The organism is Parasphingopyxis sp., assembly GCF_052168275.1.
In the GTDB taxonomy this organism is placed as follows: domain Bacteria; phylum Pseudomonadota; class Alphaproteobacteria; order Sphingomonadales; family Sphingomonadaceae; genus Parasphingopyxis.
In genome coordinates, this window is the sequence record NZ_JBQLZM010000146.1 from 1 (window position 1) to 57,236 (window position 57,236).

Here is a 57,236-nt window from a genome sequence, read left to right on the forward strand (position 1 = left end):
CGCCTCAGCCCCGAGCTACCCGAACGGATAGCTTTCGATTTGCCGGACATATATGGATGATGTCGTGAAGATGCGGCGACCGACGCATTCGCCGTCCCGCGGAGGAATGACGAAATCTTCGATCGAGTATCGCGGAGATGACAGGGGCTTGGCACCGTCCTGTCGGGAACGAATGCGGGCGGACCCGGAAGGGCGGAGCGATACCGGCAATCCGCGTTTCACGAGAATGAGGACGGACAAGGCGATGATCCAATGAGCGAAATTCTGCTGACCAATGTGCGGATAATCGATCCTGAAGCCGAGACCGTCTCCGACCGCGCCGATCTCAAGGTAAGGGACGGGCGGATTGCCGAGATCGGATCGGCGCTCGACGGCGATTCCATCGAAAGGATCGATGCCGAGGGGCGCTTCCTGATGCCGGGGTTGATCGACTGCCACGTCCATCCCTTCCTCGCCGACACCAATCTCGCCCGGCTGAGCGAGGTGCCGCCGACTCTGATGAGCGCGCGGGCAAGCCATATCCTCGAAGGCATGCTCCAACGCGGCTTTACCACGGTGCGCGATGCGGCCGGCGCCGATTGGGGCATCAAGCAGGCGGTCGAGGACGGCCTGATCCAGGGACCGCGCCTGTTCATCGCCGGGCGCGCGCTGAGCCAGACCGGTGGCCATGGCGATTTCCGCTCGCGGACTGATGACCGTGACGTCTGTCATTGCCAGCACGCGCTGGCCTTTACCTCGCGCATCGCCGACGGGATCGACGATGTCCGCCGCGCGGTGCGCGACGAACTGCGCAAGGGCGCGGACCAGATCAAGATCATGGTATCCGGCGGGGCATCTTCGCCGCACGACCCGCTCGAGTGCAACCAGTACAGCCCGTCCGAGATCGCCGTGATTGTCGAGGAGGCGGAACGCCGCGGCACCTATGTGATGGCCCATGCCTATGGCGCCGACGCCATCCGCGTCGCGCTCGAATGCGGTGTGCGGACGATCGAGCATGGCAACATGATAGACGAGGCAACCGCGGCGCTGGCCGCCGAGAAGGGGGCCTATCTCGTGCCGACCCTGATCACCTATGAAGTGCTTGCCGAGTCCGCGGCAGACAGCGGGTGGAGCGAGGCCATGCTGGCGAAGCTCGCGCGCGTGCGCGAAGCCGGACTGGAATCGATCCGGATCTGTCGTGAGGCGGGCGTCAAATTGGGGCTCGGCACCGATCTGCTCGGCGACAGCTTCGATCATCAGTCGCGCGAATTCCTCGTCCGTTCGCAGGTGGAAAGCCCGGCGCAGATCTTGCATTCGGCGACCCGGGTCAATGCCGAGATATTGGGACGGGAAGGCGAACTGGGCGTGATTGCGGCCGGTGCGATCGCCGATCTGCTGCTGCTCGACGGCAATCCGCTCGACGATCTGTCCGTCCTGCAGGATCAGGGCGCGCACATGCCGGTCATCGTCAAGCAGGGCGCGATCGTCAAAAACCGGCTGTGAAAAACCGGCGCGCCAATGGGTTCGCTGGAGCCTTCCGCCACGATGCTGGCGCGCATCGGCGTCCCCGGCTAACCGTTGGCGAGGCTTTGAGGCGGACGGGCAGATATGGCTGACGAGGAAGAACTGGGCGGCGAAGACGGCTGGATCGTTGTCAGCAAGTTCGCCCCCAGCCGGCCCAATATCAGTCTGGTCGATCGCGCCCGTCTGATCGGTCGGCTCGAAGCCGGCCTGTCCGCCAAGGCGATATTTCTCGTCGCGCCGGCGGGCTTCGGCAAGTCGACGCTGCTTTGCCAATGGTATGACGCGCGGCAAGGCGAAGGCGACATCATCGGATGGCTCAGCCTGGACGAAGCGGATTGCGCGGCCGGGCAGTTTCTCGCCTATATCACCCTTTCCCTGGCGGGCGCGGGTGCCGAACTCGGCCAGTTCGAAGTGGCGGCGCGCAACGGCTTCCCCGATTCCAGGCCGCAAGTGGTTCTGAGCAGCCTGATGCGCCGGATCGCGAATTTTCCCGAGCGCTGCGTGCTGATCCTCGATGACATGCATCTGGCGGCGTCGCCCGAAACCAGCGCGCTGCTGGACCAGATGATCCGCGAGGCTCCGCCCAACTTCACGCTGGTGCTGAACAGCAGGCTGGCGCCTCCGATCGATCTGCCGAGCTTGGTGGCAGCCGGCGATGTCGTGCAAATCGGGCCGGAACAACTGCGATTGACGCAGACGGAATCGAGCGCCGCGCTTGGGGGCCAGATCGAGGAGGCCGTTGCCCGGGAGATATTCGAGCTGACGGAAGGCTGGCCGGTCGCGGTCCAGCTGGCGCGCGTGCAGAAGCAGGCGCAACCCGACTCGGCCTTTCAATCGGGCATTTCATCCGGACTGATCGCTTCCTACCTCACCAAGCAGGTTCTCGACACGCTCGCGCCGGACGTGCGCGAATTCCTGCTCAACATGAGCGTGCTGGAGCAATTCAACGCCTCTCTCGCCGATGCCGTGTGCGGGTCGAACAACAGCCTCGCAATGCTGCGCGCGCTCGAGAGCTTCAGCGCGCTGCTTGTTCCGACCGATGTCCATGGCGGATGGGTGCGGCTTCATCATCTGGTTGCGGAGTATCTGCGCGAAACGCTGCTGGCCGAGGCTCCGGCCCGCGTCGTGGAGCTTTACGGTGCGGCCAGCGCCTGGTTCGAGGCGAACAATCAGCTCATCGCCGCCGTCCGCTACGCGCGGCTGGCGGAGGACGACGAGCTCGTCGAGCGCCTGATACTCGATGCCGGCGGCTGGTCGATCATTCTGACCGAGGGCATCAACGTGATGCGGACCTTGTTGCGGCTGGCGCCCGAACATCTGATCTCCAGCAGCGCGCGGCTGATGATCGCCAAGTCCTATCTGTGCTGCAAAGACGGAAAATATCAGGAGGCGCGAGGGCTTCTCGATGCGTCCGAGGCGCTGCGTCCGGCGGACTCGGGCGACGCCTATGAACGCGATCGGCGCCTGGTGGGCTCGATGATCGGCGCCTATGAGGACACGCGGGACTGGACGGTGCGCACCGCCGCGCGCGACATGCCGAGCCAGCTCGACGAATGGACGCCGCTGGAGGGCGGCACGCTCTTGTGCGAAGCGGCGATAGCGCTGTTCTCGTGCGGCGAACTCGATCGGGCGCAGGACAATATCGAGCTGGCCTTTCGCGAGATGCGGCGCAGCGGATCGGTCCTGGGGCTCAACTATTGCTACATCCACGCCGCCACCCATGCGCTTTATTCGGGGAAATTCGACCTTGCCAAGGCCAACATCGCGCAGGCGCTGGATCTGGCGGAGAATAATTTCGGATCGGACAGCGGACTCAAGAGAATGGCGCAGGTCGTGGATTTCGCGATCCGCACCTGGGCGGGCGAGGTCGAGAAGCCGGAGATCGACGAATTCTCGAGCGTTTTAGGGCACATCGAGAAAAACGACGGCTGGACGGAGGTCTACCTTGTCGGTCTCGATGCGGGCGTGGCGGCATGCGAACAGCATGGCGAGCTGGGTACCGCCGCCGAGCTTTGCGACCGCATGCTCGAGCTTGCAAAGCGCCGCAGCCTCACACGGCTCGAGCGGCAGGCGGTCATCCTCAAGATGCGCGGGGCGTATCTTCGCGGGCATGCGCATGAAGTCGCCGGCCTTGCCGACGAGGTCGGCAATTGGGTCCGGACCCATGATCTCAAGACGTCGCCGCGCGACTGGCAGAATCATTTCATTGCCGTTTCGAACCTGGCGATCGCCCGCAAGATGTCGCCCTCGATCGCGGCGAGCGCCGTGCGGCAGTGCATCCTCGACGGGCGCGAGCGCGGGGCCAGCTTCTTCGAGATCCGACTCCTCGTTTCGGAAGCGTTGCTGCTTTGGCAGCTCGACAAGAAGGAACGGAGCATCGACGCGTTGCGCGAAGCGCTGGCTATTGCCGCGCCGCAGGGAATTCTCGGCCCGTTCATCGGCCTCGAACCGCTCAAGTCGATCCTCGGCGGCCGGAAGATCGAAACGAGCCTGAACCAGGAAAATGTCCTGCTCGTGAATTTCGTGTCGCAGATTCAGAAACGGCGCGGGGAAATGCATCCCCAATCCGGCAACGAGTTGCTGAGCGCGCGCGAGCAGGAGATTCTCGAGCAGCTCGCCCAAGGCCGTTCGAACAAGGAAATCGCCCGAAGGTTCGAGCTGACCGAGAATACGGTGAAGTTCCACCTCAAGAATATCTACTCGAAGCTCGAGGTGAACCGGCGGACGGAGGCAGTCGCCGTCGCGCGCCAGACCAATCTCATCGATTGATCCCGGCCGGATCGAAACGCCGGCACCCCTACCTGTTCGGGTAGGTCCGAAAGACTTCGCCCCTCTTCTCGCCGATCGAACCACCCGATTGTTGCCGCCCGGCCAACATATCCGGTGCTATCGTCGACGAAATAGATCGAGAACCTTTGGGGGTGCCAACAATGAAAAAGTTCCTGCGCGCGACGCTTGCCACCACCGCTCTGGGCCTGAGCGGTGCCTTGATGATGGCGCCGGCCCATGCGCAAGATGCGCGTGCCGAGGCCAACGCCGAAGGTGCCGACAGCAACGTCATCATCGTGACCGCCCGCGGCCGCGATGAATCCCTGCTCGACGTGCCGATCTCGGAAACCGTATTCGACGCGCAGGCGATCGAGGATGCCAACATCCAGCGGGTGGACGATTTCATCGCCCTGACGCCGGGCGTCACCTTCTCGAACTCGCAGGATGCGGGAACGAACTTCATTTCGATTCGCGGCCTGTCCCAGACCCGGAACGGCGAACCGCCGGTCGCGGTGGTGGTCGACGACGTGCTGCAGGTCAATTCGCGCAGCTTCGACCAGCCGCTGTTCGACCTGGAAAGCGTCGAGGTTCTGCGCGGGCCGCAGGGTGCGCTCTATGGCCGGAACGCGACCGGCGGGGCGATCCTCATCAGCACCCGGATGCCGACCAACGACTTCGAGGGCTATGTCAACCTCCACGCCGGTACCGGCGGTGAATATGGCGCCGAAGTCTCGCTGTCCGGGCCGATCGTCGAAGACCGGCTGTTGTTCCGGATCTCCGGTAAATATGTCGATCGCGAGGGCTTTCTCGACAATATATTCCTGGACGACGAGGCGGATTATCTTGAAGATATCGCGCTGCGCGGCCATCTGCGCTTCCTTCCGTCGGACACGGTGACGATCGACCTGCGCGGCTCGATCGTGCGGACGGATGCGGGCTCGCTCAACTTCTCCTATCAGCCGGCGATCATCGATCCGGCATCGGGCCTGCCGACGGCGTTCGATTTCACGATCAACGATGCCGATCTGGTGGCGCGCGATTTCTTCGCCAACAATCTCGGGCTCGACGATCGCGACATCGACCAGCTTTCGCTGCGCGTGAACATCGATCTGGGCTTCGCCGATCTGAAATTCATCTCCGCCTATGACCGGATCACGCAGAGCACGGCAAGCGACCAGTTTCCCTATTCGGCCGCGAGCACGATCACGCCCTCGCCGGCATTTCCGTTCTTCGACGGGACCCAGTCGCAATTCTTCGATATCGAAACCTTCAGCCAGGAGGTCCGTCTGACCTCGAGATCGAACCAGCCTTTCCGCTGGATGGTCGGGGGCTATTATCTGGACACCAACCGGTTCGTTTCATCGTCGATCATGAACGATCTCGAACAGGGGATTGTGCGAATCCGGCGCCAACCGGTGCTCAACCCGTCAAATCCGCTCACCAGCTTCATCGCCGATGACAATGACAACGAGGCGTGGGCGCTGTTCTTCAACCTGGCCTACGATCTTTCCGACTCGCTGGAGCTGTCGGTCGCCGGCCGCTACGATCGCGACAGGCGCGTGCAGAATGTGGACCCCGGTCAGGGGCTCTACGACGGGGCGGGCAATATCATCGCGGCGATCGGGCAGCCCGGCGCTACCAATCGCGCGACGTTCGACCTGTTCCAGCCCAAGGTTACGCTGCGCTACCAGCCGAGCAATTCGGCGACGCTCTACGCTTCCTGGGGCAAGGGCTTCCGCAGCGGCCAGTTCAACCAGAACGGGGTCGGCGCGATCGCCGCCGGCGCCGGCGTGAACGGCGTTACCGACGTGCTCGATCAGGAGGAGACGGAAACCATCGAGGCCGGTTTCCGGGCCGAACTGGGCAGAGGCACGACGGTCAGCGGTGCCGTCTACCGGACCGACCTCAGCAATGCGCCCTACTTCGTCTTCATCGGGGCGGTCAGCGCGCAGGTGCTCGTGCCGATCGACGAAATCGACATCTTCGGCGTCGAGTTCGAAGGTTCGGCCGAGCTGGCCGACGGCCTGACCGCCTATCTCGGCGTCAGCTTCACGGACAGCGATATCGAACGGTATAGCGTCAATCCGGCGCTGGTCGGCAACGAGGCGCCCTATATCGCGAGCAATACGATCAATGCCGGCATCCAGTACCGGACCGATATTTCGGACTCGCTCGGCTTCTTCATCCGTGGCGATTTCGAGAATCGCGGCCGCCAGTTCTGGGATCCGGAGAACAGCACGGCCCGGTCGGCGATCCAGCTGGTCAACGCCCGGGTCGGTATCGAGGATCTGGACGGACGCTGGAGCTTTACGATCTCGGGCACGAACATCTTCGACGAAGTCTACAATTCGGAATTCGTGACCGGCGGCTTTGCCCATGCCGGTCAGCCGGATGCCTTCCGCGCCGACCTGCGGTTCAATTTCTGATGGATGCGGCGGCTGTGCTGCGACGATCCAGCGATCCTCGTGGCGGAGCCGCCCCAACCGGCGAGCGAGCCATGGCGAGGGATATCTACAGCTTCGCGTGCCGATATGGTGCGTTCAGCGTGCGGCTGGACTTCGCGGCTGCGCCCGAAACCTGCGCCTATTTCGCGCGGGCCTTCTCCAGCCCGGATTTCGTCGACGCGAGCATTTTCCGCATCGTGACCCAGGCGAACTCGTCCTTCCAGGCCTCGGTACCGATCGAGGTGATCCAGCTCGGTCTGGAACATGACGGCATGGGGCCGCTCGATCGCGTCACCCATGAGGATACGGACAAGACGGGTCTCAGGCATGTGCGGTGGGCGGTGTCCGCGGCGCGCTACGGCAGGGGCGAAGCGTATCCGAGCTGTTTCATCTGCATGCGCGACGAACCGGAGCTCGATCGCGGCGGCAAGCGGCATGACGACGGCGCGGGGTTCGCCGTGTTCGGCCGGGTGACGTCCGGTTTCGAAACCCTGGAGCGGGTTTTCGCGCAAGCCGGAGGCGAGGATTTTCTGCGCGAGCCGATACCGATCGCGCTGCGCTGACGACGACGGGAACGATCCGGTGTTGCGACACCGACAGAACAGGATGGATAGGATGGCGAAGTACAAAGTGTCGGCGGATATCGGCGGAACCTTCACGGATATCGTGGTGGAGGACGATGCCGGGGCGGTGCGCATCGGCAAGGTTCCCACCACGAAGGAAAACCCGGCTCTCGGCGTGTTGCAGGGCATCGGCCAGCTGGTTGGCGATGCTTCGGAGATCGACTTCTTCGTCCACGGCACCACCGTCGGCCTCAACGCGTTTCTGGAACGCCGCGGCGCCAAGACCATGCTGGTCATGACCGGCGGTATCAGCGACACTTATACGATCGCGCGCGGCCACCGCGAGGAGCTCTATAAGCTGCATTACCGCAAGCCCGAGCAGCTCGTGCCGCGGCGCAATGTCCATGAAGTGCGGGAGCGGCTGGCCTGGGACGGATCGGTCATTGCCGCGCTTTCCGAAGAGGATTTCGCGCCGATCATCGAGAAGGCGAAGGCGGAAGGCTTCGAAGCCATCGCGGTTTGCTTCCTTCATGCCTATACCAATCCGGCCCACGAACTGCGGGCGCGCGAGATCATCAAGGCGGCGCTGCCCGAGATATCGGTCTCGCTTTCGCACCAGGTTGCGCCCGAATGGCGCGAAGTGGAGCGGGCCTCCTCGACCGTGATGGATGCCTATGTCGCGCCGGTGGTCGAACTGTATCTGCGGACGCTCAAGGCCGAACTGGCCGAGTCCGGCATGACCAAGACGGTCCATGTGATGGGTTCGAGCGGCGGCGTGATGACCGATCGCCTGGCGACGGAGCGGCCCATCGCCACTCTGATGTCCGGACCGGTCGGCGGCAGTATCGGCGGCTGCGAGCTCGCGCGGCGCACCGGTATCGACAATCTGCTGTGCGTCGATATGGGCGGAACGTCGTTCGATCTCAGCCTGGTGGTCGATGGCCAACCCGAAATGACCTCCGAAACTGTGCTCGAGGGCCTGCCGCTGCTGATGTCGATCGTCAGCATCGACACAGTCGGCGCGGGTGGCGGTTCGATCGCATGGGTCGAAGCCGGAGGCTTGCGCGTGGGACCGAAGAGCGCGGGCTCCTATCCTGGGCCGGTATGCTACTCGCGCGGCGGAACCCAGCCGACCGTCACCGACGCGAACCTGTTTCTGGGCCGGTTGGGCGACGATTCGCTGCTCGACGGCAAAATGAAACTCGACAGCGAGGCCACAGGCGAAGCCTTGACGCAGCTCGGCGCGCAGATCGGACTGTCCGACCGCGAACTTGCCGAGGGAATTCTGGCCATCAGCAACGCCAAGATGGCCGACGCGATGCGCACGATTACGGTCGGTCAGGGCATCGACCCCCGCGATTTCACGCTTGTCGCGTTCGGCGGCGCGGGCCCGATGCATGCGGTGGAGCTGGCGCGCGAACTCGACATGAAACGGGTGCTGATCCCGCGTTTCCCCGGTACATTCTCGGCTTGGGGCATGCTGCAAAGCGATATCCGTCACGATCTCATGGCCAGCCATATCGGGTTGATGAGCGCTTTGGAGGAAGCGGTTCTCGAAGCGGAATTCGCCGTGCTCGAAGAGCAGGGGCGCGAGAAGCTGCGCGAGGAGAACGTACCGGGAGAAGCGATGGCCTTCGCCCGCTCGGTCGACCTGCGCTATCAGGGACAGGAGTATTCGATCAATGTTCCGATCGAGCGCGGCGATTCCATCGCGGCCGTGCTCGATCGTTTCCACTGGCTCTACGAACGGCGATATGGCCATTCGCAGCCCGAATCCGAGACCGAGATCATCAGTATCCGGCTCGCCGCCACCGGCAGTTTCGAGCATGGTGACGACGGGGCGGCATTCGAGCCGACACCCGGCGAGCCGCAGGTCGGCACGCGCGATGTGATCTTCGACGGCACCAATCACGCAACACCGATCGTGAAGCGCGAGCGCCTCGCGCCGGGCAGCGAGATGGCCAGCCCGGCTATCGTCGAGGAGGAAAGCGCAACTACCGTCGTGCCGCCCGGCTACACGATCGCCATCGACACGTTCGGAAACATGCTCATCGCCGCAGGAGAGAGCGCATGACCACCACCAGCCCGCATACCAACCCGGTCACGACCGAGATCATCCGCAACGCCTTCAACGCGATCGCGGAGGACATGAACGCCTCGCTGATCCGCAGCGCGTTCACCCCGATCATCTACGAGGGCAAGGACTGCGCGGTCGGCCTGCTCGACGAGAATGGCGATGTGCTCGGTCAGTCTCTGGGCCTGCCGCTGTTTCTCGGAAACCTCTCGCTCTGCGTGCAGATCATTGCCGAGATGAAGGGCTGGGACTATTACGAGGAGGGCGACGTCATCCTCCTGAACGATTCCTACATCGCCGGTACCCATCTCAACGACATCACCGTGATCATGCCGATCTTCCGGGAGGGGCAACGAATCGGCTTCGCGACGTCGCGGGCGCATTGGCTCGATGTCGGGGCGAAGGATGCAGGATCGCCGACCGACGCCTTCGAGATCTACCAGGAAGGCATGCGCTGGCCGCCGACCAAGGTTTACCGGCGCGGCGAACCGCAGGATGACATTCTCAATTTCATGCGGGCGAACAGCCGCTTCGGCGACGCGCTGATCGGTGACCTTCATGCGCAGATCGCGGCGGGGCGGACCGGCGAAAAACGGATGCGGGGGCTGATCGACCGCTTCGGCTACGACACCGTCAAGGCTGCGCGCGACGATATCTTTACGCAGTCCTCGGCCCTCGAGCGCGAGGCGATCGCTGCGATCCCCGACGGCGAATACAGCGCGGAGGGCTCGCTCGACAGCGACGGGATTTCCGACGAACCGGTGCCGGTCAGGCTGACCGTGCGCGTTGCGGGCGAGTCGATGGAGATGGACCTGACCGGATCGGCCCCGCAGACGGTCGGCGCGGTCAATTGCGGCTTCACCCAGACGGTTTCCGCCCTTCGGGTCGCATTCAAGCTGCTGGTCAATCCCGAACGTCCCGTCGATGGCGGCACTTTCAAGGCGCTCGAGGTGATCGCTCCCGAGGGGAGCATATTCCATGCCCAGGAGCCGGCCGCCTGTTCATGGTATTTCTCTTCGCTCGGCCTGCTTATCGACATGGTCGTGCGCGCGCTCGCGCCGGCGATGCCAGAACGCGCGGCAGCCGCGCATTACGGCGATTCCATGGTGACGATCTTCAGCGGCAAGGATGCCCGCAACGACGATGCCTTTTTCGTGGCGGTCGAGGCCAATTGCGGCGGCTGGGGCGCGTGGAACGGCCAAGACGGGCAGGATTGCCTCATCAACAACGTCAATGGCAGCTTCCGCGATTATCCGATCGAGGTGTTCGAGCATCGCTATCCGATACGGATCGCCAAATACGGGATCCGCAAGGACAGCGGCGGAGAAGGGGAATTCCGCGGCGGCAATGGCAGTTATCGCGAATATCATCTGGATGGCGACACCAGCCTGTCCTTGTGGTTCGAGCGCTCCGTAACGCGGCCCTGGGGCTTGTCCGGCGGCAAGGAAGGGCTCGGCCCCATGGTGGAGATCGTCACGCCCGACGGTGGCATCCGCGACGATCTGCTCAAGGCCAATGCCATGGCCCTCAAGGCCGGCAGCGTGGTGCGTGTCGCGACTGGCGGCGGCGGCGGTTTCGGCGATCCCGCCCGGCGAAGCGCGGATCGCCTCGAAAGCGACCGCGCCGATCGTTTCGTCAGTTAACAAGCGGAACGCGGTGAGGTGCGTCCGTTCGAATCTGCAGCAAGGCCGATCGATACCGGCCAGCGCTGCTTTGCATCGTAGCAACCAACGTCCGGGTCCGGACTTGGCCGCTGGACGAAAATTACTCGAAAATGGGAAGGGTGGATATGCCTAAGGTTGTTCAATTTCATGAGCTTGGTGGACCGGAAGTCCTGAAGATCGAAGAATGGGAGGCACCTGCCCTGCAGGAAGGCGAGGTCTTGCTCGACATTGCCGCCTTCGCGCTCAATCGGGCTGATATCCTGTTCTTCCAGGGCCTGCACTACACGCTCCCGAGCATGCCTTCGCGCCTCGGTTCCGAAGCGTCCGGAACCATCCTTTCCGTGGGCGAGGGCGTCGACCGGTTCTCCGTCGGCGACAAGGTTTCGACGATTCCCTTCGCCAATGCCCGTTATGGCGTGCACGGCGAACAGGCGGTCATGCACCAGGATTTTCTGGCACGTTGGCCAGAAAATCTCTCGGCGGTGGAGGCAACGTCGATCTGGATGCAGTATCTCACGGCCTATTACCCCATCGTGGAAATCGGCGAAGCGCGTGAGGGAGATTTCGTCCTCGTCACCGCCGCCAGCTCGAGCGCGGGACTCGGCGCGATCGAGATCGCGCGGGATACCGGCGCGAGCGTCATTGCCACCACCCGGTCCGGCACCAAATCCGATGCGATCCTGTCGGCCGGCGCGCATCACGTCATCGCGACCGAGAAGGAAGATGTGGCCGACCGCGTCATGGAGATCAGCGGCGGCAAGGGCGTGCGGGTGGTCTACGACGCCGTGGGCGGTTCCCTGTACGACCGCTATCTCGACGCCCTCGCCGAGGATGCGCGCATCATTCTCTATGGCCTGCTCGACGACGAACCGACCAAGATCGATGTCGTCAAGATGGTGCGGAAGAACTCGATCATGCACCCCTATTCGATGTTCAACGAGGTCCGGCATCCCGCACGGCTGGAGCGCGGAATGGCCTATATTCTCGAGCGGTTGGAGGACGGACGCTTCAAGCCGCGGATCAACGACCAGATTTTCTCGATGGACAACGCCGTTGAAGCCTATCGCTACATGCTCGGGGGCGAACAGATCGGCAAGATCGTCGTGCAGGCGGGCGGTTGAGCCGGCGGCGTCTCCCGGACGCGGGCGACAGGTAGCGCGATGGACGGGCCGCGCTCTTCTGTTGCCGATGTCCTGCCAAGCTTCGCCAACCGTCCACAGTTTCCGATCGGATCTGCCGTGCACAACGCAACCGAACCACGCCCTTTCGCGGATTTCGCGCCGCCGGGTTCGCTTCCGACGCCGTTGCGCAGCGCCATTACCGCCGCCTACCGGTTGCCCGAGGCCGAGGCCGTCCGTCCGCTGATCGAGGCGGCGCGCGTTTCGGATCGTGATCGCGCCGCGATCGCGGCGACGGCGCGATCGTTGGTCGGCCGCCTCCGGCAAAAGGGGCGGCGCGGCGGCGTGGACGGCCTCGTCAAGGAATACTCGCTTTCGAGCCAGGAAGGCGTCGCGCTGATGTGCCTGGCCGAGGCGCTGCTGCGCATACCCGACAATGCGACGCGCGATGCCCTGATCCGCGACAAGATTGCGAGCGGTGACTGGCGCTCGCATCTCGGCGACGGACGCTCGATCTTCGTCAACGCCGCGACATGGGGACTGGTCGTCTCCGGCAGGCTCGTCGCGCCCGTCAACGAACGCGGGCTCGGCGCGTCGCTGTCGGGCCTCATCAAACGCTCGGGCGAGCCGGTGATCCGGAGCGGCGTCAAGATGGCCATGCAGATGATGGGCGAACAGTTCGTTACCGGCGAGACGATTGAAGAAGCGCTCAGACGCGCCCGCCGGAAGGAAGCCGCAGGCTTCACCTACAGCTATGACATGCTGGGGGAGGCGGCGATGACGATGGCGGACGCCGATCGTTACTATCGCGAGTATGAGCGCGCGCTTCACGCTATCGGCAGGGCATCGGACGGGCGCGGCGTTTATGCCGGGCCGGGCATTTCGATCAAGCTGTCGGCGCTCCATCCGCGCTATGCTCGCGCGCAGGCGGGCCGGGTAATCGACGAGTTGATGCCGCGCGTGCGCGAACTGGCGCTGCTCGCCAGGCGGTACGATATCGGCTTCAACATCGATGCCGAAGAGGCCGATCGGCTCGAGCTGTCGCTCGACATCCTGGAGGCGCTCGCCCTCGACGATGCGCTCGCCGGATGGGACGGGCTGGGCTTCGTGGTCCAGGCTTATGGCAAGCGCTGCCCCTTCGTCGTCGACTGGATCGTCGACCTCGCAAGGCGGTCGGGCCGCCGGATCATGGTCCGGCTGGTCAAGGGCGCCTATTGGGATAGCGAGATCAAGCGTGCGCAGGTCGACGGGCTTGCCGATTTCCCGGTTTTCACGCGCAAGGTCCACACCGATGTGTCCTATCTCGCCTGTGCGAGAAAGCTGCTGGCCGCGCGTGATATCGTCTTCCCGCAATTCGCCACGCACAATGCACAGACGCTGGCGACGATCCATCACTGGACCGGTGGCGAATTCGCGGTCGGCGACTATGAGTTCCAATGCCTGCACGGCATGGGCGAAGAGCTTTACGAGGAGGTTGTCGGCCCGGACCGGCTGGACCGCCCCTGCCGCGTCTATGCACCGGTCGGGACTCACGAGACGCTTCTCGCCTATCTCGTTCGCCGCCTGCTCGAAAACGGCGCGAATTCCTCCTTCGTCAACCGGATCTGGGACGAGGGCGTGCCGGTCGACGATCTCGCGGTCGATCCGGTCGAAGAGGCGGAACGGGTCGCGCCTGTCGGATCGCCGCATCCGCTGATCGCGCTTCCGGCGGACCTCTACCCCGACCGCCGCAATTCGCGCGGGCTCGACCTCAGCGACGAGGCGGTCCTTGCCGGACTTTCGCGCGCGCTGCGTGACAGCGTCTCCGTCGATTGGCGGGCTGAGCCGATGATTGCCGGGCTCGCGCTCGCTCGCGAGGCGCAGGAAGTGACGAACCCTGGCGACGCGCAGGACGTCGTTGGCCAGGTGGTCTGGGCGACGCCGGAGGACGCGGCGCATGCCGCGCGTATGGCGGCCGAAGCGTTCGGCGCGTGGGCGCAATCTCCCGTCGAGCAGCGCGCGGGCGCCCTGGAGACGGCCGCCGATCTGATCGAGCAGCGCATGGAGCCGCTGCTCGGCCTGATAATGCGCGAGGCGGGCAAGTCCCTGCCCAACGCCGTTGCCGAGATACGCGAGGCGGTCGATTTCCTGCGCTATTATGCGCAGCAGGCCCGCGCGACCTTCGATGAGAATGTCGAACCGCTCGGCCCGATGGTCTGCATCAGCCCCTGGAACTTCCCGCTCGCAATCTTCACGGGCGAGGTCGCGGCGGCGCTGGTTGCCGGCAACACGGTGCTCGCCAAGCCTGCCGAGGAGACGCCCCTGATCGCCGCGCAGGCGGTCGGCATCCTGCATGAAGCGGGCATTCCCGAAGAGGTGCTGCAACTGGTGCCGGGCGACGGCGCGATCGGCGCGGCGCTGGTCGGTGCGCCAGAGACCTGCGGCGTGATCTTCACCGGATCGACCGAGGTCGCCAAGCTGATCCAGCGGCAGCTGGCGGAGCGCGTTTTGCCGGACGGGTCGCCGCTGCGGTTGATCGCGGAGACCGGGGGGCAGAACGCGATGCTGGTCGATTCGTCCGCGCTGCCCGAGCAGGTCGTGCGCGACGTTATCGCCTCCGCCTTCGACAGCGCCGGTCAGCGCTGTTCGGCGTTGCGCATCCTGTGCGTGCAGGAGGATATCGCCGACGAGCTGCTGACCATGCTCAAGGGGGCGATGGCCGAACTCCGGGTCGGTCCGACCGACGAACTGCGGGCCGATGTCGGCCCCGTCATAACCCGGTCGGCGCGCGAGACGATCGAAGCCCATGTCGACCGCATGCGCCGGGCGGGTCATGCAGTCGAGCGGCTGACGCTGACCGAAGATTGCGCATCGGGCACATTCGTTTCCCCGACGATCATGGAGATCGAGGATATCGGGCAGCTGGGCCGCGAAGTTTTCGGCCCGGTCCTTCACGTGCTGCGCTATGCCCGCCAGGATCTCGGCGCCGTCATGGAACAGGTCAATGCGACCGGGTACGGCCTCACTTTCGGCCTTCACAGCCGCATCGACGAAACCATCGCCGAGGTCACCGCACACGCCCAGGCGGGCAATATCTACATCAACCGCAATGTCATCGGCGCCATCGTCGGCGTACAGCCCTTTGGCGGACGCGACCTGTCGGGTACCGGGCCCAAGGCCGGGGGACCGCTCTATATCGGACGCCTCGTCAGGAATGCGGCGCGCAGCACGACGATCGAACGCGGACCGGTGCTCGATCCCGATTACGAGGAACTCGCTCGGTTCGTAAGGCTCACCGAAGATGCGCCGCCGCCCTACGGTCACAAGGCGCCGCGGCTGGATTCCTTCGTCGAACTCCCGGGTCCCGTCGGCGAGAAGAATCTCTACGGCGTCCATCCGCGCGGCCGCGTTCTGCTGCTGCCGGCGACGGCCGAAGGGCTGCGCGACCAGCTGCTCGCCATCTTCGCGACGGGCAATCTGCCGTTCCTGCCAGGCGATACCGCAACCCGCGCGCTTGCCACTGGCCTTCCCGCAACGGTGGCGCAGCGCCTGCAATGGACGCCGGACTGGCAGGCGGAGCGGCCCTTCGCCCAGATCCTGATCGAGGACACCGGCGAGGACATCCGCCCTTGGCTCAAAGCGGTGGCGGACCAGGACGGACCGATCCCGATCGTCCAGCTCGGCATCGGCAAGGGCGGATACCGGACCGACTGGCTGCTCGAGGAAATCGCCGTTTCGATCGACACGACGGCAGCGGGGGGCAACGCCAGCCTGATGGCGGTGGCGTAAGGGATGCCGGGTCCGAAAGACGCCGGCGCGCTGATCGGGACGATCGGATAGCCGATCTCAGAAGCGGTATTTCGCCGACAGCTGGACCCGCTGGAGGTTGCCCGACAGTCCTGATTCGAGTTCGCGGCGCGCGTACATATATTCGACTCCGAGATCGAGCGGGGGCACGGGGCTGTAGATGATGTTACCCATCGCGTTCCACACCTCGGCGGTCACGCCGAGCCCAGTCAGCGCGACGGGATTGTCGGCGCGGAAATAACTGCCCGCGACGGTCGAGCGCAGTTCGTCGCTCCAGACATGGCGGAACGCCGCAAAGCCGGAATAGGTGAAGATCGGATCGAGATCGCCGTCGGGCGTGATCGCCGCATCGTTGACGATGTTGAGGCCGATATAGCGGCCCAGCCCGTCGCCGACCGTCGCCATGAAGCGGAAATCGTCGCGCGGGCCGAGCGGCACGCGCCCCGAGACACTGACGCCGTAGCCGATCGCGCTGTCGGTCCCCGTGCCGAAATCATCGTCGGACACGCGCAGCGTGCGCAGGATGCCGGCGATCGCCAGCCCGTTGAAATTGTAGCGGGCGACGATATCGGGCAGCGTATCGTCGCCGGGTAGCACCCGGCTGCCGTCCGGCGCGGTCACCGTCGTCTCCGGCTGTTCGACCGCGATCTGCAGCCCGCCATTGGTATAGCGGACCATGGGCTGGCGGACGAAGACCGTGCCCGGCGTCGTCCCGATGAAGTCGAGCGTGTCGGGCAGGGCGCCGACATTCTGGAAGGTCGACCAGGCCTGGCCCAGCAGCCAGTTGTCATAGCTGATATAGGCTTGGCGGACGCGCGGCGCATAGCTGTTGGAGATGCGCTCGTCGCCGCCGTCCGTGACCTGGAAATCGAGCTCGATATGCGAGGACAGCGTATGATCGTCGCCGACTTCGGTGACGGTGTCGAAGAAGAAGCGGGTCTGGCGGGCGTTGAAATCGGTATCGAACCCGGAAGCCGGACCGCCGACCGGGATCGCCGCCGGAATCAGAAAATCGCGCAGGATGCTGCCGCCCGGGATCTGGCCGCCGCTCGTGCGCTGCGTCACCGCGTCGACCTTCACATAACCGCCGAACGACACGCGCGTGCCGCCGACGCTGAAGCCGAGCCCGCTTTCCTCCTCGGCCTCGGCCATCTGCGCTTCCATCGCATCCGTTCGCGCGGCGACGTCCCTTGTTTCGGCTATGGCGCGGCGGGTTTCGGTGGCGATCAGCGCGTCCTGCTCGGTGATCCGCCCTTCCTGCCGGGCGATCCGTTCGATCAATCCCTCGACCAGCGCTTCGAGCCGGTCGAGCCGTTCGTCGACGCTGCTCTCCTGCGCCGTCGCCGGCATCGCCGTCATCGCGGTGGCGGCGAGCAGGCCGGCCCGGAACAGGGCTCTCATCGCTGTCTGCATCTGTCTGTCCTCTCCAAGACGTCGCTGTCGGGAAAGGATGGCGGGCATCATGGGGGCGGCGAAATTGGCAATAGGTCTTAAGACCAATGTCGGTATCCGATCCCGCGCCCTTATCCGCTACGATCCACTCCTGTTGCGCCGCGATGCCCGCGACGGGCCGGCGACAGATAACGGGGAGAGGCGGACATGAACGTGCAGATGACCGAGAGAAAAGACGTCGAGCCAGGAGACGGCGCGATCGCCGCGCCGGCGGACCCGCACACGCATTGCGCGCTGGCCGATTACGAAGCGCTCTACGCGCGCAGCATAGAGGATCCCGACAGCTTCTGGGCCGACCAGGCCGAGCGGCTCGACTGGTTCGTCCGCCCGACCCGGATCGCCGGCTGGTCCTTCGACCCGGTGTCGATCAGATGGTTCGAGGACGGCGTCCTCAACATCTGCCACAATGCGGTCGACCGCCATGTCGAAGCGGGCCGCGGCGGCGATGTCGCGCTGATCTGGGAGCCGGACGAGCCGTCCGACGACGGGCGCTCGCTGACCTATGCCGAGCTGCAGACCGAGGTCGTCCGCATGGCGAACGCGCTCAAGGCGCTCGGCGTGGAGAAGGGCGACCGGGTCACGCTCTATTTGCCGATGATCCTCGAAGGCGCGATCGCAATGCTCGCCTGCGCCCGGATCGGCGCCGTCCATTCGGTCGTCTTCGGCGGCTTCTCGCCCGAAGCGCTCGCCGGACGGATCGAGGATTGCGAGAGCCGGTTCGTGATCACCGCCGATGCCGGCCGGCGCGGCGGCCGGACGGTGCCGCTCAAGGCCAATGTCGACGCCGCGCTCGATCATGCGGGTGTGGAAGTCGATGCGGTGCTGGTCGTGCGGCATGTCGGCGAAGAGGTCGCGATGCGGGAGGGGCGCGACCGCTGGTATCACGAGATGGCGGACGAAATGGAGGACAGCTGCCCATGCGAGCCGATGGCCGCCGAGGACCCGCTGTTCATCCTCTACACCTCGGGCTCGACCGGCAAGCCCAAGGGCGTGGTCCACACCATCGGCGGCTATGCCGTCTGGACGGCGACGACATTCCATTACGTTTTCGATTACCGGCCCGGAGAGATCTACTGGTGCACGGCCGATATCGGCTGGGTTACCGGACACAGCTATATCGTCTACGGGCCGCTCGCCAACGGCGCGACGAGCCTGATGTTCGAGGGCGTACCCAGCTATCCCGATCATGGCCGTTTCTGGGCGATCGTCGCTAGGCACAAGGTCAACATCTTCTACACCGCGCCGACCGCGATCCGGGCGCTGATGCGCGAGGGCGAGAGCCCGGTGCAGGCACATGACCGCTCCTCGCTGCGGTTGCTGGGATCGGTCGGCGAGCCGATCAATCCGGAAGCCTGGCGCTGGTATCACGCAACGGTCGGCGACGGCGAGCGGCCGATCGTCGATACCTGGTGGCAGACCGAGACGGGCGGCATCATGATCACCACGCTTCCCGGCGCGCACGCGATGAAACCGGGCAGTGCGGGCCGGCCGTTTTTCGGCATCCAGCCGCAGCTCGTCGACAATGAGGGCGTGGTGCTCGACGGCGCGAGCGAGGGCAATCTGTGCATCACCGCCAGCTGGCCGGGCCAGGCGCGCAGCGTTTATGGCGATCACGAGCGGTTCGAGCAGACCTATTTCTCGACCTATCCCGGCAAATATTTCACCGGCGACGGCTGCCGGCGGGACGCGGACGGCTATTACTGGATCACCGGCCGGGTCGATGACGTCATCAACGTGTCGGGCCACCGGATGGGCACGGCCGAGGTCGAAAGCGCGCTCGTTCTGCACGCCAAGGTCGCCGAGGCCGCGGTCGTCGGCTATCCGCACGATATCAAGGGCCAGGGCATCTATTGCTATGTCACGCTCAACAGCGGCGAGGAGCCGGGCGATGCGCTGATGGCGGAACTCCGGCAGCATGTGCGCAGCGAGATCGGGCCGATCGCGACGCCCGATTGCATCCAGTTCACGCCCGCGCTGCCGAAGACGCGGTCGGGCAAGATCATGCGGCGGATTTTGCGCAAGATCGCCGAGAACGAATTCGGCGCGCTCGGCGATACGTCGACGCTCGCCGAGCCGGACCTGGTGGACGGATTGATCCAAGGACGGCAGAACCGGTAGGCATGACCGCACCCGTCATCATCGCCGACGATCATCCGCTCTTCCGGGGCGCTCTGCGACAGGCGGTCGAAGGGACCTGGCCCGATGCCGAGGTGATCGAGGTGGCGACCGCCGGGGCGGCGCGCGAGGCGGCGGAAGGGACCGCCGCCCAATTGCTGCTGCTCGACATCCACATGGCCGATAGCCGGGGCCTGTCGGCGCTGCTCGAATTTCGCCAGGATTTCCCGGCCATACCGGTCGCGATCGTCTCGGCGAGCGAAAGCCCGGCGGTATGGCAGGCGGCCCGGCGGCTCGGCGCTTCGGGCTTCATTCCCAAATCGGCCGATCTTGCGGCGATGAAGGAGGCGCTCGCGGCGATCGGTGCCGGCGATCTCTGGTTCCCCGAGGATGACGGAGGGGCGGATTCGGATCTCGCAATCTACGACAAGCTCGCCAGCCTGACGCCGGCCCAGCGGCGCATTCTCGGCTATCTGAACCAGGGCCTGCTCAACAAGCAGATCGCGTTCGAGATGGACATCACCGAGGCGACGGTGAAGGCGCATCTGACCGCGCTGTTCCGCAAGCTCGGCGCGGTGAACCGTACCCAGGCCGTGCTGATCGCCGGCAAGCTCGATGTCGACGAAGCCGCGACCGACCTGACGCGCTAGGCGATCGCCCGTTCCGCGACGAGCCGGCTCAGCAGCGCGCGCAGGACCGCGGCCGGCACGGGCTTCAGCAGCCGCTCGGCGCCGATCGCCTCGGCCGCCGCCTCGGTGAGCGCGCCGTCTTCGGCGGTCAGCAGGATGGCCGGAGGGCGGGCACGCCATGCCGCGCACAATGTTTCGTAGAGGCTGTCGCCGGTCAGTCCGTCATCGAGCCGGTAGTCGATCACGACCAGGTCGGGTTGCGCCTTGCCCACGGCATCGGCTTTGCCCGCGGCGATCTCGCAATCGACGCCCCAGCGTTCGAACAGCGCGAGGATCGCCTCCCGCGCCGCCGGATCGTTGTCGATGCACAGGACGCGCATATCGGCCAACGCGGCGGGCGCGGGCGAAGCCGTCATCGCGGCCGGCGGCGGTTCCGCCGCTTCGAACCGCGCCGGCAAGACCAGACTGAAACAGCTGCCGCGGCCCTCGACGGACTGCACGGCCACCTCGACGTCCAGAAGATCGGCGATCCGCCGGACGATGGCGAGCCCGAGCCCCAGCCCGTTCGCGCCCCGCTCTCCGGCAAAGCGCGAAAACTCGTCGAAAATCTGTGGCTGGTTGTCCTCCGGGATGCCGATACCGGTGTCGGCCACGGTGATCGCGATGCCTCCGGCGCGCCGGCGGCAACCGACCAGCACGCCGCCGCTATCGGTATAGCGCACGGCGTTGGCCGTGAGATTCTGGAATATGCTCAGCAGCAGGCCGCGATCGGTTTCGATCCAGGCGCTCGACCGCACGGCCCGGAAGCGCAATCCCTTGGCCTCGGCCCGCGCGGCGAATTCCGATTCGATCTCCTCGATCAGGTCGTTGATCGGAAAGCGCGTCGGGCGCGGCTCGAGGCCGCCGCCGTCCAGCTTCGAAATGTCGAGCAGCGCGCGGAGCAGCTGGTCGGCGGATCCGATCGAGCGATCGATCCGCTCGAGCAGTTCGCGCGCCTTGGCCTTTTCGAAGCCGTTCTCGCCGCCAATCTCCTCGGCCAGCGCGGAACTGAACAGCCGGGCCGCGTTCATCGGCTGGACGAGATCGTGGCTCGCCGCGGCGAGGAAGCGGGTCTTGGATCGCGTCGCGCGCTCGAGCGCCCGGTTGGCCGCGACCAGCTGCTCGGTGCGCTCGGCGATCTTCGCTTCGAGCGCCAGTTCAGCCAGGCGGTCGGCGGTGATGTCGGTATAGCTCGTCACATAGCCGCCATTGGGCGCGGGCCGGCCCTGGATGCGCAGATAGCGGCCGTCGGGCTGTTCGCTTTCGGCGCTGTGACGGCGGCCCGCGCGCAGATGGGCGATCCGCCGCTCGATCTGGCGCTCGCATTCCGCGCCGTCCAGCCCCGCCTTTCGGAGGTTGAAGCGGATCAGATCGGCGATCGGCCGACCGGCGGTGACGAGTTCGTCGGGATAGCCGAACATCTCGACATAACGGCTGTTCCACGCCGTCAGCCGGAGATCGCGGTCGACCAGCGAAACGCCCTGGTCGATATTCTCGATCGCGATTTCCAGCGTATCGGCGCTGAACTGCAGGCGCTGCGAGGTCTCTCCGAACATCGCGACGACGTCCTCGAGCGCCAGCGGGTCGCCCTCGAGCGTGGAAACGACCAGCGCGCGGGCCGAGGAGGCACCCAGGATACCGGAAATCTGACGTTCGACCAGCGCGGCGATATCCGCGTCCGCCGGATCGGAATCCGCATAGGGCCGGGCGCTGCTCACCCGCAGCGCGTCGATCGCCGTGCGGCTGCGCTCGGGGCCGGCGATCTCGGCGAGCAGCAGGCGGAGGTCCGCGACCCGGGCCTTGGTCGACAGGCGGGCGGCGCCGGCGGGCGACGGACGCGAGGAGACGAAGGCGGCGGCCTGGGTGCGGTCGACAAGGTTCGCCTCGCCGAACATCGAGAAGAGCAGGAGCAGCGCGATATTGGCGCCGAGGCTGATCAGCACGCCGGAGACCAATATGTCTTCGCCGATGATCGCAGGTGGCGGCGCGTCGAGATAGGCGGGAACGAACAGCAGAGTTAGCCAGGCGGCGAAACCGGCGACCAGCCCGGCGATCATCCCGATGCGGTTCGCGCCGCGCCAGTAGAGCCCGGCGACGAGCCCCGGCGCGAACTGCGCGGCGGCGGCGAAGGACAGCACACCGAGCCCGGCGAGCAGTGTCGCCTCGTCGATCGAGCGGTAGTAGAAATAGGCGAGCGCCAGCAAGGCGGCGATGGTCGCGCGCCGGATCCGCAGCAGCGCCGGACCGAGCGGTATGTCGCGCCGGCCGCGCCGCATCCGCCCGCGATAGGCGAGCGGCACGATGATGTCGTTGGTGATCATGCTCGACAGCGCGATCGTCGCGACGATGATCATGCCCGTCGCCGCCGAGAACCCGCCGATAAAGGCGAAGATCGCGAGCCAGTCGGCATCGAACCGGAGCGGCAGCGCCAGCACCGTCATGTCCGGGCTGACGCTGCCTTGCGGAAACAGCGCGACGCCGGCCATCGCGATCGGGAACACCGCCAGCGAGGTCAGCAGCAGATAGGCCGGGAAGACCCAGCGCATCGCGCGGTCCGGCCGGTCGGTCTGCGCCTCGACGACCGTCATGTGGAACTGGCGCGGCAGGCAGAGCGCGGCGCAGGCCGCGATCAGGACGAGGACGGCGAACCGCATGTCGATCTGCGACAGGCTGAAGATCGGAGCCGGGGCGGCGCGGGCGACGGCGGAAGGTTCGGCATAGAGCAGGATCGCCGCGAATATCGCCACCGCGCACAGCGCCAGCAGCTTGATCGCCGCTTCGAGCGCGATGACGAGGACCATGCCGCGATTATGCTGGGTCAGGTCGATCCGGCTCGTGCCGAACAGGACCGCGAACACCGCCATCGCGGCGGTGACCGCGAGCACGACATCGTCGGTCCGGAAGGTGGCGGCGATATCGGGCGACAGCGCGAGCAGTGTCTCGCCGACCGATTTGAGCTGCAGCGCGATATAGGGCAGCGCGCCGATCGTCGCGATGACCGTGACCAGGGCGGCGATCGACGCGCTCTTGCCGTAGCGGGCGGACAGGAAGTCGGCGATCGAGGTGCTGTGCTGCGCCTTGCCGATGCGCAACACCCGGCGGACGATCGGGTAGCCGACGGTGAACAGCAGGATCGGCCCGAGATAGATGGGCAGGAACTGCCAACCGGTTGCGATCGCCGATCCGACCGCGCCGTAAAAGGTCCAGCTCGTGCAGTAGACGGCGAGCGACAGGCCGTAGATCCAGCCCATCCGCCGGTCGCTCCACCGCATCCGGCCGAGATCGCCGGCATGGGCAAGCAGGAACAGCCCGGCGCAATAGAGGATCGCCGTCGCCAGCGCGATCCAGATCGCCATAGTTCATCCTCTCCGTCCGCCGGCTTCGCTGGCCGGCGGATCGGTTGCGACCTTATCGCCAAAGTCCCGAAATCCCAAACAGAAGGGGCGGCCGTTGCCGGCCGCCCCTTCCTGCTTCGGCACGGGGGGAGGGTCAATGTGCCGAGGCCGTTCCCGCGCCGCGCGGCACGCGGATCGAATCGATCAGCTGCCGCACCTCGATCGGCGGGCTCGCCGTCATCCGCGAGACGATGATCGCCACCGCGAAATTCAGCAGCATGCCGATCACGCCGATGCCCTCGGGCGAGATGCCCAGGAACCAGTTGGCCGCGACATTGGCGTCCGGATTCCAGAGCTTGAAATAGGCGATGTAGAGGAAGGTGAAGGCGAGGCCCGTGACCATGCCCGCGATCGCCCCCTCCTTGTTCATGCGCTTGGAAAAGATGCCCATGAAGATCGCCGGGAACAGCGAGGCTGCGGCCAGCCCGAAGGCGAAGGCGACCACCTGCGCGACCCAGCCGGGCGGATAGATGCCCAGATAGCCCGCCACGAAGATCGCCGCCGTCGCCGCGATGCGCGCCGCCATCAGCTCGCCGCGCTCGCTGATGTTCGGCTTGAACGTCCGCTTGAGCAGGTCGTGGCTGATCGACGAGGAGATGACGAGCAGCAGCCCGGCCGCCGTCGAAAGCGCGGCGGCGAGCCCGCCGGCCGCGACCAAGGCGATCACCCAGCCCGGCAGGTTGGCGATCTCCGGATTGGCGAGCACCATGATGTCGCGGTCGACATAGACCTCGTTGGCGCTCTCGGCATTGGGCGCATTGTCGACGAGCCGCTCGCCCGACGGCCCGGTTTCGCCGGTGAAGTTCGGCGATCCGGCAAAGGCCTCGCCGCTGCGATACTGCATCACGCCATCGCCATTCTTGTCCGTAAAGGCGATGAGGTCGTTCGACTCCCAATTGGTCAACCATTCGGGGGCGTCGGCATAGCTTTGCTCGTTGACCGTATCGATGAAGTTGATCCGGGCGAACGCGCCGACCGCCGGGGCCGTGGTGTAGAGCAGGGCGATGAAGATCAGCGCCCAGCCCGCCGATTTGCGGGCGTCGGACGCCTTGGGCACGGTGAAGAAGCGCACGATGACGTGCGGCAGCCCGGCCGTGCCGATCATCAGCGCGGCGGTGATGCAGAACACGTCGATCATCGATTTGGAGCCCTCGGTATAGGGTCCGAAGCCCAGATCCTGCAGCACCATGTCCAATCGTTCGAGCACGTACATCCCCGACCCGTCGTTGACGGTGGACCCCAGGCCCAGTTGCGGGATCGGATTGCCGGTGACGAGGAAGCTGATGAAGAAGGCCGGTACCATATAGGCGAAGATCAGCACGCAATATTGCGCGACCTGGGTGTAGGTGATGCCCTTCATCCCGCCGAGCACGGCATAGACGAACACGATGCCCATGCCGATGATCACGCCGAGGTTGATCGGCACGTCGAGGAAGCGCGAAAAGACGATCCCGACGCCGCGCATCTGCCCGGCGATATAGGTGAAGCTGATGAAGATCAGGCAGATCACGGCGACGACGCGCGCCGCCTTGGAATAATAGCGCGTGCCGATGAAATCGGGCACCGTGAACTGGCCGAACTTGCGCAAGTAAGGCGCGAGCAGCAGCGCGAGCATCACATAGCCGCCCGTCCAGCCCATCAGATAGACCGAACCGTCATAGCCGAGAAAGGCGATGAGCCCGGCCATCGAGATGAAGCTCGCGGCGCTCATCCAGTCGGCCGCCGTCGCCATGCCGTTGACGACCGGGTTCACCCCGCCGCCCGCGACGTAGAATTCTTTGGTGGATCCCGCGCGCGACCAGATCGCGATGCCGATATACATCGCGAAAGACAGTCCGACGAACAGGTAGATCAAGGTTTGCGTAGCCATTGTCCCGTCTCCTAGTCGTCGAGGTCGAAGGTGCGTTCGATCTGCCTCATGCGGATCGTGTAGAAGAAGATCAGGACGATGAAGACGTAGATCGAGCCCTGCTGGGCGAACCAGAAGCCGAGCGGATAGCCGGCGAGCGAAAACTGATCGAGGAACGATCGGAACAGGATGCCCGCCCCGAACGAGACGATGAACCAGATGCTCATCAGGGTCACGAGCAACCGGATATTGGCTTTCCAATAGGCCTGCTCGGTATCGCTCGTGACATGGTCGTCTTCGCCGGATTTTCGGCTGCTATCGTCGGACATCGTCTACCCCTCCCGTTGTTTTCTCGCCCGGGAGACGCGCCCCGGGATTCCATTCTCCGGCCAGGAGGCTAGTCGATAGCGCGCGATTTGACAGCGCGACTTTGGTCTAATGGGAATTTTCCGGCGCTAGCGGGCGAGGAGATCGCCGAGCCGCACCGGGCCGTCGCCGCGTTTGGCGCGCTGGGCGAGGAACAGTTCGGCGCAGGCCAGCGCGTCGGTCAGGCCGTCATGCGCGCGATAGGCGGGCAGGCCGTGGCGCGCGCGCAGCTTGCCGAGCCGCAGGCCGTCGGCTGCGCGTGTCGCCGGGTACCAGCGCTGCTCGAGCTGCATCGTACAGATGAACGGCGCGACGAAGGGCGCGCCGAAACAGCGGCGGCAGGCGGTGTCGAGAAAACCGCGCTCGATTTCGGCGAAATGCGCGACCAGCGGCGCCCCCGCCAGCGCGGGCAGCAGTGCCGCAAGCGCCTCGGCTTCGGCGAGCCCGTCGGCCGCCTCGTCATCCATGATATGGTGGATGACGACGCTTTGCTCGCTCAGCTTCCGTTCGGGCCGGACGCGCAGACGTCCGGCGCTTGCGGCGCTGATCGCGCGCGGGGTCAGCCCGATCCAGCCGGCCTCGAGGATCGCGTCGTGCCGCGCATCCAGTCCGTCGGTTTCGAGATCGATCGCGATCATCGCCATGGCATCGGCATCGGCCGTGAAATCGGGCGGATCGACCGCGTAGAAATCGTCGAGCGGGGTGCCCCTGGCGCTCGCCGCGGCGCGGGCGCGCTGGCGCTCGAACCGCCCCCGCCGGCCGAAGATCATGTGATGCCGCCGGCAAAGGTCCGGCTGACCGCATCGAGTTGCTCGCGGATCACCTTGAACGCGTCCTTCAGATGTTCGCGCTCGAACCGCGACAGGCCTGCCGGGGAGAGCTTGTTGGTCGGGTGATCGCCATTGCGGATCTGCGCGGCCTGATGCCGGAAGCGCACGCCGCGAACGAAATCGAAGCAATCGGCGAGATCGGCCGCCGCGGCCTCTCCGATGACGCCCTCGCTTGCCGCCGCGGCAAGTCTCGCCTTGCTGTTCGCCTCCGCGATGCCGCCCGCCAGCGCGTAAACGCGCGCGATATCGACGATCGGCGCGATCGCCTGGTGCTTGAGATCGAGCACATCGCCTTCTCGTTCGTCATGGTCGAGCAGAAACGTGCGGAAGAAGCCGAGCGGCACGCGGTTCTTGGCGGCGGCGCGCGCGATGAAGGACAGGAATATCCTGTTGTCGCGCGCTTTTGCATGGATATCGCCGCGCAATGCGTCGACGAGACCGGCGTCTCCGGCGATGCCGCGCAGATCGAAGAAGATCGTCGAGTTGAGGATCGCGTCGGGATCGGGCTTGGTGATCCAGTTCTCGTAATCGGCCATCCAGTCGGCCGCGCCCTTCCGGTAGCGCGGATTGGTCGCCATGATATCGCCCGGACAGTAGATATAGCCCGCCGCGCTGAGCGCGTCGCTTAGGCGGGCGGCGAGTTCGGAGAAATAGCCGTCATGCGCGGCCGGATCGTACCCGTCGCCGAAAACGAAACCATTGTCCTGGTCGGAGCCGAGCGCCTGTTCCTGCCGCGCGAGCGACCCGAATATGGCGAGCGCGAACGGCGCCGGGGCGGGCCCCAGCGCGTCCATCGCCAGGGTCAGCAGCTGCTGGTGCGCCGCCTCGCCGATCGAGGAGACGAAGCGCGAGACATGCTCGGCATCGACGCCAGACTCGACGAGATGGATCAGCGCCTGGGGCAGCCGCGCGGTCGCCTCGGCCACCGCATGCGCATCCGCCGCGCCGCGAATGCGGGAAACGACATGGACGGCGCTGGTCCCGAAGCGGTTGAGCAGATCGCTCGCGCCGAGCACGCCGATCAGCCGCTCGTCGGCGTCCGTCACGGGCAGATGGTGGATGTTCCGCTCGCTCATCGTCAGCATGGCGGACAGCATGTCGTCGTCGGCGCCGACGGTGACCGGGTCGGCGGTCATGATCGTCGCGACCGGCGCATCGGGAGAGCGGCCCGCGCCCAGCACCCGACGCCGCAGGTCCTTGTCGGTCACGATGCCGACCAGCCGCCCGTCGGCGATCAGCGGCAGGGTCGACACATCGGCCTCGGTCATCAGCCGCGCCGCATCGCGGATCGGGGTCTCGGGGTCGGCCGAAATGACGTCGCGGCGACGCAGAAGCTGGCCGATCTGCGCGTGTACCGGGCCGGAACCGTCGGTTTCGCGCATCGCCTCGAGCCGTTTCACCGCCTGCCTGAGCCGGGCGTTCTCGTCGGCGACGAAGAAGCTGCGGAACGCCTCGCTTTGCCGGTTCAGCGCGTGGAAATTCTCGGCCGGAAGCCGGTACAGCAAAGTGTCTTCGAGCGCGACGACCTCGTTGCGCGCGATCCCGTCGCGCAGCAGGGAGGGGTAGCCGAAGCATTGCCCCTCGCCGAGCCGCGCGTTCAGTTCGGTGCCGCCGAGCCTCAGTTCGACCGCGCCCGAACGCACGATGCCGAGATGCGCGTTGGTCGCCCCGGCTTCGATGATGGCAGAACCTCTTGGGAAATAGCGGATCTCGATCGCCTGGCTCAGCGCGTCGCGGAGTCGGTCCGACAGCGCGGCGAACGGATCGTGCCGCGCGAGAAAGGACGCGATTTCTGCAATTTCCATCGTCGAAGCTCCCATCCTCTCAGTAGCATGGTGACCGGTAAAGGGTATCGCGACCTTCGTCTGCATTGTCGGCGCGGATGCGGGAACCGGCAACGCCCTGATCGGCTCGGCTCGGGCCGCCCGGCCGGTCGGCCCCTTGCGCCGGTTGTCGTTACGGGCGCATAATCACCTCCAGTGACAGGGGAGGGCACCGCGATGATGAAACGCAAACTGCGAGGGACGGGCGCAGCGCTCGCGCTGTCGGCCATGATGCTGCCGGCCTGCCAGTCCGGCGAGCAACAGCAGACTCCGCAGCAGCTCGCGAATTCGGCGGACGGCGGTACGACCGCCTGTCCCAGCCAGGTTTTTTGGGGCGACACCCATCTCCACACGGCCAACAGCGCCGACGCGGTGTTCAACGGCGTTCGGCTGACGACCGAGGATGCGCTGCGTTTCGCGCGGGGCGATCAGGTGCGCTCGACTACCGGCCTCGACGCGCAGCTCTCCCGGCCGCTCGATTTCCTCGTCGTCTCCGATCATGCCGAAGTCATCGGCATCGGCAGGCGCATTGCCGAAGGCGATCCCGAGCTGATTTCCGATCCGACGATCCGGCGCTGGCACGAGATGATGAACGAGAGCTACGAACAGTCGACCCGGGCCGCGCGCGAACTGATCGTCGGCTATGCGCAGAACAGCCTGCCCGAGCGGCTGGCCGATCCCGAACTGGCGCGCGAGACGATCGCTTCGACCTGGCAGGAGCATCTCGAAGCCGTCGAGCGCTATAACGACCCCGGCACCTTCACGAGCTTCATCGGCTATGAATATACGTCGATGCCGACGGGCAACAATCTGCATCGCGTGGTGATGTTTCGCGACGGCACGGACGTGTTCGGCGATACGCTGCCCTTCCCGGCCAATCAGAGCCAGGATCCGGAGGATCTCTGGGCCTATCTCGCCGCCTATGAGGAACGGACCGGCGGCCGGGCGATGGCCATTCCGCACAATGCCAATCTCTCCAACGGCCTGATGTTCGCGATGACCGATTTCGAGGGTGGCCCGCTGACCCGCGACTATGCGGAGCGGCGCCGGCGCTGGGAGCCGATCGTCGAAGTCACGCAGTTCAAGGGCGACGGCGAATCGCATCCGGCGCTTTCTCCCGACGACGAATTCGCCGATTTCGGCAACACGGGATGGGATACGGCCAATCTCGACGCGTCGGCACCCAAGGAGCCCGGCATGTTCGCCGGCGAGTATGCGCGCGAGGCGCTGAAGCGCGGCCTGCTTCTCGAATCGATGCTGGGCATCAATCCCTTCCAGTTCGGGATGATCGGAGCCACCGACAGTCACACGGCGCTCGCGACCGGAGACGAGGACAATTATTTCGGCAAGTTCGTCGCCGACGAACCCAACGCCAATCGCGCGGCCAGTTCGATCGGCGCGGCCATCCGCGGGCGGGTCGGCTGGCAGTATCTCGCGGGCGGCTATGCCGGGGTATGGGCCGGCGCCAACTCGCGCGCGGCGCTGTTCGACGCGATGGCGCGCCGGGAGGTCTATGCGACCACCGGGCCGCGGATGACCGTCCGGCTGTTCGCCGGCTGGGATCTTTCGGACGCCGATCTCGCCGCCGACCCGTGCAGCCTCTACGATCGCGCGGTGCCGATGGGCGGCAATCTCTCGGGCACCGGCGATGCGCCGCGGTTTCTCGTGACCGCGCTCATGGATCCCGAAGGCGCCCATCTCGACCGCATCCAGATCGTCAAGGGCTGGCTCGATGCCGATGGCGAGCTGCAGGAAAGGGTCTATGACGTGGCGTGGGGCGATGCCGATGAGCGGAGCATCGATGCCGAGGGCAACCTCGCGCCGGTCGGCAGCACGGTGAGCCTCGAAACGGCGAGCTACGAAAACAGCATCGGCGATCCGGAACTCCGGACGGTCTGGGCCGATCCGGATTTCGACCCTTCGGAGCGCGCCTTCTATTATGTCCGCGTACTCGAAATTCCGACGCCGCGCTGGCCCGTCTACGACCGCCTGCGCTTCGGCGCGGACATCGATCCGGAAACCGAACTGGTCGCGCAGGAGCGCGCCTACAGCTCGCCGGTCTGGTATTCGCCGGAAGCCTAGTCGATGAAAAGCCGCTGGCGGTCCCTTGCGCGCGAGCCGCTCGTCCATTTCCTCCTCGCGGGGCTGCTGTTATTCCTCGTTCTCGGCCGGTCGGACGCGGTCGATCCCGGCAGCCGGACGATTACGGTCGACGAAGACCAGATAGCGCGGCTGTCGGCGAACTGGGAGCGCATCTGGCAGCGTCCGCCGACGGCGGACGAGCTGGATCGGGCGATCGAGGCCCATGTCCGCGAGGAAATCTATTACCGCGAGGCGTTGCGTCTCGGCCTCGATCAGGACGACATCGTGATCCGCCGCCGCCTGCAGTCCAAGATGGAGTTTCTCGCCCGGGCGACGGCGGAATCCGAGAGTCCGGACGAGGCGGTGCTTCGCCAATGGCTGGAGGACCACGCCGCTCTCTACGCGCCGGGCGCGACGATGAGCTTCGATCAGGTCTATCTGGGCGAGCGCGGCGAAGCGGACGATCTCCTGCGGCAATTGCGAGCGGGCGCCGATCCGGCCGGCCTCGGCGCACCCATCTCGCTGCCGCCGTCGATGACGGACGCCGGCCGGTCTGCGATCGAACGCCGGTTCGGCGAGGCGTTCGCACGGGCGATCGATCCGGAACGGATCGGCGAATGGCAGGGGCCGGTCCGGTCCGGCTTCGGCAACCATCTGGTCCGGGTGACGGCGTACGAGCCCGGCGTTGCGCCGGCGCTCGCCGATGTCCGGCAGCGGGTCGAGAATGACTGGCGCGCCGCGACCCTCGCCGAACGCGAGGAAGAGGCCTATGCGCTCTTGCGGGCCCGCTATTCGGTCGACGTGGCGGACGTCGATTGAAATATCTGGTCGCGATCCTCGTTCTGATGGTCGCCATGCTGCCGACCGCGGCTTCGGCCGACGAGATGCGCCCCGGCTATCTCGATTTCACCCAGGAAAGCGAGATCCGGTGGCGGCTGAACTGGAAGGCACCCTTCGGCAATGGCGGGACGCTCGCGGCGAACCCGGTCGTCCCGGCGGGCTGCACGATGGGCGAACCCGTGAGGATACCGTCGGCGCGCGCGATCGTCACCCAATGGCCGGTCGAATGCAGCGCTCCGGTTGCCGGACGGCGGATCGGTCTTGCCGATTTCGAGGCCGGCCTGGTCGACGTGCTGGTCCGTGTCGCGCCGCTGGACCGGCCGGTGCAGGCGCTTCGGCTGACGGCGGCCGAACCGCTGGTGGTCATCGCCGAACGGCCCGGCCGCTGGCAGGTGGGCGGCGCCTATCTCCTGCTCGGCGTCGAGCATATCCTGTTCGGCTTCGATCACCTGCTGTTCGTCCTGGCGCTCGTCCTGCTGCTCCGGGGCGGCTGGACGATCGCCAAGACGGTCACGGCCTTCACGATCGCGCATTCGATCACGCTGGTCGGGGTGACGCTCGGCTTTTTCGGGCTTCCGCAGCGTCCGGTCGAAGCCGTTATCGCCCTGTCGATCCTGTTCCTGGCGGTCGAGATCGTCAAACGGCGTGACGGCGAACCGCCGCGCCTGTCCGAACGCATCCCCTGGCTCGTCGCCTTTCTGTTCGGCCTGCTCCACGGCTTCGGCTTTGCCGGCGCGCTTGCCGAAATCGGGTTGCCGGAAAGCGAAACGCCGATGGCGCTGCTGGCGTTCAATCTCGGCGTCGAGTTCGGCCAACTCGCCATCGTCTTCGTGGCGCTTGGCATGATCGCGCTGGCCGATCGTGTCGCGCACTCCGTTTCCCGGCCGGCGAGGCGGCTCGCCGCCTATGCGATCGGCATTACGGCCAGCTACTGGTTCATCGAACGCACATTCGCATGAGACGGCGGGCGGGCGCGCGAAGGGTACGGCACGGCAAACATCGCCGGGGTTCTTCCGCGATTTCAGCGGCTACCGCAAAGGCGGTTGGTGGCGCGGCGATTTTTCTGTAGGACGCGTGCGTGGTCGGCAGTCGCCGTCCGCGCCGGGCCGCATCAGCGTGTGAGGACAAACAGCTTGATGCCCAGATTGCGCCTGATGCCGGCAGCCATGCTGGCCCTAGCCACCGCCATGCCCGCCCAGGCCGATCCGGTGCCGCGCGATGCGCCGCTGTCGGGCCGAGTCATCTCGGCGCGCGGCGGCGAGACCGCGACCCTGGTGCCGTCGCCGACCGTCCGCCGGCTCGAAGTACGGCAGAATCTGAAAGCCGGGGACGTGATCCGCACCAATGCGCGCGGCGCGCTCGCCATCGTCTTCGCCGACCGGACGCAGATTCGGCTGGCGCGCAATTCGGTGCTGCGGGTCAATGCCGTTCGCCGCGGTTCGCCGTCCTCGGTGACCTTGCGCCGCGGCCGGGCCTGGGGACGCACCCCGCGCGGCGGCGGCTCGAACCTGTCGGTCGAAACGCCCGCCGCGACCGCCGGCATCCGGGGCACCGAATGGTCGATATCGGCCGATGAAGACCAGACATCGCTGCAGGTCTTTTCGGGCGAGGTCGAACTGTTCAACGATCGGGGCAGCGTGTCGGTCGGCGCGGGCGAGGCGGCCAGTGCGCTGCTCGGCCGGGCGCCGACCCGCGTCGCGCTCGTCGATCCCGTCGGGCGCGAACAAATGCTCTATTTCCTCGCGCTTGAGGACGGGCTCGACCTGTTCGCCGGCGACGCCGTGCCCGGGCTGGCGGAAGCGCGGCGCGGCGACTGGGCGGGCGCGCGCGCCGCGATCGACGCTGCGGGCGGTTCGCAGGGCGGAGCGGCCGCCGGTTTCGTCGATTTCGTCGTCGCGATCCGCGCGGGCGAGGAGCGGGAAATCCCGCCGCTCGACGAGGATGATGCGGATTCCCATGCGGTGCGCGCCTATATCGAGAGCTATATCGGCGAACTCGATCGGGCATTGGCGACTGCCGATGCGGGGCTGGTCCGTTTTCCCGACGCCGCGCGCCTCTATGAGATAAAGGCGCGCACGGCGCTGCTGCTCGGCGATGCCGACATGGCGAGCGCAGCGATCGCTGCGGCGCTGGCGCGCAATCCCGGCGATGCGGCGGCGCTGGCGTTGCGCGCCGAGATCGCCGCCGATTATCTGGGCGAACCCTATCGCGCGCTGGCCGATGCCGAGCGTGCGGTCGCGCTCGATCCGGACCGGCCGCGCAGCTACCAGACGCTGAGCGACATCCGGCTCGAACGCGGCGCGGGGCGCGAGGCGATGCGGGCGATCGACGCAGCTCTTTTGCTCGATCCCGCCAATGCCGCGCTCCATGCGCGGCGCGCGCTGATCCTGCTCGATCAGGGGCGCATGGAGGATGCGCGCGGCGCGAGCGAAAGGGCGCTCGAACTCGATCCGTCGCTTTCGGTCGTACGCAGTTCGCTCGCCGAATATCATCTGCGCACGGGCCGGCTGGAGCGCGCGCTCGACGAGGGGCTCGCCGCCTCGGCCGACAATCCCGCCTATGCCCGGCCGCTGATCCAGCTGGCCGAGACCTATTACCGGCTCGGCGATAGCGCGTCCGCGGCGCAGCAACTGGACGCCGCGGACCGGCTCGACGCGAACAGCCCGCTGATTCCGCTCGCCCGGACCGCGATCGCTCTGCACCGCTACAGCGCCGATGAGGCGATCGTCAGCGCGGGCGACGCGCTCGACCGTTTCCGGGCGCGCGGCGGCGTCTATTCGAACCTGTCGGAGAATCGCGAAACCGGGAGCCTCGTTTCGCAGGCATTCCGCTTTCTTCAGCTTGAGGGCTGGGGCCGCTACTATGCCGACCGGGTCTTCGACAGTTTCACGCCGTCCAGCTATTTCGATCAGGCGCTGAACCAGACGCCGGGGCCATTCGTGGTGCGCGACGCCGATGGCAGTTTCAACGCCGAGGCGGCCGAAGATCTCGACCAGCTCTCGAGCTTCCTCCAGGGCATCGCACTCGATCCGCTGAGCGTCGCCAATTCGGAGCGGCAACTGCTGTTCGGCAATGGCAATTTCTTCGAGGCCGAACTCGGCGCATCCTATCTGACCGAAGATCTGCGCGAGCGGATCATTGCGCGCGGCAGCCTGAACGGGATCGTTTCCGCGCCTTTCCCGATCGGCTTCAACGTCAATGCCGGTTATACCGACTTCCGCGACGCGCGGCAGCGGCCCGAACTCGACTTTTTCTCGCTCGGCGATGGCGGGGAAGATCTCGCCATAGAGGCATTTGTGGGCTTCGAACCCGGTCCGCATGACCAGTTCGCGATCAACCTTACCTATGAGCGGGAGCGCGAACGCGCCGTGAGCGAACAGTTCGCCTTCCTGTCCGATCCGGCCTCGCCCGATCCGCGCGAACTGGAACGAACCGACGCCCGCTTCGCTTTCGGCCTGTGGAGCCACGAATTCGGCTATCGCAGCCGCAGCACGATTGCGGCGGGCTATGGCACGATCGGCGAAACGATCGAGCGATATGATTTGAGTTCCCTGGGTCCGCTGCCCGACAGGATAACGATCGACGAGATCGACTTTTCCTATCTAAGCGCCAACTATGCCCACAGCTTCGGTTTTCTCGATGTCCGCACCGGCGTCGAATTTGCCGATATTACGGTGCGCGACCGCAGCTTTCCGTTCAACGCAGATATTCCCGCCACGCGCGACACGACCGAAGTGCCCAACATCAATCTCGAGGTGCGTGAACTGCGCGGCCATGTCGATCTGCGCTACCGTGCGGCCGACTGGCTGATCCTCCAGGGGCAGGCGGAACTCGTCAATGTCCGGCTGACCGACCGCATCGAGGGCGGCGGCACCCTGTTCACCAATGAACGGACGCGGTTCAACTGGCGGCTGGGCGGCGCCATCGAGCCGGTAGTGGGTCAATGGCTCCGCTTCGCCACGCTGCGCGAAACCGAGAGCCTGTTCCCGCTCAGCTTCCGCCCGGTCAACGTTATCGGGCTCAAGGCGAATATCGCGCCGGCCGCTGCGCTGTCGCGCTCGCGCAGCCATATCGCGCGCTGGGACGCGCAGTGGAGCGAGCGGCTCTTCACCACTATCGAATATCAGGATCAGCGTTTCGCCGCGGTCGATTACAAGATTCCCGATCTGAGGATCGACGCCGAGGGCGGGCCGGTTACGGTCCGGCGGCTGGGCGCGGAACTGAACTGGTGGCCGGGCGCCAATATCGGCCTGCGCGCCGCCTATGCCTACACTGACAGCGCGATCCGCGGTTCCTTCGTCACGGGCGACAACGCCCCGCAGGCTTTGGGCGGCGGCTTCGGTTGCGATACGGCTGATATCGACAGGTTCGAATGCCAGTTCGAAGATGGCGACCGGCTGCCCTTCGTGCCCGGCCATGTCGGTCGCGCCAGCCTGATATGGGCGCTTCCCGCCCCGGTACGGCTGCGGACGATCCTTGCGGCGAACTATGTCGGCGGGCAGCGCGACGACATTCGCCGTTCGCTTGAGGACTATGCAACGGTCGATCTCCGGGTCGAGTGGGAGCCGATGGACCGGCGCTTCCTCCTTTCGCTGGCGGCGCTCAACCTGTTCGACAATGATTATATGTCGGCAACGGATGTCCCGGCGCCCGGCATCACCCTGCTCCTCTCCGCCGCGGTCCGGTTCTAGCGGCGATGCTGCATCGGCTCTCTTCCAACGCGGCCATCGCCCTGGTCGTATTCCTGCTCGTCGCGCTGCTGCGCATGCTGCCGCTGTGGAACGACATCTCCCATCGCGGTTTCGACATGCTGTCGACGATCGGCCAGCCCGCACCCGAAGTGCCGGGCGTCGTGCTCGTCGCGATCGACGAGCCGAGCTTCTCGCAGATCGGCCTGCAATGGCCCTGGCCGCGCGAAATCCATGCCGAACTGATCGCCGCGCTGCGCGAGGCGGGCGTGCGCACGATCGGTTTCGATGTCGTCTTCGCCGAAGGATCCGATCCCGCCGCCGATGCGGCGCTCGCCGCCGCGGCCGGGCCCGATATCGTCTTCGCCGCCGACGAGTCGCTTGCCGAAAGCGATTTCGGGACGATGCTCGTCCGCACCGAACCCTTTCCCGCGCTGATCGAGGCGGGGGCGACGAGCGGCATCGTCAGCATCCCGCTCGGAAGCGACGGCGTCGCGCGCACCGTGCCGCGCTACGAAGACGGGTTCGCCCGGCGGCTGCTCGAGGCCGGCGGAGGGGAAGCGGCGCGGGACGCCGGCGGCGATCTGATCCAGTATTTCGGCCCGGCCGGCAGCTATCCCCGCATCTCCTACTATCAGGCGCTCGATCCGGACCGTTTCCTGCCGCCCGGCATGCTGCGCGACGCCGTCGTGATCGTCGGCTACAATCTCCAGGCCTCGCCCGAAGTGGGCGAGACCGGCGTCGACGTGTTCGAATCCCCCTACACGCTGACCACGCGGCGGCTGATGCCGGGTCCCGAACTGCATGCGACCCTGTTCGACAATCTCAAGCACGGCCTCTCGATCCGGCCGCAGCCCGAATGGCTGGCCTGGATCGCGCTGCTGCTGGGTGTCGCGGGCGGGCTCGCCGCGTCGCACCCGCACAGCATGGTCCGCAAGCTGGCCCTCGCGCTCGGGGTGCTGCTCGTTGCCGTGGGTACGAGCTGGCTCGCGCTGCGCTTCGGCCGGCTCTGGGTGTCGCCGGCCGAGCCCGTATTCGCCGCCGTCCTGACCGTCATGGCGATCGGCGGGCGCGATTTCGCCGCCGAGCAGCGGCGGCGGCGCGAGATTCAGGGCGCCTTTTCCCAATATGTCGCGCCGGCTGTGGTCGAACAGCTGATCGCCAAGCCGGAACTCCTCAAGCTCGGCGGCGAGCAGCGCGAACTGACGATCCTCTTTGCCGATATCCGCGGGTTCACCGCGATATCGGAAGCGATGAAGGACGATCCCGAAGCGCTGGTCCGCCTGATCAACGACGTGCTGACCCCGCTTTCCGACATCGTCATCACCCATGGCGGCACGATCGACAAATATATGGGCGATTGCATCATGGCCTTCTGGAACGCGCCGCTCGACGATCCCGACCATGCGATGCACGCGCTCGAGGCGAGCATGGCGATGCGCGACGCGATGCCCGGTATCAACGCCGCGTTGGCCGGACGCATGCCGCGACGGGACGGGCAGCCGATGCCGATCCGGATCGGTATCGGCCTCAACACCGGGCGGTGCGTGGTGGGCAATATGGGCTCTGACCAGCGGTTCGACTATTCGGCGCTCGGCGATGCGGTCAACACGGCGTCGCGGCTCGAAGCCAAGTGCAAGGATTACGGGGTCGGTCTCGTGATCGGCGAGGCGACCGCGAATCTCGTCGGCGACGCGGTGGCGCTCGACGAAATCGATCGCATCGCGGTGCGCGGCAAGGTCGAGGCGATTTCGGTGTTCACCATCGCGGAACCAGGCCGCGGGGCGACCGGTCAGTGACCGTCCGGTCCAAACTCGGGGACCACGTCGCGCAGGTCATGCTCGATCCGCTGCCGGTCGAGCTCCGCGCACGGCGCGCCGTATTTCGCGCGGCACTGGCTTTCGCGCCAGGCTTCGCCGTCGCTTTGCCAGTCCATCGTCGCGCAGGCGGTGCAGCCCATGGCCATGCCGGCGATCGCCAGAACCCTAATTCTCTTCATCGCGCACGAACTCCAATATGTCGCCGGGCTGGCAGTCGAGCGCGTTGCAGATCTTGACCAGCGTATCGAAGCGCACGCCGCGCACCTTGTTGGTCTTGATCATCGACAGCGCCTGTTCGGTCAGCCCGATCGCGGCGGCCAGCTCCTTGAGGCGCATCTTGCGCCGGGCCAGCATCACATCGAGGTTGATGACGATCCGCATCCGGCCGGGCCGCTACAGGAATCGCTCGTTTTCATCGGCCGCCCGCTGTCCGGCGGCGAACACATGCGCGACGAAAACGAAGAGCAGGCCGATGAAGAGCGCGCCCAGCTCGGGCGTTCCGAACTGGATCGAGAGCTGCCCGTCCATGCCCGGGTTGCTGATCGAATAGATCAGGATGTAGAGTGTCCGCTGCAGCGCGCCGACGAACACCATGGCCAGCGCGATCCACGCGAACCGCCGGAAACCGCGCACCGCCTCCCGCGACAGGGGGCGGCCCCTCGCGGCTTCCAGAAAGGTGTGCCGGAGTGCCAGTAGGCCATAGGACCAGAGCAGCGCGCCGGCGAGGGATACCGCCAGTCCTGCGAGACGCGCGCCCGGACCGAGCTCCGACAGGTCGAAGCCATGGCCCAGATTGGCGGATGCCGCGGGCGCCAGCGAGTCCCAGAAGATCCAGATCGCCAGCGCGATCAGCGGCAGGGCGATGGCGCCGGCAAGAGTGGCCAAGGCCAGAAACCGGGCGAAGCGGCGGTGGTACGCAGTCTCTGCCATAGCGAATCATGCCTCTTAAACGATAAAATTAAAGTATAACTTTAATTTTATAAGGCAAGCGTTGATTTTCGCCATCGACCAATTCGACCGGAACGGTGGCGAATCCCTCGCACGGCCGCGTCTATTCGCGCTCGGGACCGTCCGCCAGGAATCGGCGCGCCCGGCGCGGCATCCGGCCGAAATAGCGGGGATCGGGCGGTGGGGGCGGAGCGAAGGCCCGGCCGCGGATCCGCGCATATTCGGCGCGGAATTCCGGCATCGGATGCTCGGCCATCGGCACGTTCGTCGCCACGCCGCCATGGAATTGATGAAAAGAGCCTTCGCCGAGAAGCACGATCGGCTGGATTTCGGGTACGGCGAGGGCCCGGTGCAGGAAATCCTGATTGACGAGGCCGCCGCCCGGCGACTGGAATCGTTCGTCGAAGCCGCCGAGGCGCCGGTACGTGTCGCGCGGCATCGCGAACCAGCTGCATTCGTTCGGCATGCCGCCGCGAAACCCGCATCGCGAGGAGGGGGCCAATGTCGCGATGTCGAACAGCGCATAGCCATCCCCGCGCCAGTTGATAGAGGCGAGCAGGGCGTCTTCGGCGTCCTGGTCGTAGCCGCCGAGCATCGAGACGTTCTGGACGTCCGGACCCAGATGCCAGGCCAGCGCGAGTATGAAGGGGTCGGGCCGGGTTGCCGCGGCCCCGATCGTCGCGGCGACGAGACCGGGCGAAACCATGCGCGCACCGTCGACGACCGCGGCGACCAGTTCCCCCCGGGCCGCGTCGATGCCGTGGTTCACCGCAGCGGCCGGCGAGCGCGAAGAGGTTTCGAATAGGATGTGGCGGAAGTTGCGGCCGAACCCGGCGACGAACGCCCCGTCGAGCGGTTCGCGCGATCCGTTGTCGATCGCGATCACTTCGTAATCGTCGGGTCCGACATCGCGCTGATAGCCCGGCGAAAGCGTGAACAATGTCCGTTCCGCTTCGCGGCGCATCTCATGGAAAATCACGACGATCGAAAGCGCGGGTTTCTGCATCACGCCATGCCGTAAGAAACTCCGTCGCATCTGTGAAGGACTGCCGCGGGACGGACGCGGGGCAGTTTCACCCGATCAGCGCGCCCGCGAGCAGATGTTTCGATCGGTTGCCCAGCGATCTGCCGATCAGGAAGGCAACCCATTCCTCGATGTCCGCACCGGCGTCGAATTCCCTGCGCAGGATCCGGTGCCAGTCCCGCAGCAGCAACCGATAGATCGACGTGGCCAAGGTCGGGCGGCGTTGCGAAGGGGGGAGGTGGCCGGCGTTGAACGCGGCGATCCGGACGCCGTCGATCAGGCGCGCGAGATGGCCCAGGCTGTTGGTGGTCGAGGACGCGTGTTCGCGATGGCTGCACAGTATCTCGGGATCGTACCAAATCTCGCCAAAGGCGGACAGTCGCGCCCACATCTCCCAGTCGAACGCGAAGGTCGAAGCCGGCAGGAAACCGCCGATCTTTTCATAGGCGCTTCGTCGCACGATGATCGCGGGAAACAATATCTGCTGGCGCGCGGCGAGCTTCCTCGTAAAATTGTCGATCACCCCGGGATTTTGCTGGAGTATCGGCTGCTCTCCGCGATGCCGGCCCTCCGCGTCGACGGACCGCGCCCGGCAGAATGCGGCGACGAGCCGATCCTCGACCATGAGCGGCGGCAGCAGTTTCCGGTAGAATCCCTCGTCGACGAAATCGTCCTGATGCAGGATGTGGACGAATTCTCCCCGGGCCAGGTCGAGGCAGCGATTATGGTTGTCGACGAGCCCCAGATTGCTCCTGTTCGCAATGAAACGGACCTGCGGCGAAAATTCGCCGGCGATCTCCTTCGTCCGATCGCTGTCCGATGCGTCGTCGACGATCATGATCTCGATTTCGCCGGTGTCCAGCTTCTGGGTCACAAGGCTCTCGAGCGACTGTTTGAGCCAGTCCGGATTGGCGACATTGTGGGCGGGGATCATGACGGACACCAGCGGTCGCCGACGATTGGCCCCGATGAGCCCGGACAGTTTCGACCGCCAGGCGTCGTGAGAGGGCGGCATGCGAATGGGCGGCGGCCGGCCGATCGTCTCGCCCGCGGGCGATCCCGCGTCGAGCCGTAGCGCGCCCGCAAGACCGGCGTTGCTGAATTCGCCGGCCAGTTCCTGCGCCCGGTTCCAGGACAGGAGGATCGCCAGCTCTTCGACCTGCGCCCGGTTCCGCAGGACAGCCTCCCCTTGGATCAGATACGCTTCGAGCTCGTCGATGCTGGCGGCATCGTTGCCGCCTTCCGCCAATCCGATGGCGCGCCGGCTGAGTTCCACGGCGCGGGATTGCGAATAGGCGGCCGCATGGAGATTGCCCATGCCGAGCAGCAGATCGGCCAGATCGCAGTGATGCTTGGCAACGGTCGGTTCCGCCGCGATGCACCGACGCGTCAACTCGATAGCATCCTGGTATTTGCCGCGCCGCGCGAGCAGCGTCTGGTAGGGAATGAGATAGTCTGCACCCGTGCCGCCCCGGGCGATCGCCTTTTCGAACATCTTCTCGGCGCGATCGAACTTTTGCGCGGCAGCAAGGCTTTTCGCAAGCTGTCGGAGCAATTCGGGGTTGTCCGGGGAGGATTCGACCGCGCGTTCGGCAATCTCGACCGCGGCGTCGGGACGATCGACCCTGAGCAGTGTCTCGCTATAGGCTTTCATATATTCCGCCTTGGCCGGCGCCAGCTCGATTGCGTGGCCGAAGGCGTCGGCAGCGGCGTCGGGACGATCGTCTTCGGCAAGCAACTTGCCCAGCAACAGGTGATTGTCGGCATTGTCCGGTTCGATTGCGAGCGCCTGGGTCATGACGTTCGCCGCTTCTTCCAGGTGACCGAGACGGCGCAGGATCTTGGCCCAGGATCGCAGATAGCGCGGTTCCTCGCCATACAGGGCGGCGGCGCGGGAATAGGCCCGCTCGGCTTCCTCAAGCTCGGCATTCTCTTCGAGCAGCGAACCCAGATGATATTGGTGCCGCGCGATCCGCGGATCGATCTCGACCGCCTTGCGTGCCGCCGCGATCGCGTCTGCCAAAGCGCCGCCCCTCGCATCCTCGCGGCTCTTCTGGATCCAGCTCAGCGGGATCTTGTCCCGATAGATCGAAGCGCTTGCGCCCGGGCTTCGGGCGAGCCACGTCTTCGACCAGACAGCGCGGAGTTCGTCGAACTCGTCCGATGCGGCATCGAGACCCTGTTCGGTATCCGTGAACAGCGCGTAGAGCTTTCTGACCGGTGCCCAGACGCGCTTTGATCGGAAGACATCCCGGTCCGGTATCTTTCCATGCCGATGCCGCGGGTCCAGAAAGTCGTCGATCGCCGTGGCCGCGTCGTCCGCAATACCGTCCGGTCCGACAATGTCCGCCATGCCCCGGCCGAGCAGGACAGACCTCCAATCGGCAAGAAACTTCCCGTAATGGACGAGCGTCCGGGGCAGCCCGCGCGTATGATATTCGGCCTCCGTCATATAGCTTTGCCAGAGCAGGATCGCATGGTTCCGCCGCATGGCGTCGCGTTTTCGCAGTGAAGCGGCCACCTCCAGCGGATTTCGGCAGGCGATGATGAAATGCGGACGATAGCCGAGCTTGTCGAACACCGTGCGCCACAGCGGCAGCAGCCGCGAAAACCGGGGATCCTTGACGACGATGCGATCGGCGTCGCCGAACTGGTCTCCGATCAGCTCCGCTGCGCGATCGGCAATAGCCGCCATCTCGGCCCGCTTCTGCCAATCCTCGGGCAGCGGTTTGGGATCGGCCCAGGTCCGGTCGAGCGTCGCCAGCACCCGATTGTTGAGACTGACGATCGGCGTCGATTCCCAATGGCCGGGCGGATTGGCCTCTGACGGCCGCATCAGGGTCCTGGCCATGGTCCAGCCGGCAAGGTCGACGGTGCGCGCCAGTGCCGACGTGCCCGACCGATGCATACCCAATATTATGACAGCCTTCCGTTCGATGCCCCCGCTCCTCTTCCCACGCAGCCGGGGCGGAAGACCTCATCTTTGGCCCCGCCACAGTCGCTGCTTGTCGTCCCACGGAAGAGTCGTTTCTATAGCGTCGGAATCGGAAAACGGAAATCGGTCGTCGGCAAACGCATTCGCCGCGACCGATGGCGTTTCGGCGAACCGCTGCGGGAGCGTGACCAGGGCGATGGGGATCAGCGGCACGCCATCGACCACCGGTCCGGCCGATGAGCGCTACTATGCGCGCGGCGTGTTCCGCGGCAGATCGATGCCCGGCTTCGAAACGGCTTATCACGGCGCCCGAATCGTGCCACGCTAAGCGGATGAGATTGCTCTTTCTTTCGCTGCCGCTGTGCCTGATGCTGTGCCTGGCCGCGGCACCCGCCGCCGGCCAAGACCTGCTGACAAGCGAGGCGGAGCCGAGCGCCGAACCGCCCGAGCAGGCCATCGAGCTGTCCAGCGAGGGTCCGCCCGACCGCGAGATCGCCGACCGGATCGCGGACATTTTCGGCCAGATCGACGCACTGTCCGACGTTTCGGTCGAATCCCGCGCGGGGGTCGTTACGCTGGCCGGAACGGTCCCGACCGCCGAGGACATAGCGCGGGCCGAAGCGATCGCTTCGCGCGTCACCGGCGTCGTCACGGTCGAAAACGAACTCGAGCGCAATCTCGATGTCGAAACCAATGTGGCGCCGACGCTGGTCGCGTTCCAGGACAATCTGCGCGGCCTCGCCAACGCGCTGCCGCTCGTCGCCGTTGCCTTCGGCATCGCCATCCTGATCGGCCTGCTCGGCTACTGGATCGCCGCGCGAGAACGGCTCTGGCAGTGGATCGCACCCAATGTCTTCATGGCCGAGCTCATCGCGACCTCGATCCGGTTCCTGGCGATCGTCATCGCCATGCTTGTCCTGATGCAGATCCTCGGTGCCACGGCGCTCCTGGGCGCGGTGCTCGGCGGTGCCGGCGTGATCGGGCTGGCGATCGGTTTCGCGGTGCGCGACACGGTCGACAATTATGTATCGAGCCTGATGCTGAGCCTGAGGCAGCCCTTTCGCGCGAACGACCATATCGTCGTCGATACCCATGAGGGCCGCGTCGTGCGGCTGACCTCGCGGGCCACCATCCTGATGACGCTCGACGGCAACCAGTTGAGGGTCCCCAACTCGGTCGTCTTCAAATCGGTCATCCTCAACTATACGCGCAACCCGGAACGGCGCTTCACGTTCGAACTCGGCATCGACGCCGAAGACGACGCGGCGGACGGGATCGCCGTCGGGCTTGCCGCGCTGAACGCGCTGCCGTTCGTCCTTGCCACGCCCGAGGCGACCGGCGTCATCCACGATGTCGGCGATTCGAATATCGTGCTGACCTTTCACGGCTGGCTCGATCAGACACAAACCGATTTCCACAAGGGTCGCAGCAAGGCGATCCAAGCGGCCAAGGCGGCGCTCGAGGAGCAGGGCTTCGCGCTGCCCGAACCGATCTATCGGCTGCGGTTCGACGATATGGCGCCGCTGCCGATCAAACGGGCGCTGTCCGGCGCAAGCGGCCGGCCGCCGCAGCCGGCCAAACCGCCGCCGCCCGATGCCGCCGACGATCAGGACACGGCGCCCGATACGCATATCGAACGACTGGTGGCGGAAGAAAGAGCCGAAACCGGCGGCAAGGATCTTTTGGACGACAGTCGGCCGATCGAATAGGATTCGGCGCCGATCGGGCGATGCGAACCCTCCCGCGATGAAGGGTTGAAAAAAGGAATGGCGAGCGCGATCCGGACGCCGGGACCGGCGCCGGCGACCTGTTTGCCGCGAGCTTTCTCGCCGGCCATGCCCGGGGCCGGCCGCTCGCGGCGCCGGCGGCCGAAGTCATCGCCGATTACGGCGCCCGCCCGCTCGGCGAGCTCCGGCATCTCGCCGCCGATTGAGCGTTTACAAGTCGCGCATCGGCCTCCATGCGGAGCGCCAGACGATCGTCCGGGGGCGAGGGAATGCGAAGACTGGCCGTGTATTGCGGTTCGAACGCGGGCGTGGAACCGCGGTTCGCGGAGGCGGCGGAGGCGCTCGGCAGGGAAATGGCCGCCCGCGATATCGGCCTCGTCTATGGCGGCGGCCGCCTCGGCCTAATGGGCGCGATCGCCGATGCGGTGCTCGAGGCCGAAGGCGAGGCGCATGGCGTGATCCCCGAGGCGCTCGTCGATCTCGAGGTCGCGCATCGGGGCCTGACCGAACTTCATATCGTCGCGTCCATGCATGAGCGCAAAGCGAAGATGACCGATCTGTGCGACGGCTTCGTCGCGCTGCCCGGCGGGATCGGGACGCTCGACGAGCTGTTCGAGGCCTGGTCGTGGAATGCGCTCGGCTATCACGCCAAGCCGTTCCTCCTGCTCAATGTCGCCGGCTTCTGGGACTCGCTGATCGGGTTCGTCGACCATGCCATGGCCAACGGCTTCATCTCGCCCGCACGGCGCGCGCAACTGCTCGTCGCGACCGATATCGGCGATGCGATCGACCAGCTCGCCGAGGCGGCCAATGGCGCGAAACAGGGGATGACCTGGTGAAATGGGCGGTTCCGCCAACCTGACGAGCGCGGCGCTTGCAGGGCTCTTGCTTAGCTGACACAGGCTGTGTCATCCCCGCTTCATGGCCCGTGTCCGGGCCCCTTTTCCAGGATCGCGCCGTGCCCGACAACATCGCTTCCGTATCCCTTATCCATGCGGACGGCGACCCGGCCGGATTCGCCGAGGAGATCGGCGCATCGTTCAGGACCTGCGGGTTTGCGATCGTCTCCGATCACGGCGTTACCGCCGATCTGATCGAACAGGCCTGGGCCAAGACGGCCGAATTCTTCGCGCTGCCCGAGGCGGTGAAGCGCAGATATCATATCGAGGGCGGCGGCGGCGCGCGCGGCTACACGCCGTTCGGCGTCGAAGTCGCCAAGGATGCGACCGAGCACGACCTGAAAGAGTTTTGGCATGTCGGCCGCTCGCTGCCGGAGGGGCATCGCTTCGCCGGTCTGATGGCCCCCAATATCTGGCCGGAGGAGGTCGAGGGGTTCCGCGAAACCTTCACGGCTCTTTACAGCGCGCTGGAAAGCTCGGGGCTGCGCATCCTGACCGCGATCGCGACCTATCTCGGCCTGTCGCCCGATTTTTTCGATGACACGGTCGAGGACGGCAACTCGGTCCTGCGCCTGATCCATTATCCGCCGGTGCCCGAAGACGCGCCCGGCGTGCGCGCCGCGGCGCATGAGGATATCAACACGATCACCCTGCTTCTCGGCGCGGAGGAGGCGGGGCTCGAACTGCTCGACGCGAACGGCAACTGGCTGCCGGTAAAGCCCGGCGAAGGGGAACTCGCCGTCAATATCGGCGACATGCTCCAGCGGCTGACCAATCATGTCCTGCCCTCGACCACGCACCGCGTCGTCAATCCGCCGCCCGAACGGCGCGACCATTCGCGCTATTCTATGCCCTTCTTCCTCCACTTCCGCCCCGACTATCTGATCGGGACGCTGCCGGGCTGCGTCTCGGAGGATCGCCCGAGCCGCTATCCCGAGCCGATTACGGCGCACGACTATCTGCTGGAGCGGCTGCGCGAGATCAATCTCGTCTAGCCGCGGGCCTGGTCCTCGGCATCCCTCAGGGCGTCCCGGCCGAAACTGGCGGGCAGCAGGGCCGAGATGGTGGCGCTCGACGACGTCCCGCCATCGCCCGAGGCGGAGATCACCTCGATATCGAAGCCCGAAAGGTCGCGCGCCTCGGCGATCGACTGGCGGCAGCCGCCGCATGGCGTCACCGTCTGCGTGCCGGCGAGCGTGCCGTCTTCGCCGATCCGCCCGCCGGCAACGGCGATGCGGCGGACTTTGGCGAGCCCGAACGCCTGTTGCGCCGCGGTGAGCGCCGAAATTTCCGCGCAGACGCCGAGCCGGTAACAGGCGTTTTCCATGTTGCTGCCGGTCGCGACCGCGCCGTCCTCGGTTTCGATCGCGCAGCCGACCGAAAAGCCCGAATAGCGCGCATGGGCGCTGAGCGCCGCGTTGCGCGCCAGCGCGATCAGCTCCGCCCGTGTGTGTCGCTTTCCGGCCATGCCGCCTCCTTAGACGAAGCGGCCGGCTTCACCAATAAATGCCGGCCCGGGGCCGGTTCAGCGCAGGGTTTCGCCGGAAGTGAAGGCCGGATCCCCGGTGCTGACCTCCGGCGAGACGCGCCATTCCTCGCACAGCGTGCGCTTGAAGAGGGCGCCGTTCCGGAACCAGTGCCAGGTCCGCGAGCGGCGGTCGCCAGTCTCGCCCATGACGATGATCTCGACGAAATGGGCGCCCGGCTCGTCCCGCCGGGCGAGGTTGAGGAGCAGGATAGCGTCGTCGGTCTCCCATCCATAGCCGTGAAAGTCCGGCATGTCCCACCAGAGCTTCCCGTCGCGATAGACGCCGGGCAGCCGCGCGCGATGTTCGCGGCCGTCGTTCCAGGTGAAGAGATTGTGCTGGACATAGGCGGCATCGCCGGTGCGCGGGAATTCGCACACGATCCGGGCGGCGTGGCGATCGAGTTCCGCGCCGTCGGCATCGACATGGCGGTAGATGCCCTCCCACACGCCTTCATGTCTGAGCATCGCCGGCATCAGGCCGTCCAGTATCCGGTCCCCGGTTTCCGTCATTCCGCCGTCCTCTGCCGCTATCGATCGCAACCGATTACCACAGCCGAATTGAATGTCTCCAACAACCGGTGGTATAGGCGCGCCAGCCGGGAGAGAGATATGGGCGACAGCCGTCTGCGCACGCGGTTCATCAAACCGTCGATGGATCCGAAAAAGCTCCAGCATTTCCTGGCGGTCTACGATCTGCGCCATTTCGGCCGCGCCGCGACCGACAATGGCGTGACGCAACAGGCGATATCCAAGAGCGTCAAGAAGCTGGAGGAACAGCTCGGCGTCGAGTTGTTCGAGCGGGGCCCATACGGTCCCGCGCCGACGATCTTCGCCCATTCGCTGGCCCGCCGGGCCAAGGTGATCCTGTCCGAAGCGCGGCTCGCCGCGGCCGAACTGAGCGCGCTGCGCGGTGCCGAGGAGGGCTATGTCCGCGCGGGTTTCGGCTGGTCTTTCGTGTCCCGGATCGCGCCGCAGACTGTCCTCCGGTATCGCCGCCGCCGCCCGAACATCAAGGTCAGCCTGTCGACCGGATCCTCGGACAAATTGTTCGACCGGCTGCTGAACGGAGAGGTGGAATTCGTTGCCAGCTGCCCGCTTCCGGACTTTGCCGTCGATCCGCTGCTGGAGGCCGAGACGCTGTTCGGCGATGTCGACGTCATCGTCATGCGCCACGATCATCCGCTCGCGCACAAGCCGGACGTCACGCTGGCCGACCTCTCCGAGCAGACCTGGGCGACTTCGGGAACCCTCGGCGAACGCTGGCGCAAGATATGCGCGACTTTCCTCGCCGCCGGCGTCGAACCGCCGGCCAACACGATCGACATGGATTCGGTCGGGATCGCCAAGGCGATGATCGCGCAGAGCGACTGCGTCGCGCTGCTGTCCACCGAGCTGGTGATCAACGAAACCATGGCCGGCCAGTTTCATACGCTGCGCCGCACCGAGTTTCCCTCGGCGCGCACCGCCATGCTGGTGACGCGGCGCAGCTCGGCCCTGCAGCCCGCCGCCCAGGCGCTGATCCACGATCTGCTCGAGGTGACGAGCGCGTTGCGGCCGGGAACGCCCGAACTCTAGCGATTTTCCATCTGGTTGTCGGACAGGACTTCACGGTTGTTGGCCATCGCGCGCCGATGCGTGGTTTCCTCGACACACTGTTTGCCTAAAGAAAAATTTGTCCGGACAAATCTTGAGCCCGGACTGAAATTGACATAGTCAGGCAGTCGAACGGGTTTTGGGAGAAACGAAATGGTCGCCATCAAGACGGTCTTTAAACTATCATTATCGGGCGCCGCGATGAGCGCGGCGCTGCTTTCGGCGCCGGCCATCGCGCAGGCCGACGGGGATACGGCGCAGGCCGATCCGGCCGGCCTCGGCGTCATCGTCGTGACCGCGCAGCGGCGCGAGGAAAATGTCCAGGACATCCCGATCGCCATCTCCTCCTTCTCGCCGGACGAACTCCAGTCGCGCGGCATCGGCAACACGCTGGAACTCGGCGAGTTCGTGCCGAACCTGATCGCCCAGAACAATACGGGCCTCGGCGCGTCGAACGCCTACTTCCTGCGCGGCATCGGCAATACCGAATCGATCGCGACCTTCGATCCGCCGATCGGCACCTATGTCGACCAGGTCTATCTCGCGCGACAGAACGGCAACAATCTGAGCCTGTTCGACGTCGAGCGCGTCGAGGTGCTGCGCGGCCCGCAGGGCACCCTGTTCGGCCGCAACACGACCGGCGGCGCGATCAGCATCGTCCTGCGCGAGCCCGGCGACGAGTTCGGCGGCTTCATGGAATTAGGCTATGGCCGGTTCGACCGGATTCTCGTGCGCGGTTCGATGGACATTCCCGTCAGCGACAGCGCGGCGTTCAAGGTCAGCGGCTATTATAATGATGATGACGGCTATGTGGACAATATCACCACCGGCGAAACGCTGAACGACAGCGACGGCTATGGCGCGCGCATCGCCTTCCGGCTCGAGGCCGATATCGCCGAATGGAACATCGCCTATGCGCGGATCAATAATGACGGCGAGAATATCCTGAACTTCCCCTGCCGGTCGATCGACCCAGCGACGCCCGCCAATTGCGATGTGCGCTTCGTGACGACCGGATCGGTCGAAAATCCGGCCGCTCCGTTCCCCGGCATGTCAGGCCGCAAGGCAAATTACGGTCTCGGCAGCCGGTCCGACATGGATCTGATCACCTCGAATATCGAGCTCGACCTCAGCGACGAGGTTTCGGTGAGCTTCATCACCGGCTTCACGCATCTCGTCCAGCAGTTCAATCTCGACTTTTTCGACGGCCGCTTCGGTCCGAGCCTGGCCAATCCGTTTCCCGCGGTCATCGCGTCGCCCTTCGGCGGGTTCAACATCTATAACGACCAGACCAATACGCAGATCACGCAGGAGGTCCGCTTCAACGGATCGATCGCGGACGGGCTGATCGATTTCGTCGCCGGCGGCTATTATTTCTACGAGGATACGAGCACCGATTTCGCCGACACGTTCGGCGCGATCGGCGCACCATTCCTGGTGGCGGATCGGGTCATCGACAATGATGCCGAAGCCTTCGCCCTCTATGCGCAAGCCGACGTGCACTTCACCGATCAGTTCACCTTCACCGCCGGCCTGCGTTGGACGGACGAGGAAAAGACGTTCCAGATCCGCGATAACCGCCCGATTTGCAACGGCGACCAGGGCGCGCCCGGCTGCCTGAGCAATTTCAACCTGATCGCCGCAAACGGCACGCCGATTCCCGACGAGCAATCGGTCAGTATCCTCACGCCGCGTTTCGCGCTGAATTACGAACCGAACGACGATCTGCTGTTTTTCGTTTCAGCGACGCGCGGCTTCAAGTCCGGCGGCTGGAACGCACGCGGTACGGCCGGCGCAGAATTGCTGCCGTTCGGCCCGGAAACGACATGGAGCTACGAGGCCGGTGTCCGCAGCGAATTCTGGGACAATCGGGCGCGCCTCAACGTGACGGCCTATTATGCCGACACGACCGGACTGCAGACGCCCTCGGCCTTTATCCGGGGCAACGGCACGATCGGCTTCATCACGCGCAACTTCGCAGATTACGAGAATTACGGGATCGAGGCGGAGCTTACACTGGCGCCGATCGACGGGCTCAACATCTTCGCGAGCCTGGGCTGGCAGGATGACCAATATATCATCGATCGCAACGCGCCCGCTGTCGATCAGTTCGGCGTGACCTCGGTCGCCGCGCAGCAGGCGCAATGCCAGGCGGCGCTCGCGGCGAACACGCCGTCGCCGGCCTGCGGCGCCGGGATCGTCGCGCCGGATGGCAGCATTGCCGATCCGGTCCGAACGCCCGACTGGTCGATCGCCGGCGGCATCAGCTACGAATTCCCGATCGGCAGCAACTGGACGTTCACACCGTCCGTCAATGCCGCCTATCGCTCGTCCTTCGAAACCGGAACGAGCGCGCTGACCATTTACCAATCGGCGCCGGGCCAGTTCAACACGACTGGCAATGGCGAATTTGTGACCGGCTCGTTCAACGACGGCTATTTCATCGTCAACGCGGGAATCACCTTCGCTGAAGTGGAGGAAGGGCTGCGCGTTTCGCTGACCTGCTCCAACTGTTTCAGCGAGGATTACAACTCGTCGACGCTGGCCAACTACACCTATTACAACGCACCCGGCACCTGGCTGGTCAGCGCCCGGTACGACTTCTAGGCGCGGCGGCCGGGAAGGGGACGCGGCATGAAGGGATGGCGGCTGTGCGGAGGCATCGGGCTGCTGTCCCTTCTGCTTTCCGGGCCCCTCCATGCGCAGGACGATGCCGGGCGCGACCGGCTGCTCGAACAGCGGCTCGGCAGCTTCCTCGCCGGCGGCTATGATCCGCTGACCACGCCGGTCGGCTGGTACAGCCCGACGGCGCGGGTCGACGGGGCCCGCTATCCGGAGGTCCGCCAGGTCGCCGAAGCCGATGCGTTCGATCCAGAGGCGTTGGCGGCGGTGGCCGGGCATGCCGAGCGGATCGGGAGCTCGGCGCTCTTGGTTTCGCACGGCGGCGCGCTCGTCCATGAAAGCTATTGGCGGGACAGCGGGCGCGATACCCATTTCAACCCGCAATCCATGTCGAAGACCGTGCTCGCGCTGCTTGTCGGAATCGCCATCGACGAGGGCCATATCGGCGGCGTCGGCGATCCGGTCGGCCGCTATGTCGCCGAATGGGCGGACGATCCGCGCGGTGCGATCACGGTCCGCAACCTCCTGCATATGTCGGGCGGGCTCGAACAGCTCGGCGGCGATTACGGCTATGCCGTGGTGCCGGAAAATCCCGCCGTCGCCCAGCATTTCGGCAGCGATTTCGTCGGGCCGATCCTCGGGCTCGCCCAGGCCGATCCGCCGGGTGCGCGCTGGGACTATAACAACAACGAAAGCAACCTGCTCGGCGTGCTGCTCGAACGGGCGACGGGCCGCCGCTATGCCGATTATCTGTCGGAGAAATTGTGGCGGCCGCTCGGCCTCGCCGATGCGGCGATGTATCTCGATCGCGAGGGCGGGACGCCGATGGTCAGCTGCTGCATCCTGTCCCGGCCGATCGACTGGCTCCGGATCGGCGAGCTGATCGCCGGCCGCGGCGCCTTCGCAGGCGCGCAGCTCGTGCCCGCCCAATGGATTGCGGAGATGATCGCGCCCGCGCCGACGCGGCCGGGTTACGGCTATCAGATCTGGCTCGGCGACCAGCGGGTCGGCGGCGAACCCGATCCGCGGCCCGGCCTCATCCCCTGGCAGAGCGAGCCGTTCGCGGCAGATGATCTGATCTTCCTGCACGGCCATGGCGCGCAGCGCGTCTGGATCATTCCGTCCCGCGATCTGGTCATCGTGCGGGCGGGCCGCAGCTGGCCGACCGAATGGGACGAAGCCGCGATTCCCAACGCGCTGATCCGCGCGCTCGACGGCGGGGATGGCGAGCGATGACCGGGGTGACGCGCCGGAATTTTCTCCGCGCATCCGCCGCCGCGGCGATCGCGCCCGCGCTGCTCGGTACCGCCCGGCGGGCCGACGAAACCGCCGATGTCGTGATTCTCGGCGCCGGTCTGGCCGGTCTCTACACGGCCCTCCAGCTCACCGAGGCCGGCGCGTCGGTGCTCGTCCTCGAAGCGCGCGACCGTCCGGGAGGTCGCGTCCGGACGCTGTTCGATCTGCCCGGGCGGCCCGAGGCGGGCGGTACGCAACTGAGTTCCCACTATCGCCGGTTCGTCGGCCTGGCCGAGCGGTTCGCCATTCCGCTGATCGAGGATTCGCCGATGCAGCGGGGCGGCGCGCCCGAGCTGTATATCGCGCTCCGGGGCGAAACGATCCTTCCCGATCGATGGGCGGGCCATGCGCTGAACCCGTTCGATGGTCCGCTCGCCGGCCTGCCGCCCTGGGCGCTGCCCTTCGCGGCGATGGGCCGCGACAATCCGCTGCCCGACGTGGCGAGCTGGCGCGATCCGGCCTTTGCCGGATGGGACCGGTCGGTCGCCGACCATCTCGGCTGGACGAGCGAACAGCTGCGCCTCGGTTTCGGGACCAACCCGGGCTATGGCGCGTCGGCCTACAGCCAGTCGGCGCTGATGTGGTTCCAGATCCTCAAGGCGATCGCCGAGCCGGGCGGGCGGCTGCTGACCGTGGAAAACGGCAATCAGCGCGTGCCCGACGCGATGGCGGCGGCGCTCGGCGATGGCGTGCGCTACGGCGCGGGGGCCCGTGGCATCGCGAGCGAAACCGACGGCGTCGAGATCCGCACGATGGACGGCGGCCGCTATCGCGCGCGCCATGCGGTGGTCACGCTGCCGACCAGCGCACTCCGGACCGTCGATATCGATCCGGCTCCGCCGCGCGCCCAGCAGCGCGGCATCCGGAGCCTGCCCTATAACCGGGTCGTGCGCGCCTATTTCGCGCCCGTGCGGCGCTTCTGGGAAGAGGACGGCCTGCCGCCCTCGGTCTGGAGCGACAGCTATGCGGGCCGCGTCTTCGCGCTGCGCGGCGGGGGCGGGACCGAGATCACGATGATGCAGAGCTTCATCACGGGCCCGGCGGCCGAACGGCTCGACCGGATGCCGCAAGCCGAGGCGATGGCGCTCGTGCAAGCAGAGATCGAACGCATCCGCCCCGCCGCGCGCGGCGCGCTCCGGCCCGCCGCCTATGTCAGCTGGGGACGCGATCCCTATGCCGGCGGCGCCTATGCCTGTTGGGCGCCCGGCCAGATCGCCGGCTTCGCCGATGCGCTGTCGCAGCCGCACGGCCGGCTGATCTTCGCGGGCGAACATACTGCCGTCCGCGCGCGCGGCATCGAAGGCGCGCTCGAATCCGCCGACCGGGCGGCGCAGGCGGTGTTGGCGGCGCTTTAGGAGGAGAGGGCTGGTGCGTCGATCGCGCGCGAGCGATCGTCCGACGAAAAAGGGCGCCGCGTCTCCCGACGCGGCGCCCCTTCCTTAGGCTCTATGACGGATCGCCCTAGAAACCGGCACTGACCGCCACGCCGAAGTGGCGGCTGCGGCGCAGCGCACCGACGAAATTGCGGCGGAAGCTGTTGTTCGCATCCGCATAACGCAGCACCAGCGGCGAGCTGTCCTCGTTCGTCAGATTGTTGACGTAGAAGTGCACCCGGTAATTGTCGTTCCGGAAACCGAGCCGCGCATTGACCAGCGTCGTATCGCCATTGTCGATCAGATTGTGCACCTGGGCGAAGACCCGGCTGCGATAGCTGATATTGGCGCCGGCGAAGAACTCCCAGCCGCTCGAGCCGAGATCGGTCTGATAGTCGACATCGGCGAAGATCGTGTGTCGCGAGGTGCGCGGGATCTGGCGGCCGGCGATCGATCCGAAGAGCGACTGGCACCCGGCCGTGTTCGGGAACTGGTCGCCGATCGAACAATCGACCAGACCATTGTCCCGGACGTCGTTGAGCACGCCCTCATTCTCGTCGAACCCTTCGGTGAATTCGGGATCGAGCAATGTATAGTTGGCGGTGAACGTCCAGTTCGGGTTCGGCCGGACCTGCGCTTCGATCTCGAAGCCCATGATCCGCGCATCGCCGGCATTGGTGATGGCCGAAACCGTATTGTTGGCGTTCTGCACATTCTGGGTCAGCTGATAGCCGTCGATCTCGTTCAGGAAGGCGGCGAAGTTGAAGGTGAAATCGCCGAACGTGTTCTTCGTGCCGATTTCATAGGCCGTCGCATCTTCCTGGTCATAGGTCGGCACGCCCGCGGCGATCGCCGTGACGCCGTTGAAGCCGCCCGGCTTGGTGCCGGTCGCGAACACCGCGTAGAACAGATTGTCCGGCGTCGCCTGCCAGCTCAGCGTGATCCGGGGATCGAAGCTGTTGAACGTTTCGCGCCCGGCCGCCTGGTTGAGGATCGGGCCGCCCTCGTCCTGCTCGATCGCGGAAAAGGAGATCCGCTCGGAAGCATAACGGCCCTCGACGGTCAGTTCGAGATTGTCGGTGATGTCGAACCCGACCGATCCGAAGATGGCGAGGTTGCGGATGTCGGTTTCCGTGCTGTCACGCGAATTCGGCGTCGAAGGGCCAAAGAACGGCGCGATGCTGCCGCAAATCGGGTTGGCCGCGCACAACGCCGCCTGCTGGGCGAAAGCCGCGCCGAAGCTTGCTCCCGCCTGTGCGGCCGCATTGGCCGGCACTTCGCGAACGTCCTGCGTGTCGACATCCTGTTCGAAATAATAGCCGCCGAGCAGGAAGCGGAACCGGTCGCCTTCATACAGGAACTTGATTTCCTGGCTGAAATCGTGGGCGTCGGTCAGTCCCTCGAACGTGAAGTCGACGGTGCTGCCGACATAGCCGAAGGGGAAGGAGATACCGCCCGGGCCGAAGCTCGGCGGGCCGGCGGGGAAACCGCCGGGGGTGAATACCGCGGTCTGGAACGCGGTCGGCGAATAGTCGGCATCGACCGCGAACAGCGTGTCGCGATCATTATAGCCGGTCAGCGAGACGAGCGTCAGGTTTTCGGTCAGGTCGACTTCGATCCGCGACGACAGGTTGAGCGTGTCGACATAGGTGCCCACCGGGCTTCCCGCCGCGAACTGGATGCTCGGATCGGCGGTCACCGGCTGGGGCCGCAGCGTCCCGCAGAAATAGCGTCCGCCGCCACCGTAAAGTGTGCCGTTGTCGAAGATGCAGTTGTTGGCCGTCGCCGGAATCGAGAACAGCGCTGCCTGGCCGTCATCCGCTTCCGAATAATAGCCGCGCAGCCGCACGCGGACGGGGCTGCCCGCCGGCTCATAGGCGACCACGCCGGAGAAGGAGAGCGATTCCTCCTGGCCGAAGGTCACGCCCGTGATCGGGTTCACATGTTCGCCGCCGAAATCGTAATAGCGGACCTGCGCGCCGGCGGTCAGGCCTTCGGCGATCCCGCCTTCGATATTGCCGGTGATCTCGTAGCGATCGTCTTCGGAGATATCGACGGTCAGCCGGCCTCCCAGCTCGTCGCTCGGCGTGCGCGTGATGATGTTGATCGCGCCCGAATAGGTGTTGCGTCCGTAGAGCGCGGATTGCGGACCTTTGACGACTTCAAGCCGCTCGATATCGTCGATATTATAGTCGGAGATCGAGCCGGTGATGTAGATGCCGTCGATAAAGGTCGCGACGCCCGAATCGCCGAGGATGTTCGCCTGGCCGCGAATCACCGGGCGGTTCGAATCGCGCCCGAATTCATTGTCGAAGGTCAGGCCCGCCGTGGTGTTCGCGATATCGGTCAGATCCTGCAGGTTGAGCTGCTCGATCGTCTCCGCGGTCGCGACGGCCACCGAGACCGGCGCATTCTGCAGCGCTTCCTCGCGGCGGCGCGCCATGACGATGATCGGCTCGTTGCCGCCCGTTTGCGCGCCTTCGCCCGCCACCTGCGCGCTCGCCGGTCCCGGCAGAGCGAAAGCCGCGATACCCGCGGTCGTCGCGAGCAATAATATCTTGTTCCGTGATGTCATGTGTCCCTCCCAAAACTCTTTGATTTGACAGTCAGTGTCTCCGGTAAATTTGTCCAGACAAATTTTATTTTCGACGCAGTGAAGTCTCATAGTGTGGCGCAACTGCAACGCCTGTGTTGTGGCTATTCTACGGTTGGTTGTCGCCCGGCATGCCGGCCGGGCAGCGGATGACGTCAACGCCGAGCAGCTCGGTGTCGGGCGTCAGATAATCGTTCCGCACGGGTTCCGTGCGCGCGAGATCGGTCGACAGGTAGCGGGCGCTGTTGTCGCACAGGATCGTCGCGACCGGGCCGCGCGCGCCGCATTCGGCAATCGCCTTGAGCGCGGCGACGATGTTCGCGCCGCTCGATATGCCGACGCCGAGGCCGAGCCGGTGCGCGAGCTGCTGCGCCATCAGGATCGCATCGCCATCGGCGACCGCGATCACCGGGGCGAGTTCGCCCAGCTTGACGATGTCGGGGATGAATTCGTCCGAGACGCCCTGGATGCGGTGGTGGCCCACCTTGTGACCGGTCGACAGGGTCGGCGATTCGGCCGGCTCGACCGGATGGACGGCGATATCGTGACCATGGGCGGCGCAATAGCGCGCCGCGCCCATCACCGTGCCGCCCGTGCCGACGCCGGCGACGAACGCGCCCGGCGTCTGGCCGACGCTTTCCATCTGGGCGAACAGTTCGGGCATCGTGCCCTCGGTATGGGCGCGCCAGTTATCGTCATTCTCGAACTGGCGGGAAAGGAACGCGCCGTCGCGCTCGGCCATCGCCTTCGCCTGCGCGATCGCGCCGAGAAAGCCGCCTTCCTCGCGCGAGACGAGGCGCAGCTCGGCGCCATGGCTGGCGAGCAGCGCACGCCGCTCCGCGCTCATCC

The 57,236-nt window shown here is 65.8% G+C and carries 37 protein-coding genes and 1 pseudogene; 23 read left to right on the forward strand and 15 right to left on the reverse strand.

What is annotated here, in order from left to right:
* Positions 1–252 precede the first annotated feature (252 nt).
* The 8 genes from ACTS1X_RS13405 to putA all read left to right on the forward strand — a co-directional run bounded on the left by ACTS1X_RS13405 (position 253) and on the right by putA (position 15,903).
* A complete protein-coding gene (locus ACTS1X_RS13405) occupies positions 253–1,482 on the forward strand; it encodes an amidohydrolase family protein (protein ID WP_442614908.1) in 1,230 nt (409 codons plus the stop codon).
* 105 nt (positions 1,483–1,587) lie between these two features.
* Complete coding sequence (locus ACTS1X_RS13410; RefSeq protein ID WP_442614909.1) at positions 1,588–4,272, forward strand: LuxR C-terminal-related transcriptional regulator; 2,685 nt, start codon at positions 1,588–1,590, stop codon at positions 4,270–4,272.
* Between the two features lie 161 nt (positions 4,273–4,433).
* A complete protein-coding gene (locus tag ACTS1X_RS13415; RefSeq protein ID WP_442614910.1) occupies positions 4,434–6,698 on the forward strand; it encodes a TonB-dependent receptor in 2,265 nt (754 codons plus the stop codon).
* 71 nt (positions 6,699–6,769) lie between these two features.
* The gene (locus tag ACTS1X_RS13420) at positions 6,770–7,279 is read left to right on the forward strand and encodes a peptidylprolyl isomerase (RefSeq protein WP_442614911.1); all 510 of its coding nucleotides are present in this window, start codon (positions 6,770–6,772) and stop codon (positions 7,277–7,279) included.
* Between the two features lie 52 nt (positions 7,280–7,331).
* Positions 7,332–9,353 (forward strand): hydantoinase/oxoprolinase family protein, encoded by a 2,022-nt coding sequence (locus tag ACTS1X_RS13425; RefSeq protein WP_442614912.1) that lies wholly within the window; start codon positions 7,332–7,334, stop codon positions 9,351–9,353.
* Positions 9,350–10,996, forward strand: coding sequence for a hydantoinase B/oxoprolinase family protein (locus tag ACTS1X_RS13430; RefSeq protein WP_442614913.1), 1,647 nt, complete (start codon positions 9,350–9,352; stop codon positions 10,994–10,996). Before ACTS1X_RS13425 ends, ACTS1X_RS13430 begins: the two co-directional genes overlap by 4 nt.
* Before the next feature lie 146 nt (positions 10,997–11,142).
* Positions 11,143–12,138: a zinc-dependent alcohol dehydrogenase family protein gene (locus tag ACTS1X_RS13435; protein WP_442614914.1), complete on the forward strand. Its 996-nt coding sequence runs from the start codon at positions 11,143–11,145 to the stop codon at positions 12,136–12,138.
* A 117-nt stretch (positions 12,139–12,255) separates the two neighbouring features.
* Entirely contained in the window at positions 12,256–15,903 is a 3,648-nt protein-coding gene (gene putA, locus ACTS1X_RS13440) for a trifunctional transcriptional regulator/proline dehydrogenase/L-glutamate gamma-semialdehyde dehydrogenase (protein ID WP_442614915.1), read from the forward strand.
* Positions 15,904–15,960: 57 nt separating this feature from the next.
* Here putA and ACTS1X_RS13445 read toward each other — a convergent pair whose 3' ends face one another.
* On the reverse strand, positions 15,961–17,334 hold the full coding sequence (locus ACTS1X_RS13445; protein WP_442614916.1) for a DcaP family trimeric outer membrane transporter: 1,374 nt from the start codon (positions 17,332–17,334) through the stop codon (positions 15,961–15,963).
* Between the two features lie 186 nt (positions 17,335–17,520).
* Between ACTS1X_RS13445 and acs the strand changes: the two genes are divergently transcribed.
* A complete protein-coding gene (gene acs / locus ACTS1X_RS13450) occupies positions 17,521–19,491 on the forward strand; it encodes an acetate--CoA ligase (protein ID WP_442614917.1) in 1,971 nt (656 codons plus the stop codon).
* Between the two features lie 2 nt (positions 19,492–19,493).
* Positions 19,494–20,138, forward strand: coding sequence for a response regulator (locus tag ACTS1X_RS13455; protein WP_442614918.1), 645 nt, complete (start codon positions 19,494–19,496; stop codon positions 20,136–20,138).
* On the opposite strand, the gene ACTS1X_RS13460 is transcribed toward ACTS1X_RS13455, so the two are convergent.
* The 5 genes from ACTS1X_RS13460 to ACTS1X_RS13480 all read right to left on the reverse strand — a co-directional run bounded on the left by ACTS1X_RS13460 (position 20,135) and on the right by ACTS1X_RS13480 (position 28,401).
* Positions 20,135–23,512 carry a hybrid sensor histidine kinase/response regulator gene (locus ACTS1X_RS13460; RefSeq protein WP_442614919.1) on the reverse strand — a complete coding sequence of 1,126 codons (3,378 nt, stop codon included), beginning with the start codon at positions 23,510–23,512 and terminating at the stop codon, positions 20,135–20,137. The two genes, ACTS1X_RS13455 and ACTS1X_RS13460, sit on opposite strands and share 4 nt — an antisense overlap.
* Before the next feature lie 133 nt (positions 23,513–23,645).
* Positions 23,646–25,421: a sodium:solute symporter family protein gene (locus ACTS1X_RS13465; RefSeq protein WP_442614920.1), complete on the reverse strand. Its 1,776-nt coding sequence runs from the start codon at positions 25,419–25,421 to the stop codon at positions 23,646–23,648.
* A gap of 11 nt (positions 25,422–25,432) precedes the next feature.
* The gene (locus ACTS1X_RS13470; RefSeq protein ID WP_442614921.1) at positions 25,433–25,729 is read right to left on the reverse strand and encodes a DUF4212 domain-containing protein; all 297 of its coding nucleotides are present in this window, start codon (positions 25,727–25,729) and stop codon (positions 25,433–25,435) included.
* Between the two features lie 126 nt (positions 25,730–25,855).
* Positions 25,856–26,536, reverse strand: a complete 681-nt coding sequence (locus ACTS1X_RS13475; protein ID WP_442614922.1) for an exonuclease domain-containing protein — start codon at positions 26,534–26,536, stop codon at positions 25,856–25,858.
* Complete coding sequence (locus ACTS1X_RS13480; protein WP_442614923.1) at positions 26,533–28,401, reverse strand: putative nucleotidyltransferase substrate binding domain-containing protein; 1,869 nt, start codon at positions 28,399–28,401, stop codon at positions 26,533–26,535. Before ACTS1X_RS13480 ends, ACTS1X_RS13475 begins: the two co-directional genes overlap by 4 nt.
* A 195-nt stretch (positions 28,402–28,596) precedes the next feature.
* On the opposite strand from ACTS1X_RS13480, the gene ACTS1X_RS13485 reads away from it, so the two are divergent.
* The 5 genes from ACTS1X_RS13485 (at position 28,597) to ACTS1X_RS13505 (ending at position 37,828) form a co-directional block, all read left to right on the forward strand.
* Positions 28,597–30,501, forward strand: a complete 1,905-nt coding sequence (locus tag ACTS1X_RS13485) for a DUF3604 domain-containing protein (protein WP_442614924.1) — start codon at positions 28,597–28,599, stop codon at positions 30,499–30,501.
* Positions 30,502–30,504: 3 nt separating this feature from the next.
* Entirely contained in the window at positions 30,505–31,320 is an 816-nt protein-coding gene (locus ACTS1X_RS13490; protein ID WP_442614925.1) for a peptidyl-prolyl cis-trans isomerase, read from the forward strand.
* Positions 31,317–32,300, forward strand: coding sequence for a HupE/UreJ family protein (locus tag ACTS1X_RS13495; protein WP_442614926.1), 984 nt, complete (start codon positions 31,317–31,319; stop codon positions 32,298–32,300). Before ACTS1X_RS13490 ends, ACTS1X_RS13495 begins: the two co-directional genes overlap by 4 nt.
* 177 nt (positions 32,301–32,477) lie before the next feature.
* Positions 32,478–36,032, forward strand: a complete 3,555-nt coding sequence (locus ACTS1X_RS13500; RefSeq protein WP_442614927.1) for a FecR domain-containing protein — start codon at positions 32,478–32,480, stop codon at positions 36,030–36,032.
* Between the two features lie 5 nt (positions 36,033–36,037).
* Positions 36,038–37,828 carry a CHASE2 domain-containing protein gene (locus tag ACTS1X_RS13505; RefSeq protein ID WP_442614928.1) on the forward strand — a complete coding sequence of 597 codons (1,791 nt, stop codon included), beginning with the start codon at positions 36,038–36,040 and terminating at the stop codon, positions 37,826–37,828.
* On the opposite strand, the gene ACTS1X_RS13510 is transcribed toward ACTS1X_RS13505, so the two are convergent.
* The 5 genes from ACTS1X_RS13510 to ACTS1X_RS13530 all read right to left on the reverse strand — a co-directional run bounded on the left by ACTS1X_RS13510 (position 37,822) and on the right by ACTS1X_RS13530 (position 42,729).
* Positions 37,822–38,028 (reverse strand): hypothetical protein, encoded by a 207-nt coding sequence (locus ACTS1X_RS13510; RefSeq protein ID WP_442614929.1) that lies wholly within the window; start codon positions 38,026–38,028, stop codon positions 37,822–37,824. The genes ACTS1X_RS13505 and ACTS1X_RS13510 overlap by 7 nt on opposite strands.
* Positions 38,015–38,230: a helix-turn-helix domain-containing protein gene (locus ACTS1X_RS13515; protein ID WP_442614930.1), complete on the reverse strand. Its 216-nt coding sequence runs from the start codon at positions 38,228–38,230 to the stop codon at positions 38,015–38,017. Before ACTS1X_RS13515 ends, ACTS1X_RS13510 begins: the two co-directional genes overlap by 14 nt.
* A 12-nt stretch (positions 38,231–38,242) precedes the next feature.
* The gene (locus ACTS1X_RS13520; RefSeq protein WP_442614931.1) at positions 38,243–38,779 is read right to left on the reverse strand and encodes a DUF2975 domain-containing protein; all 537 of its coding nucleotides are present in this window, start codon (positions 38,777–38,779) and stop codon (positions 38,243–38,245) included.
* A gap of 121 nt (positions 38,780–38,900) precedes the next feature.
* On the reverse strand, positions 38,901–39,803 hold the full coding sequence (locus ACTS1X_RS13525; protein ID WP_442614932.1) for a glycosyltransferase: 903 nt from the start codon (positions 39,801–39,803) through the stop codon (positions 38,901–38,903).
* 67 nt (positions 39,804–39,870) lie between these two features.
* Entirely contained in the window at positions 39,871–42,729 is a 2,859-nt protein-coding gene (locus ACTS1X_RS13530) for a glycosyltransferase (RefSeq protein ID WP_442614944.1), read from the reverse strand.
* A 359-nt stretch (positions 42,730–43,088) separates the two neighbouring features.
* On the opposite strand from ACTS1X_RS13530, the gene ACTS1X_RS13535 reads away from it, so the two are divergent.
* The 4 genes and pseudogenes from ACTS1X_RS13535 to ACTS1X_RS13550 all read left to right on the forward strand — a co-directional run bounded on the left by ACTS1X_RS13535 (position 43,089) and on the right by ACTS1X_RS13550 (position 46,377).
* The gene (locus ACTS1X_RS13535; RefSeq protein WP_442614933.1) at positions 43,089–44,465 is read left to right on the forward strand and encodes a mechanosensitive ion channel domain-containing protein; all 1,377 of its coding nucleotides are present in this window, start codon (positions 43,089–43,091) and stop codon (positions 44,463–44,465) included.
* An 83-nt stretch (positions 44,466–44,548) separates the two neighbouring features.
* A pseudogene (locus tag ACTS1X_RS13540) lies at positions 44,549–44,689 on the forward strand (adenosine kinase); the annotation flags it as partial.
* A gap of 63 nt (positions 44,690–44,752) precedes the next feature.
* Positions 44,753–45,322 (forward strand): TIGR00730 family Rossman fold protein, encoded by a 570-nt coding sequence (locus ACTS1X_RS13545; RefSeq protein WP_442614934.1) that lies wholly within the window; start codon positions 44,753–44,755, stop codon positions 45,320–45,322.
* A gap of 119 nt (positions 45,323–45,441) precedes the next feature.
* A complete protein-coding gene (locus tag ACTS1X_RS13550; RefSeq protein ID WP_442614935.1) occupies positions 45,442–46,377 on the forward strand; it encodes an isopenicillin N synthase family dioxygenase in 936 nt (311 codons plus the stop codon).
* Here the strand turns inward: ACTS1X_RS13550 and ACTS1X_RS13555 are convergent.
* Both ACTS1X_RS13555 and ACTS1X_RS13560 read right to left on the reverse strand, forming a co-directional pair.
* Positions 46,374–46,850 carry a cytidine deaminase gene (locus tag ACTS1X_RS13555; protein WP_442614936.1) on the reverse strand — a complete coding sequence of 159 codons (477 nt, stop codon included), beginning with the start codon at positions 46,848–46,850 and terminating at the stop codon, positions 46,374–46,376. The two genes, ACTS1X_RS13550 and ACTS1X_RS13555, sit on opposite strands and share 4 nt — an antisense overlap.
* Before the next feature lie 57 nt (positions 46,851–46,907).
* Positions 46,908–47,420 carry a hypothetical protein gene (locus tag ACTS1X_RS13560; RefSeq protein ID WP_442614937.1) on the reverse strand — a complete coding sequence of 171 codons (513 nt, stop codon included), beginning with the start codon at positions 47,418–47,420 and terminating at the stop codon, positions 46,908–46,910.
* Positions 47,421–47,519: 99 nt separating this feature from the next.
* Here ACTS1X_RS13560 and ACTS1X_RS13565 point away from each other — a divergent pair, with 99 nt between their 5' ends.
* From ACTS1X_RS13565 to ACTS1X_RS13580, 4 genes are all read left to right on the forward strand, one after another.
* Positions 47,520–48,485: a LysR family transcriptional regulator gene (locus tag ACTS1X_RS13565; RefSeq protein WP_442614938.1), complete on the forward strand. Its 966-nt coding sequence runs from the start codon at positions 47,520–47,522 to the stop codon at positions 48,483–48,485.
* Between the two features lie 171 nt (positions 48,486–48,656).
* Positions 48,657–51,110, forward strand: a complete 2,454-nt coding sequence (locus ACTS1X_RS13570) for a TonB-dependent receptor (RefSeq protein WP_442614939.1) — start codon at positions 48,657–48,659, stop codon at positions 51,108–51,110.
* Positions 51,111–51,137: 27 nt separating this feature from the next.
* Positions 51,138–52,361, forward strand: a complete 1,224-nt coding sequence (locus tag ACTS1X_RS13575) for a serine hydrolase domain-containing protein (RefSeq protein ID WP_442614940.1) — start codon at positions 51,138–51,140, stop codon at positions 52,359–52,361.
* Positions 52,358–53,776 (forward strand): flavin monoamine oxidase family protein, encoded by a 1,419-nt coding sequence (locus ACTS1X_RS13580; RefSeq protein WP_442614941.1) that lies wholly within the window; start codon positions 52,358–52,360, stop codon positions 53,774–53,776. The genes ACTS1X_RS13575 and ACTS1X_RS13580 overlap by 4 nt, the downstream gene beginning before the upstream one ends.
* A gap of 106 nt (positions 53,777–53,882) precedes the next feature.
* Here the strand turns inward: ACTS1X_RS13580 and ACTS1X_RS13585 are convergent, their stop codons facing one another.
* Both ACTS1X_RS13585 and ACTS1X_RS13590 read right to left on the reverse strand, forming a co-directional pair.
* Positions 53,883–56,369 carry a TonB-dependent receptor gene (locus tag ACTS1X_RS13585; protein ID WP_442614942.1) on the reverse strand — a complete coding sequence of 829 codons (2,487 nt, stop codon included), beginning with the start codon at positions 56,367–56,369 and terminating at the stop codon, positions 53,883–53,885.
* Positions 56,370–56,496: 127 nt separating this feature from the next.
* On the reverse strand, positions 56,497–57,236 hold a 740-nt coding region (locus ACTS1X_RS13590), incomplete at its 5' end, for a PLP-dependent cysteine synthase family protein (protein WP_442614943.1).

Bases quoted from the DNA above. Each gene is read 5' to 3' on its own strand.
- ACTS1X_RS13475 (WP_442614922.1), bottom strand. From the start codon at position 26,536: ATGATCTTCGGCCGGCGGGGGCGGTTCGAGCGCCAGCGCGCCCGCGCC.
- ACTS1X_RS13420 (WP_442614911.1), top strand. From the start codon at position 6,770: ATGGCGAGGGATATCTACAGCTTCGCGTGCCGATATGGTGCGTTCAGC.
- ACTS1X_RS13545 (WP_442614934.1), top strand. From the start codon at position 44,753: ATGCGAAGACTGGCCGTGTATTGCGGTTCGAACGCGGGCGTGGAACCG.
- ACTS1X_RS13445 (WP_442614916.1), bottom strand. From the start codon at position 17,334: ATGCAGACAGCGATGAGAGCCCTGTTCCGGGCCGGCCTGCTCGCCGCC.
- ACTS1X_RS13535 (WP_442614933.1), top strand. From the start codon at position 43,089: ATGAGATTGCTCTTTCTTTCGCTGCCGCTGTGCCTGATGCTGTGCCTG.
- ACTS1X_RS13560 (WP_442614937.1), bottom strand. From the start codon at position 47,420: ATGACGGAAACCGGGGACCGGATACTGGACGGCCTGATGCCGGCGATG.
- ACTS1X_RS13410 (WP_442614909.1), top strand. From the start codon at position 1,588: ATGGCTGACGAGGAAGAACTGGGCGGCGAAGACGGCTGGATCGTTGTC.
- ACTS1X_RS13470 (WP_442614921.1), bottom strand. From the start codon at position 25,729: ATGTCCGACGATAGCAGCCGAAAATCCGGCGAAGACGACCATGTCACG.
- ACTS1X_RS13580 (WP_442614941.1), top strand. From the start codon at position 52,358: ATGACCGGGGTGACGCGCCGGAATTTTCTCCGCGCATCCGCCGCCGCG.
- ACTS1X_RS13415 (WP_442614910.1), top strand. From the start codon at position 4,434: ATGAAAAAGTTCCTGCGCGCGACGCTTGCCACCACCGCTCTGGGCCTG.
- ACTS1X_RS13485 (WP_442614924.1), top strand. From the start codon at position 28,597: ATGATGAAACGCAAACTGCGAGGGACGGGCGCAGCGCTCGCGCTGTCG.
- acs (WP_442614917.1), top strand. From the start codon at position 17,521: ATGAACGTGCAGATGACCGAGAGAAAAGACGTCGAGCCAGGAGACGGC.
- ACTS1X_RS13575 (WP_442614940.1), top strand. From the start codon at position 51,138: ATGAAGGGATGGCGGCTGTGCGGAGGCATCGGGCTGCTGTCCCTTCTG.
- ACTS1X_RS13465 (WP_442614920.1), bottom strand. From the start codon at position 25,421: ATGGCTACGCAAACCTTGATCTACCTGTTCGTCGGACTGTCTTTCGCG.
- ACTS1X_RS13515 (WP_442614930.1), bottom strand. From the start codon at position 38,230: ATGCGGATCGTCATCAACCTCGATGTGATGCTGGCCCGGCGCAAGATG.
- ACTS1X_RS13430 (WP_442614913.1), top strand. From the start codon at position 9,350: ATGACCACCACCAGCCCGCATACCAACCCGGTCACGACCGAGATCATC.
- ACTS1X_RS13460 (WP_442614919.1), bottom strand. From the start codon at position 23,512: ATGGCGATCTGGATCGCGCTGGCGACGGCGATCCTCTATTGCGCCGGG.
- ACTS1X_RS13425 (WP_442614912.1), top strand. From the start codon at position 7,332: ATGGCGAAGTACAAAGTGTCGGCGGATATCGGCGGAACCTTCACGGAT.
- ACTS1X_RS13490 (WP_442614925.1), top strand. From the start codon at position 30,505: ATGAAAAGCCGCTGGCGGTCCCTTGCGCGCGAGCCGCTCGTCCATTTC.
- ACTS1X_RS13530 (WP_442614944.1), bottom strand. From the start codon at position 42,729: ATGCATCGGTCGGGCACGTCGGCACTGGCGCGCACCGTCGACCTTGCC.
- ACTS1X_RS13480 (WP_442614923.1), bottom strand. From the start codon at position 28,401: ATGGAAATTGCAGAAATCGCGTCCTTTCTCGCGCGGCACGATCCGTTC.
- ACTS1X_RS13570 (WP_442614939.1), top strand. From the start codon at position 48,657: ATGGTCGCCATCAAGACGGTCTTTAAACTATCATTATCGGGCGCCGCG.
- ACTS1X_RS13500 (WP_442614927.1), top strand. From the start codon at position 32,478: ATGCCCAGATTGCGCCTGATGCCGGCAGCCATGCTGGCCCTAGCCACC.
- ACTS1X_RS13510 (WP_442614929.1), bottom strand. From the start codon at position 38,028: ATGAAGAGAATTAGGGTTCTGGCGATCGCCGGCATGGCCATGGGCTGC.
- ACTS1X_RS13505 (WP_442614928.1), top strand. From the start codon at position 36,038: ATGCTGCATCGGCTCTCTTCCAACGCGGCCATCGCCCTGGTCGTATTC.
- ACTS1X_RS13565 (WP_442614938.1), top strand. From the start codon at position 47,520: ATGGGCGACAGCCGTCTGCGCACGCGGTTCATCAAACCGTCGATGGAT.
- ACTS1X_RS13520 (WP_442614931.1), bottom strand. From the start codon at position 38,779: ATGGCAGAGACTGCGTACCACCGCCGCTTCGCCCGGTTTCTGGCCTTG.
- ACTS1X_RS13555 (WP_442614936.1), bottom strand. From the start codon at position 46,850: ATGGCCGGAAAGCGACACACACGGGCGGAGCTGATCGCGCTGGCGCGC.
- ACTS1X_RS13405 (WP_442614908.1), top strand. From the start codon at position 253: ATGAGCGAAATTCTGCTGACCAATGTGCGGATAATCGATCCTGAAGCC.
- ACTS1X_RS13525 (WP_442614932.1), bottom strand. From the start codon at position 39,803: ATGCAGAAACCCGCGCTTTCGATCGTCGTGATTTTCCATGAGATGCGC.
- ACTS1X_RS13585 (WP_442614942.1), bottom strand. From the start codon at position 56,369: ATGACATCACGGAACAAGATATTATTGCTCGCGACGACCGCGGGTATC.
- ACTS1X_RS13455 (WP_442614918.1), top strand. From the start codon at position 19,494: ATGACCGCACCCGTCATCATCGCCGACGATCATCCGCTCTTCCGGGGC.
- ACTS1X_RS13435 (WP_442614914.1), top strand. From the start codon at position 11,143: ATGCCTAAGGTTGTTCAATTTCATGAGCTTGGTGGACCGGAAGTCCTG.